This is a genomic window from Mesorhizobium cantuariense (assembly GCF_042647205.1).
GTDB lineage: Bacteria > Pseudomonadota > Alphaproteobacteria > Rhizobiales > Rhizobiaceae > Mesorhizobium > Mesorhizobium cantuariense.
Genome location: NZ_JBHRVD010000001.1, coordinates 689,489 through 746,146, shown reverse-complemented (window position 1 = coordinate 746,146; position 56,658 = coordinate 689,489). Strand labels below are relative to the sequence as shown.

At 62.1% G+C, this 56,658-nt stretch carries 49 protein-coding genes and 11 pseudogenes (2 of these 60 only partly in view); 22 read left to right on the top strand and 38 right to left on the bottom strand.

What is annotated here, in order from left to right; translation table 11 throughout:
* From ACFOJ9_RS03565 to ACFOJ9_RS03555, 3 genes are all read left to right on the top strand, one after another.
* A protein-coding gene (locus ACFOJ9_RS03565) for a hypothetical protein (RefSeq protein ID WP_095090245.1) crosses the window boundary here: on the top strand, positions 1-340 show its 3' portion. It extends 155 nt beyond the left edge of the window; the window shows 340 of its 495 coding nt (coding positions 156-495); its start codon lies off the left edge, out of view; its stop codon occupies positions 338-340.
* Positions 341-1,144: 804 nt separating this feature from the next.
* Positions 1,145-2,797, top strand: a complete 1,653-nt coding sequence (locus ACFOJ9_RS03560) for an anti-phage dCTP deaminase (protein WP_378976984.1) — start codon at positions 1,145-1,147, stop codon at positions 2,795-2,797.
* 1 nt (position 2,798) lies between these two features.
* Positions 2,799-3,359: a hypothetical protein gene (locus ACFOJ9_RS03555; protein ID WP_095090247.1), complete on the top strand. Its 561-nt coding sequence runs from the start codon at positions 2,799-2,801 to the stop codon at positions 3,357-3,359.
* Positions 3,360-3,461: 102 nt separating this feature from the next.
* Here the strand turns inward: ACFOJ9_RS03555 and ACFOJ9_RS03550 are convergent, their stop codons facing one another.
* Positions 3,462-4,601 carry an ImmA/IrrE family metallo-endopeptidase gene (locus tag ACFOJ9_RS03550; protein ID WP_095090248.1) on the bottom strand — a complete coding sequence of 380 codons (1,140 nt, stop codon included), beginning with the start codon at positions 4,599-4,601 and terminating at the stop codon, positions 3,462-3,464.
* 8 nt (positions 4,602-4,609) lie between these two features.
* The gene (locus tag ACFOJ9_RS03545; RefSeq protein ID WP_143748884.1) at positions 4,610-5,227 is read right to left on the bottom strand and encodes a hypothetical protein; all 618 of its coding nucleotides are present in this window, start codon (positions 5,225-5,227) and stop codon (positions 4,610-4,612) included.
* Positions 5,228-5,448: 221 nt separating this feature from the next.
* Here ACFOJ9_RS03545 and ACFOJ9_RS03540 point away from each other — a divergent pair, with 221 nt between their 5' ends.
* The 3 genes from ACFOJ9_RS03540 to ACFOJ9_RS03530 are packed head-to-tail and all read left to right on the top strand — an operon-like array spanning position 5,449 to position 6,357.
* Positions 5,449-5,835 carry a hypothetical protein gene (locus ACFOJ9_RS03540; protein WP_095090518.1) on the top strand — a complete coding sequence of 129 codons (387 nt, stop codon included), beginning with the start codon at positions 5,449-5,451 and terminating at the stop codon, positions 5,833-5,835.
* On the top strand, positions 5,832-6,161 hold the full coding sequence (locus tag ACFOJ9_RS03535; RefSeq protein ID WP_378924226.1) for an RES family NAD+ phosphorylase: 330 nt from the start codon (positions 5,832-5,834) through the stop codon (positions 6,159-6,161). Before ACFOJ9_RS03540 ends, ACFOJ9_RS03535 begins: the two co-directional genes overlap by 4 nt.
* Before the next feature lie 34 nt (positions 6,162-6,195).
* A complete protein-coding gene (locus ACFOJ9_RS03530; protein ID WP_378924224.1) occupies positions 6,196-6,357 on the top strand; it encodes an RES domain-containing protein in 162 nt (53 codons plus the stop codon).
* 41 nt (positions 6,358-6,398) lie between these two features.
* Here ACFOJ9_RS03530 and scpB read toward each other — a convergent pair.
* The 17 genes and pseudogenes from scpB to ACFOJ9_RS03445 form a co-directional block, all read right to left on the bottom strand.
* Positions 6,399-7,104 (bottom strand): annotated as a pseudogene (scpB, locus tag ACFOJ9_RS03525) (SMC-Scp complex subunit ScpB).
* 2 nt (positions 7,105-7,106) lie between these two features.
* A pseudogene (locus ACFOJ9_RS03520) lies at positions 7,107-8,062 on the bottom strand (DUF1403 family protein).
* Between the two features lie 348 nt (positions 8,063-8,410).
* The gene (locus ACFOJ9_RS03515; RefSeq protein ID WP_378988329.1) at positions 8,411-9,190 is read right to left on the bottom strand and encodes a hypothetical protein; all 780 of its coding nucleotides are present in this window, start codon (positions 9,188-9,190) and stop codon (positions 8,411-8,413) included.
* Positions 9,191-9,205: 15 nt separating this feature from the next.
* Positions 9,206-9,526: pseudogene (locus tag ACFOJ9_RS03510) on the bottom strand (TniQ family protein); the annotation flags it as partial.
* 62 nt (positions 9,527-9,588) lie between these two features.
* Complete coding sequence (locus ACFOJ9_RS03505) at positions 9,589-10,512, bottom strand: TniB family NTP-binding protein (protein ID WP_378924733.1); 924 nt, start codon at positions 10,510-10,512, stop codon at positions 9,589-9,591.
* Positions 10,509-12,092 (bottom strand): Mu transposase C-terminal domain-containing protein, encoded by a 1,584-nt coding sequence (locus ACFOJ9_RS03500; protein ID WP_378924731.1) that lies wholly within the window; start codon positions 12,090-12,092, stop codon positions 10,509-10,511. The genes ACFOJ9_RS03505 and ACFOJ9_RS03500 overlap by 4 nt, the downstream gene beginning before the upstream one ends.
* Before the next feature lie 283 nt (positions 12,093-12,375).
* On the bottom strand, positions 12,376-14,343 hold the full coding sequence (gene rlxS / locus ACFOJ9_RS03495; protein ID WP_095090251.1) for a relaxase/mobilization nuclease RlxS: 1,968 nt from the start codon (positions 14,341-14,343) through the stop codon (positions 12,376-12,378).
* A 197-nt stretch (positions 14,344-14,540) separates the two neighbouring features.
* Positions 14,541-15,227 carry a lytic transglycosylase domain-containing protein gene (locus ACFOJ9_RS03490; RefSeq protein ID WP_378924805.1) on the bottom strand — a complete coding sequence of 229 codons (687 nt, stop codon included), beginning with the start codon at positions 15,225-15,227 and terminating at the stop codon, positions 14,541-14,543.
* Positions 15,215-15,760, bottom strand: coding sequence for a S26 family signal peptidase (locus ACFOJ9_RS03485; protein ID WP_095090253.1), 546 nt, complete (start codon positions 15,758-15,760; stop codon positions 15,215-15,217). The genes ACFOJ9_RS03490 and ACFOJ9_RS03485 overlap by 13 nt, the downstream gene beginning before the upstream one ends.
* On the bottom strand, positions 15,757-15,996 hold the full coding sequence (locus tag ACFOJ9_RS03480) for a helix-turn-helix transcriptional regulator (protein WP_095090519.1): 240 nt from the start codon (positions 15,994-15,996) through the stop codon (positions 15,757-15,759). Before ACFOJ9_RS03480 ends, ACFOJ9_RS03485 begins: the two co-directional genes overlap by 4 nt.
* Before the next feature lie 147 nt (positions 15,997-16,143).
* Positions 16,144-16,467: a DUF736 domain-containing protein gene (locus ACFOJ9_RS03475; protein WP_095090520.1), complete on the bottom strand. Its 324-nt coding sequence runs from the start codon at positions 16,465-16,467 to the stop codon at positions 16,144-16,146.
* Positions 16,468-17,004: 537 nt separating this feature from the next.
* Positions 17,005-17,676 carry a hypothetical protein gene (locus tag ACFOJ9_RS03470; RefSeq protein ID WP_378976982.1) on the bottom strand — a complete coding sequence of 224 codons (672 nt, stop codon included), beginning with the start codon at positions 17,674-17,676 and terminating at the stop codon, positions 17,005-17,007.
* Positions 17,643-18,734 (bottom strand): ParB/RepB/Spo0J family partition protein, encoded by a 1,092-nt coding sequence (locus ACFOJ9_RS03465; protein ID WP_378976980.1) that lies wholly within the window; start codon positions 18,732-18,734, stop codon positions 17,643-17,645. Before ACFOJ9_RS03465 ends, ACFOJ9_RS03470 begins: the two co-directional genes overlap by 34 nt.
* A gap of 78 nt (positions 18,735-18,812) precedes the next feature.
* Complete coding sequence (locus tag ACFOJ9_RS03460) at positions 18,813-19,229, bottom strand: DUF2958 domain-containing protein (RefSeq protein WP_378976978.1); 417 nt, start codon at positions 19,227-19,229, stop codon at positions 18,813-18,815.
* A gap of 244 nt (positions 19,230-19,473) precedes the next feature.
* Positions 19,474-20,424: an ArdC family protein gene (locus ACFOJ9_RS03455; RefSeq protein ID WP_378924798.1), complete on the bottom strand. Its 951-nt coding sequence runs from the start codon at positions 20,422-20,424 to the stop codon at positions 19,474-19,476.
* A gap of 723 nt (positions 20,425-21,147) precedes the next feature.
* Entirely contained in the window at positions 21,148-21,363 is a 216-nt protein-coding gene (locus ACFOJ9_RS03450; protein WP_095090521.1) for a helix-turn-helix domain-containing protein, read from the bottom strand.
* 349 nt (positions 21,364-21,712) lie between these two features.
* On the bottom strand, positions 21,713-28,000 hold the full coding sequence (locus ACFOJ9_RS03445) for a shikimate kinase (RefSeq protein WP_378976976.1): 6,288 nt from the start codon (positions 27,998-28,000) through the stop codon (positions 21,713-21,715).
* Positions 28,001-28,270: 270 nt separating this feature from the next.
* Between ACFOJ9_RS03445 and ACFOJ9_RS03440 the strand changes: the two genes are divergently transcribed.
* Entirely contained in the window at positions 28,271-29,278 is a 1,008-nt protein-coding gene (locus ACFOJ9_RS03440; RefSeq protein WP_378976974.1) for a hypothetical protein, read from the top strand.
* Between the two features lie 394 nt (positions 29,279-29,672).
* On the opposite strand, the pseudogene ACFOJ9_RS03435 reads toward ACFOJ9_RS03440, so the two are convergent.
* A pseudogene (locus ACFOJ9_RS03435) lies at positions 29,673-30,132 on the bottom strand (IS110 family transposase); the annotation flags it as partial.
* Between the two features lie 230 nt (positions 30,133-30,362).
* Here ACFOJ9_RS03435 and ACFOJ9_RS03430 point away from each other — a divergent pair.
* A pseudogene (locus ACFOJ9_RS03430) lies at positions 30,363-30,593 on the top strand (integrase core domain-containing protein); the annotation flags it as partial.
* On the opposite strand, the gene ACFOJ9_RS03425 reads toward ACFOJ9_RS03430, so the two are convergent.
* Positions 30,536-31,723: an IS110 family transposase gene (locus ACFOJ9_RS03425; protein ID WP_245331278.1), complete on the bottom strand. Its 1,188-nt coding sequence runs from the start codon at positions 31,721-31,723 to the stop codon at positions 30,536-30,538. The pseudogene ACFOJ9_RS03430 and the gene ACFOJ9_RS03425 overlap by 58 nt on opposite strands.
* A 207-nt stretch (positions 31,724-31,930) precedes the next feature.
* A complete protein-coding gene (locus ACFOJ9_RS03420) occupies positions 31,931-32,176 on the bottom strand; it encodes a helix-turn-helix domain-containing protein (protein ID WP_095090258.1) in 246 nt (81 codons plus the stop codon).
* Positions 32,177-32,296: 120 nt separating this feature from the next.
* Here ACFOJ9_RS03420 and ACFOJ9_RS03415 point away from each other — a divergent pair, with 120 nt between their 5' ends.
* On the top strand, positions 32,297-32,572 hold the full coding sequence (locus ACFOJ9_RS03415) for a DNA -binding domain-containing protein (protein WP_095090259.1): 276 nt from the start codon (positions 32,297-32,299) through the stop codon (positions 32,570-32,572).
* A 30-nt stretch (positions 32,573-32,602) separates the two neighbouring features.
* On the opposite strand, the gene ACFOJ9_RS03410 is transcribed toward ACFOJ9_RS03415, so the two are convergent.
* From ACFOJ9_RS03410 to ACFOJ9_RS03390, 5 genes and pseudogenes are all read right to left on the bottom strand, one after another.
* A complete protein-coding gene (locus ACFOJ9_RS03410; protein ID WP_245331279.1) occupies positions 32,603-33,115 on the bottom strand; it encodes a DUF2285 domain-containing protein in 513 nt (170 codons plus the stop codon).
* Positions 33,116-33,155: 40 nt separating this feature from the next.
* Positions 33,156-33,410 (bottom strand): transcriptional regulator domain-containing protein, encoded by a 255-nt coding sequence (locus ACFOJ9_RS03405; protein WP_143748885.1) that lies wholly within the window; start codon positions 33,408-33,410, stop codon positions 33,156-33,158.
* Between the two features lie 31 nt (positions 33,411-33,441).
* Positions 33,442-34,074: an acyl-homoserine-lactone synthase gene (locus ACFOJ9_RS03400; RefSeq protein WP_378924216.1), complete on the bottom strand. Its 633-nt coding sequence runs from the start codon at positions 34,072-34,074 to the stop codon at positions 33,442-33,444.
* Positions 34,075-34,164: 90 nt separating this feature from the next.
* Positions 34,165-34,548: pseudogene (locus ACFOJ9_RS03395) on the bottom strand (helix-turn-helix transcriptional regulator); the annotation flags it as partial.
* Between the two features lie 405 nt (positions 34,549-34,953).
* Positions 34,954-35,331 carry a hypothetical protein gene (locus ACFOJ9_RS03390; RefSeq protein ID WP_378988326.1) on the bottom strand — a complete coding sequence of 126 codons (378 nt, stop codon included), beginning with the start codon at positions 35,329-35,331 and terminating at the stop codon, positions 34,954-34,956.
* Here ACFOJ9_RS03390 and ACFOJ9_RS03385 point away from each other — a divergent pair.
* The 4 genes from ACFOJ9_RS03385 to nadC all read left to right on the top strand — a co-directional run bounded on the left by ACFOJ9_RS03385 (position 35,233) and on the right by nadC (position 39,657).
* Positions 35,233-36,198 carry an NUDIX hydrolase gene (locus tag ACFOJ9_RS03385; protein WP_378924218.1) on the top strand — a complete coding sequence of 322 codons (966 nt, stop codon included), beginning with the start codon at positions 35,233-35,235 and terminating at the stop codon, positions 36,196-36,198. The two genes, ACFOJ9_RS03390 and ACFOJ9_RS03385, sit on opposite strands and share 99 nt — an antisense overlap.
* Before the next feature lie 63 nt (positions 36,199-36,261).
* Positions 36,262-37,236: a quinolinate synthase NadA gene (nadA, locus tag ACFOJ9_RS03380; RefSeq protein WP_095090264.1), complete on the top strand. Its 975-nt coding sequence runs from the start codon at positions 36,262-36,264 to the stop codon at positions 37,234-37,236.
* A complete protein-coding gene (locus ACFOJ9_RS03375; protein WP_378924220.1) occupies positions 37,233-38,774 on the top strand; it encodes an L-aspartate oxidase in 1,542 nt (513 codons plus the stop codon). The genes nadA and ACFOJ9_RS03375 overlap by 4 nt, the downstream gene beginning before the upstream one ends.
* 1 nt (position 38,775) lies before the next feature.
* Complete coding sequence (gene nadC, locus ACFOJ9_RS03370; protein ID WP_095090266.1) at positions 38,776-39,657, top strand: carboxylating nicotinate-nucleotide diphosphorylase; 882 nt, start codon at positions 38,776-38,778, stop codon at positions 39,655-39,657.
* A gap of 250 nt (positions 39,658-39,907) precedes the next feature.
* Here nadC and ACFOJ9_RS03365 read toward each other — a convergent pair whose 3' ends face one another.
* On the bottom strand, positions 39,908-40,276 hold the full coding sequence (locus ACFOJ9_RS03365; RefSeq protein ID WP_378924222.1) for a hypothetical protein: 369 nt from the start codon (positions 40,274-40,276) through the stop codon (positions 39,908-39,910).
* Between ACFOJ9_RS03365 and ACFOJ9_RS03360 the strand changes: the two are divergent.
* Positions 40,233-40,752: pseudogene (locus ACFOJ9_RS03360) on the top strand (ISAzo13-like element transposase-related protein); the annotation flags it as partial. The gene ACFOJ9_RS03365 and the pseudogene ACFOJ9_RS03360 overlap by 44 nt on opposite strands.
* Positions 40,753-40,849: 97 nt before the next feature.
* A pseudogene (locus tag ACFOJ9_RS03355) lies at positions 40,850-40,948 on the top strand (hypothetical protein); the annotation flags it as partial.
* Between the two features lie 60 nt (positions 40,949-41,008).
* On the opposite strand, the pseudogene ACFOJ9_RS03350 reads toward ACFOJ9_RS03355, so the two are convergent.
* Positions 41,009-41,372 (bottom strand): annotated as a pseudogene (locus tag ACFOJ9_RS03350) (transposase); the annotation flags it as partial.
* Between the two features lie 342 nt (positions 41,373-41,714).
* Between ACFOJ9_RS03350 and ACFOJ9_RS03345 the strand changes: the two are divergent.
* Positions 41,715-41,876 (top strand): hypothetical protein, encoded by a 162-nt coding sequence (locus ACFOJ9_RS03345; protein ID WP_378926217.1) that lies wholly within the window; start codon positions 41,715-41,717, stop codon positions 41,874-41,876.
* On the opposite strand, the gene ACFOJ9_RS03340 is transcribed toward ACFOJ9_RS03345, so the two are convergent.
* The 4 genes and pseudogenes from ACFOJ9_RS03340 to ACFOJ9_RS03325 all read right to left on the bottom strand — a co-directional run.
* Positions 41,873-42,751 (bottom strand): toll/interleukin-1 receptor domain-containing protein, encoded by an 879-nt coding sequence (locus ACFOJ9_RS03340; protein ID WP_378926219.1) that lies wholly within the window; start codon positions 42,749-42,751, stop codon positions 41,873-41,875. The two genes, ACFOJ9_RS03345 and ACFOJ9_RS03340, sit on opposite strands and share 4 nt — an antisense overlap.
* 218 nt (positions 42,752-42,969) lie before the next feature.
* The gene (locus ACFOJ9_RS03335) at positions 42,970-43,890 is read right to left on the bottom strand and encodes a nucleotidyl transferase AbiEii/AbiGii toxin family protein (protein ID WP_378926221.1); all 921 of its coding nucleotides are present in this window, start codon (positions 43,888-43,890) and stop codon (positions 42,970-42,972) included.
* 109 nt (positions 43,891-43,999) lie between these two features.
* Positions 44,000-44,629 (bottom strand): DUF6088 family protein, encoded by a 630-nt coding sequence (locus tag ACFOJ9_RS03330; RefSeq protein WP_378926223.1) that lies wholly within the window; start codon positions 44,627-44,629, stop codon positions 44,000-44,002.
* Positions 44,630-44,977: 348 nt separating this feature from the next.
* Positions 44,978-45,336: pseudogene (locus ACFOJ9_RS03325) on the bottom strand (IS5/IS1182 family transposase); the annotation flags it as partial.
* Positions 45,337-45,513: 177 nt separating this feature from the next.
* Between ACFOJ9_RS03325 and ACFOJ9_RS03320 the strand changes: the two are divergent.
* Together ACFOJ9_RS03320 and ACFOJ9_RS03315 are read left to right on the top strand one after the other, a co-directional pair.
* Positions 45,514-46,305 (top strand): type IV toxin-antitoxin system AbiEi family antitoxin, encoded by a 792-nt coding sequence (locus ACFOJ9_RS03320; RefSeq protein ID WP_095090283.1) that lies wholly within the window; start codon positions 45,514-45,516, stop codon positions 46,303-46,305.
* Complete coding sequence (locus ACFOJ9_RS03315; protein ID WP_095090284.1) at positions 46,292-47,209, top strand: nucleotidyl transferase AbiEii/AbiGii toxin family protein; 918 nt, start codon at positions 46,292-46,294, stop codon at positions 47,207-47,209. Before ACFOJ9_RS03320 ends, ACFOJ9_RS03315 begins: the two co-directional genes overlap by 14 nt.
* Before the next feature lie 568 nt (positions 47,210-47,777).
* Here ACFOJ9_RS03315 and groL read toward each other — a convergent pair.
* Both groL and groES read right to left on the bottom strand, forming a co-directional pair.
* The gene (gene groL, locus ACFOJ9_RS03310) at positions 47,778-49,442 is read right to left on the bottom strand and encodes a chaperonin GroEL (protein WP_378976972.1); all 1,665 of its coding nucleotides are present in this window, start codon (positions 49,440-49,442) and stop codon (positions 47,778-47,780) included.
* A gap of 68 nt (positions 49,443-49,510) precedes the next feature.
* Positions 49,511-49,807, bottom strand: coding sequence for a co-chaperone GroES (gene groES, locus ACFOJ9_RS03305; RefSeq protein ID WP_006203049.1), 297 nt, complete (start codon positions 49,805-49,807; stop codon positions 49,511-49,513).
* Positions 49,808-50,967: 1,160 nt separating this feature from the next.
* Between groES and ACFOJ9_RS03300 the strand changes: the two are divergent.
* Both ACFOJ9_RS03300 and ACFOJ9_RS03295 read left to right on the top strand, forming a co-directional pair.
* A pseudogene (locus ACFOJ9_RS03300) lies at positions 50,968-51,366 on the top strand (MucR family transcriptional regulator); the annotation flags it as partial.
* 524 nt (positions 51,367-51,890) lie between these two features.
* Positions 51,891-52,076: a hypothetical protein gene (locus ACFOJ9_RS03295; protein ID WP_095090288.1), complete on the top strand. Its 186-nt coding sequence runs from the start codon at positions 51,891-51,893 to the stop codon at positions 52,074-52,076.
* Positions 52,077-52,473: 397 nt separating this feature from the next.
* Here ACFOJ9_RS03295 and ACFOJ9_RS03290 read toward each other — a convergent pair whose 3' ends face one another.
* Together ACFOJ9_RS03290 and ACFOJ9_RS03285 are read right to left on the bottom strand one after the other, a co-directional pair.
* A complete protein-coding gene (locus tag ACFOJ9_RS03290; RefSeq protein WP_095090289.1) occupies positions 52,474-52,686 on the bottom strand; it encodes a cold-shock protein in 213 nt (70 codons plus the stop codon).
* Between the two features lie 661 nt (positions 52,687-53,347).
* Positions 53,348-54,688: an IS701 family transposase gene (locus ACFOJ9_RS03285; RefSeq protein ID WP_378925689.1), complete on the bottom strand. Its 1,341-nt coding sequence runs from the start codon at positions 54,686-54,688 to the stop codon at positions 53,348-53,350.
* Between the two features lie 169 nt (positions 54,689-54,857).
* Here ACFOJ9_RS03285 and ACFOJ9_RS03280 point away from each other — a divergent pair, with 169 nt between their 5' ends.
* Together ACFOJ9_RS03280 and ACFOJ9_RS03275 are read left to right on the top strand one after the other, a co-directional pair.
* Entirely contained in the window at positions 54,858-55,949 is a 1,092-nt protein-coding gene (locus ACFOJ9_RS03280; protein WP_378924344.1) for an IS5 family transposase, read from the top strand.
* Positions 55,946-56,290 carry a hypothetical protein gene (locus ACFOJ9_RS03275; RefSeq protein WP_095081501.1) on the top strand — a complete coding sequence of 115 codons (345 nt, stop codon included), beginning with the start codon at positions 55,946-55,948 and terminating at the stop codon, positions 56,288-56,290. Before ACFOJ9_RS03280 ends, ACFOJ9_RS03275 begins: the two co-directional genes overlap by 4 nt.
* 92 nt (positions 56,291-56,382) lie before the next feature.
* Here the strand turns inward: ACFOJ9_RS03275 and ACFOJ9_RS03270 are convergent, their stop codons facing one another.
* Positions 56,383-56,658 carry the 3' end of an IS701 family transposase gene (locus tag ACFOJ9_RS03270; RefSeq protein ID WP_378925689.1) on the bottom strand. The gene runs 1,065 nt beyond the window's last position, so the window shows 276 of its 1,341 coding nt (coding positions 1,066-1,341); its start codon lies beyond the right edge, outside the window; its stop codon occupies positions 56,383-56,385.

Genomic DNA, 56,658 nt, shown 5'->3' with positions numbered 1-56,658 from the left:
GACCAAGATTGTAAACGAAGTTGCCCGCCGGCGTGTCCGAGAGGTGCCAGGTCAGAGCGAGCTTCTCGGTGGCTACTCCGGCATCTGGCAGACCATTGTCGTCAAAAGCCGCGGACCTGACGGCAAACTGCGATATGAACGTAAGGCAATAAACGTTGCTACGCCCGAAGAGGTTGAAGGCTGGCTGCAAGAACACACACAAACGCGCCGCAGTCAGCCAGAGAAATTTGCTGGTATGCGCCGTATGCTAGAGGATGCAAGGAACGTTGGTGGGGCCAACGGCGCCACCATCGGCAGCCTCCTGGCCGAGAAGCGCCGCCGAGAGCTGGCCGCGGAGTAGCTCACAACCTTAAGCTCTATGAGCCTCGCAGTAGCGTCAAGGCATTAGCGGTTCTAGGAACATCCAGCTGAGCTGTTTGGAGCCACCGGCCTTGCCGAAGCTGTGTTGGAAAATAGAATGTTGACTGTCGATAGTCACTTACGAGAGCGTGCCGTTCAACGACCGAATCGTGGAGATGCAGGTTTTCAGAATTGGTTCTGCCGATTTACGATTTTACGAGCATTGCGTGCCGTTCAACCCCGCGCATACGACGAGGCGCTCGGGATCGACACGCCGCGCATGTGGACTGCCGCTCGCAACCGTGGGCCACTAAACAACACGCGCCGCCTGACCTCCCCAAAATCCTCATGCTCCCCAAATGCAGAAATACCCAGAGCTATCCTCCCGTGGCTCGCGGGTTCGTTCTCCGGAGGCTTCGGGCCCCTATCGGCAGCGAAGCCCCCGACCGACCTTTATCGAGAGGTGTTTGGCTGAGGCAGCCGTTCTGCCGGCAGCCTCTTTCGCCATTGCGCAGGGAGCCTGCCAACCCGAGGCTTTGCGGCGCTCGTCGCTTCACGATTGTCGGCCTCCTCGGCTAACGTTGCGATCCCCATCCGAACGGTCTCTCAGGTTTCTTAGTTCCCATCCTTACAGTCCGCTAAATCATCCAGCTCTCTCCCCTAAATGCCGGGCTTCTGTAAGTAGTTCAACATCGGAGGTTCTTCTGGATTTCGTGATTATACCAATGCTATAGACGCTTGCACTTTGCGAGTTCTTCGATATAGAAAAAGAATAAGCCGAATGGGGATCGGGGGAGGCGCTAGCATGGCGAGATCGACGGTCGTCGGGAAGATTGAACAGAAGGCTGGTCAGAAGCCGGATAGCAAGACCGTTTTGGCTGGGAATCACTCGAAAGAGCTTTTCTTCGCCGTTGTCGGTCCGGTAGGGGCAGGTGCGTCGCAGGCGATCAAGGCACTGCAACGCGTTTGCAAGTCCGGCGGCTATGAAGTTCACCTGATCAAGGCAAGCGACTTGATCCGAACCTGGGCAAATGAGAACGGCCTGGCCTTCCCTGGTGTCGGCACCAAGACCTTGGAACTGGTTACCGAGTTGCAGAACCTCGGTGACTCGATGCGCGAGCATGACATGGCCGAAGTCGCCAAGGCGGCAATGCGCGAAATCGCACAGCGACGTGCCAATCGCACCGGTCAGACGTACGTCAAGGGCGAGAAGGTCATTCCCGACAGCGTCAAGCGCGTCTATCTTATCGATTCGATAAGGCACCCGGCCGAAATTCACCTGTTACGCAGAACTTATGGCAACGCATTCGGGCTGATCGGAGTCGTTTGCGAGGAGGGCGTGCGTCGCGCACGAATTCTCGAGAAATACTTCCGCGGGCCGGAGAAAGGGCTGCCCGAAACACAGAACGCCGTCGACCGTTTCATGGATCGTGACTCGGACGACTCCAGTCGCAAGCATGGCCAGCATGTGACCGAGGCGTTCTACGAGGCGGATTTCTTTATCGACAATACCCGTGACGACCCGAACGGCACCAAGAACCTGCTGGACACCGATTTGAGCAGGTTCGTTAGCATCATCTCGCATGATCGGGTGGAGCGGCCCACCATAGAGGAGACCGCGATGCACCATGCCCACTCCGCGCGCGTGCGCAGCGCCTGTCTATCCCGACAGGTGGGCGCGGCATTGGTCGACGCCGATGGAACTGTGGTTGCGACCGGAACGAACGAAGTGCCGGCGGCCGGAGGTGGCGTCTATGGTGAGCGCTTCGCGACGTCGAGTAGAGGCATTGACGATCATCGTTGCGCTTTCCGCGCCGAGGCGTACTGCAGCAGCAATCGCGAGCAAAACGACATCATCGACAACTTGATCGAGGTCATTCCGGAACTGAAGCAGGTTTCGGACAAGATCGTCCTGGCTGCGCGCATCCGGAAGACTCGGCTGGGGGGCCTCATAGAGTTCAGTCGTGCGGTCCATGCCGAAATGGATGCGCTGCTGTCGGCCGGGCGCGAAGGTGTCTCGACCGTCGGTACCCGCCTCTTCGTCACGACATATCCGTGCCACTATTGCGCCAGACACATCGTCAGTGCCGGCGTGTACGAAGTTCAGTTCATCGAGCCATACCCCAAGAGCCTGGCCAGAAAGCTGCATAGCGATTCCATCGAAGTGACCCCGTCCGAGTGGATACCGCCGGTCCCAAAGAGCATCGGTGCCGCGCGGGCACAGCTGCGTACCGCTTCGGACGTCGATAAGGACGACGTTAAGCTCAATGAGCCTAAGGTGCTTTTCAGACCGTTCGTAGGGGCAGCACCCCGGATGTACGTCCGTGCATTCGAGAAGACGTGGCAACTCAAGAATAAGACAAGCGGTGAATTTGAGATGCGGGCACCAGAATGGGGTAGCGAATGGACCACCTTGACGGTAGGCTATCCCGAACTCGAAGCAGCCTTGGCGAAATAGCGTGGCGAAACCGCAACTCACACTCGTCGAGAATACCGGAAGCTGGCATAGCCGCGTCGATGGTCGCGTTGTCGCGCAGACGCATGAGGTCGCCACCCGTGATACTGTGCAGAGCTCACCACGCGCTGATCAGCTCGATTTGTTCGACGCGCTTGCTCTTCCCGATTTGCGCGTTTTCGTCGTTGCCATGGATACCGTGCACGGCCGGACGCTTCAAAAGGCAGTGCTGTCTAGCAAACCCAGGTCGGTGATCGATCTGCGATACGCAGCCCGTTTTGACCAATACGGATCTGACAGGGATACGTTGTTTGCCTATTTCAAGTCGGTCGGTTCTTACTATGCCTTGGACTCAATGCCTTGGCATGACCTTTCGATCCGCGACTTCATGACTGAGGGCGGCGTTCAAGTCCCCAGAGTTCATCATGAGCTGGTCGAGCTGGACAGAGGGGCAGTGATGTTCTTCGTTCCAAAGCCTCAGCACGCCAGCATGCTGATTGCGTACCTGAACCGGACGCTCTCGGCCAAAGCCAAGACCAGTTGGCGGATCGAGCAGATCGGCTGATTTTAGAGGGAGCCGCCGGTTTCCGAGTCCGTATCTCGCCGTATCTTCTTGCCTCTTTCCCTACGGAATCTCATAACGTGAGGTCAAACGCGGAAACAGCACCTACAAAAGCCTATCTGTACCGAACGGTACAACATTGTCGGGTAACGTCGGCATGCGCTCCCCGGTAAGTCGCGCAAATAGCTCGGGGGCCATGCCAAGATTGGCAAGCAGGTGGTAAAGGACAATCGGGTCACGGTTGGAAATCCAGCTGATGGCCGCGCGCAGCAGCTCTGGCTCCTCGATCGCAACCCGTTCGTCGTAGCGCTCCGCCTTAGCTTGTCCGGTCTTTACCAGTTGGATGTTGGCGGTGCGATATTGCGCAGCGTCGATTAGGCCCAGATCAAACGCGCGCCGGGCGATGGCGCGTACCGAAACCTTCCAACGAAGCTTCATTGCAAACAGTGCATTCCAATCGAGAGTCCGCCGACTTCGAGGAAATTCACGCGCGAACGCGGCGCGCGGGATCAAAAAGGCCCCGGCGAACCGGTGCGCCTCCCCTTCAGTGACACTGTCGCCGGTCTGGATGCCTTGATGCATAATCAGGTGAGCGGCTTCGTGTGCGAGGTCGAAGCGCAAGCGGGCGCCGGCAACTTTCGCGGTTGAGCGAACGATGATAGGCCGGCGCCGAGCCATAGACAGCGCATCGATGCGGTCAGTGAGATCATCGAAGTGGACCACCACTGCACCAGCATTCTCCACAACACGCATCATACTGGTGATTGGACCATCAAGGCCCAGACCCCAGTGCTGTCGAGCATTCTCGGCAATGCGCTCTATCGCGTTGGGCGAAGCGGGGCGCGCCTCCTCTGGAAAGTCGACAATCGGCATGCGCACCTGGCCCTCGAGCGCGTCAACTAGTGCTTCCAAAGCTGTCCCCCGAGCCACAGCCTGCGCAGTCAGCGCTCGTGGGGCGCTCGCCAGCCGACGGAAGTGACAGTCTTCTTCACGGACGGGGTTCGTCGCCGGCGTTGCGAAGAACGCAGACGTCACCGCGAGCGCAGCTGCTAACGCGTCACGCATCTCTTCGGTTGGTTCCTTGGCGCCCGTTTCAAGCTGATGAACAAACTGACGGCTAGCGGTCACAAGCCCGCCTAACTCATCGAGCGACAGCCCTGCGAGCAGTCGCGCCAGTCGGAGCTTGTCGCCGTAAAAGAAACGTGCCCGATCCTCCCGGACTTGGCCCGGCGCACCTCCCTTCATTGTCACGCTTACACCCCGTCGGAAGAAGAGGCGATTTCGTCGCCACGCTCGTCCTGGTCGTCCCGGTGATCGCCGACAGACGGCGATGAAAGTTCAATACCCTCAGGTCGCTCTTCGTCCAGTAGCGCGATCAAAGGCTCTGCCTCAGCAAGGGGCAAGGGCCACACGACTTCGGGCTGGTCGTTGCGTAACGCGACGAAACTAGCTCCGAGGAGCGCGCCATCCATATCGGTCGTTACACCGATTCGAAACAGCATGCCGGCGGTCGGAATGCCTGGCTCCAGATCAAGCAGCAGTTGCTCGAAGGGAGTGGCAATCGAAATCTTTGCCGTAGGCTCTGCGGGATCTCCGCGCCAGAAGCGCATTGGAACACCGCCGATGCTGAACTGGAAATGCTTGCCGGGATCAATTACTCTTAGCCATTCGAAACCCAGTGTGCCGGCAGCCTTTGCGATCTGAAAGCAGCCGTAGTTGTAGGCGCAGACTCCCAAGGTCCAGTTGTCGTCTCCTATTGTGGGGTCAAAGCGATCGACCGCACTGCCACGGCCCAAGGCGAGCAGCTGTGCAACCTTGACAAGCCGTTCTACGGTCAGCTCGGGGTGATAGTCCCAAGGCAGCATCTTCACTCTCTCTTTCTCGAATCGGGCATTTCTTAGAGTCTGTCAACCATAAGGATCATTGTCAACCAATGCGCGCCGAAAGGCGGATGTATGGGTTGAACTACTGAAATGGAGCCGCTTTGCTGCTGCTTCGCTCCGAGAATGAGGATGGCGGTGACAGATCGCAGTTCGCTTGCTATGCGCTGAAATGTGCATATATTGTGCGTATGAGAGGCCGGAGATTTGTCATGACCCACGCACAGCTTGCACATTCCAGGGTGGTCTCAGGCTTCGTTGACAGCCTGCAGGAGCCACGCACACCCTATATCTCGCCAAAGCGCCTGTCGCAGGCGCTTGGCGTGAAGGTGGCCAACCTGGCACAACTGACCGGTGTCCACCGCAACACGCTGCGCAACCCAGCCTCGGAGCGCCTGCAGGGCAGGATGCGCGAGATGGTGAAGGTGATTTCCGCAGCCACCGAACTCACCGGCGACGTCGACAAGGCGATCTACTGGTATCGCAACGAACCGATCGCCGATTACGGCCACCGCACGGCTGCGGAGCTCGTTGCGGACGGCCGGGTCGAGGCCGTCCTGGCCTTCGTTCGTGATCTCGAAAACGGCGCGCGCGGGTGAAGATCACCCGGGTCGGGCCGGACGAGATATTCCATCGCTATCTGACACCCAAATGGGCTTTTTTGCCCATCAGCGGTGCAGGCGCGGCGATTGACGGCGGTCGTTTCAACCGGCCAGGCGTCGAAGCGCTCTATCTGTCCCGTTCGACCCAGACCGCTCTTGATGAATACAAGCAGGGTGCCGGCATCACCCCGCCGGCGACCCTTGCCGCTTACAAGATCACGCTCGCCGACGTCGCCGACCTTTCGCAGGGGTTCGACCCGAATGCGTGGGATAGTGCCTGGAAGGAATGGGATTTGTGCCTGGCGCCAGATCGCTCGCATTGACAGGAAGATACCTTCATCGTGGAAGCTTGCGGACATGGTCATCACCGCCGGGCTTCGCGGCATCCTGTTTCCGTCGCTGCGTCACGCCGGCGGCACCAATCTGGTGATCTTTCCGGCCAATCTTGTCGACGGCGATCATGTCGCGGTTCACGATCCCGATGACCGGCTCCCGCACGACCAGTCGTCCTGGTCCTGAGTCATCGACCGTCTCTGTGGTCGCAACGCGACAACGCGTGCTCACCACACCTGGTCCTCAACGACATCGTCCTCGCCCTCCCCGCTTGCCAGCCCGGCCGGAATATCGCCGGCCAGCATCTTTTCCTTCAACAGCAGGCCTGCATCCTCGGGCGCCTCGAAATCCGGCAGCTGGCGCAGCGTGTCGAGCCCGAACTGCGACAGGAAGTTCTTCGTCGTCACATAGGTATAAGGCGCGCCCGGCCGCGGACTGCGCGGCCCCGAGGCGATCAGCTGCTCAGCGCGCAGTACGCCGATCAGATCGCGTGACACCTCCTTGCCGAAAAAGCTCGACAGCTCACCACGCGTGATCGGCTGGAAATAGGCAATGCACATCAGCACCAGCGCCTCCGACTGCTACAGCTCTTTTGTCCCCTGCTCCGCGGGCGTGCCAAATGCACAGTGGATGGCGTCGCCAAATACTTTCTTGGTCCGGTGCTGCCAGCCGCCGGCGACCGCCACCAGCTCGTAAGGGCGGCCGGCGAGCTCGGCGCGGATGTCGTCGATGATCAGCTCGAGATTGCAGCTTCTTCCCACCACCCGCGCGAGGACACTACGTGTCACCGGTTCGCTGGCAGCAAAGATCACCGCTTCAACGCGACCCATCCACTCGCGCCAGCAGTTCTGGCGGCAGGTGCTCCAGCTCGGTGTCGACCAGCATTCGCTGGACATTTTTTTTCGCCCTTTCGTCGCTCGCTGTCTCGGCCATCGCTAAAGTCCAAACAGCCGGAAAGAGGAACGGCCAGACAGCTCGCGCACCGCCTCGAGCTGTCGCAGCCGCTCGAACAGGCGGCGCGCCGCAAAACGCGACAGGTTTTTGGTCGTCAGCGAGCCCGAAACGGCGTCTTCGTTGAGCAGCAGAAAAATCACATCACCGGCGCCCTTGGCGCGCAGTTTGGCCCGATCGCCAGAAGTTTTTCGGCGCGGCGCGACAGCTCGGCGGCCAGCTGGCAGGCCTCCGCCGCCGCCTGGGCAAGCGCCAGGCAGACCGCAGCCTCAAACCCCTCTTGTCCCGGCCGGATTCTTTTGTCGCGCGCCTCCGTCGACCGAAATGCCGGACCCAAAACCTGCGCCATCAGGAGCGGCAGCGGCCGCGGCCAGCGCAGGCTTTGCGCCAGCACCAGGTCGGCCAGCTACCAGGCCAAAAGCTCGGCATCGGGGCGCAGGGTAACGGTATGAGCGGCGATCGCCGCGGCCGCGAACGGCGCCGGCCGCCGCGACCGCGCCAATTCCTCGATTTGCACGCAAAGCGCGGCGAGCGCGGCGCCGTCCCAGGCGACCCCGAGCATTTCGACAATCTTGGCTAGCCGATCGGGGCTGGCTGCCGGCGGCCGCAGCGCCAGTTGCCGCCAGGCGCCAAGGACAGCGCCGGCGGGGCCGGGATCGGCGCCGGCCGGGCAAAGCTGCCAGGCATCGCGCAAGGCGGCTTCGTCCTCGGCGCGGCTGGCTAGCCGCATGCTGGCGGCGGCGCATTTGAGCGCCAGCCGCTGGCGCCAGGCACCGGACCAGGAAGGCTGCGCCCGGCAAAGCGTGTCGAGCGCGCCCAAGGCGGCTCCGGCCTGGAAGGCGGCGTCAGCGTTGCTCGGCGCGCCGCCCCGGGCGAGCGCCCAGGCCGGAACGGTCGGCTCTGGGGCGGGGCTGGCAGTCGTGGGATCGAGCCGAGTCATGGTTTTGCAGGGTAAAGCACCCGTGCGCTTTCCGCCATGATTTTCGCGCCAAAGCGCACAGCCTGTCGTCAGTAAATAACGAATGATAATCTTGCATTATCATTCGTTTTCCGATCTATATGAGAAATGGCCATTGTCGTTCGTTTTTCACCGGCGGACAGCCTCGTTTAGGCGTCAGATCGACGAGAATTCGCGTTCATTGAGCGGACCCGGTTTGCGCTCAAGCCCCGGACAGCCTCTCTCGTCGAGCAGAATGCCGAAATCGACGTCAATCGGGCTTCCGGACGAAATCTCGTGCGCGGCCGGATGAATCGGAATTCGTGAGACTATGCACCGCAGCACGCAATCTCAGCATTTCTGAATCGCCTGCTCGTCGCTCGGCAGTTTGGGCGACAACGCTGCCCCGGGTGACGCCGGCCAGTTCCTGGCAAGCGCAGCATCGATCAGGCGAGCGCGAACGCGCTCCCGTTTCCGCGGAGGTAGCTTTGCCGCGGCGATCCAGCACGGATCAGCCAGAATTTGACGTGCCAGCCCCTCATATTCGGCCGATGAGCGCTTCAGCGCCTGGCCGCTCGGCCGTCGGCTGGAGAAGCGGATCTGCCGTGGCGCGGCCCGCCGCACCAGGTGCGCGGCGGCAGGCGGCAGCGTATCGTCCACACGCGGATCGGCGCCGAAAATATCGTTGAGGGCAAGCAGCGTCAGGAGACGCCAGCGCACCGGCAACTGGCCGAGCGGAGTTTTGGCGCCGACGGCATGCCGGACGTCGTAGGGACAGCGCCAGCCCGCTTCGTTGAACCACAGCGCCAGCACGGGCCGCGCGGCGGCCGGATGGTCCAGCGGTGCCCAGAGGATCGCAAGCGCCTTCTCGAATTGCTCCTGCTCGGCATTTTCACCATTGACGCTTGCCGTGATCCGCTGCTGGACGGCATGCGCCGCCCTCACAAGGGCGTCGTGCGGCCGACCGCCCTCCCCTCCCCTATCGGCCAGAAGCAGACCGCAACAGCTGCAGGCGGGCTGTGCGCGTCCGTCGCGCAGGCGGAAAGCCACGGAAAGACGCCGGTGGCACGACACGCAGCGGTCCTGAAGCAGCTGGCCGTGATCCGGACAGATGCAGCGCTCGGCAAGCATCCAGCCGGCTCGCAGATAGGCATCGCGGCCGGCTGCTTGATCGGCAGCGAAGCAGGCGACACAGACCGGGGTGGATCGAGGCGGTGCCGATGGCGCCCACTCAGGTCCTGCGCTCACGTACCATGATCGAGAGCGGCGCGGATAGCGCTTGCTCAAGGCCAGGCGCTGCAGTCGCTCGGGGTCGACACCACAGGCCTGCGCCCACACCCTCGTCTGATCGAGCGCCGGCGCCCTGTCGTCGATCGCCAAGGGCGACGACAAGCAATTGTCATCAACGGCGAAATGCCCCGCCAGCTCTTCCGCTGTAAGGCCGTAGCGGCATGCAACCCGCGCCATCCAGGATGATAGCAATTCGTCGCGATAGGGCCGCGGCGCCACGGGCAGACGATCCGGCTCCATCACCCGCCCGCCGCTTGCGGCATCCGCCGGCGTGCCGATTGCGTCATCGATACTAGCGGAAGGACAAGATCATCGCCGAAACTCATCAAGTCGAGCCGTTCCTTCCCCGACCGGATCGCCTCCTCGGCTGCCGTCTCGATCAGCTGGAAAATCCGGAACGTGACGCCGCTGGTGAGCGTGTGGATCCTTTCACGAACCGCGTCCGTTTCGAGATCGGAAGGAGCGCGCAGCGGCAGGATGCCAGCGAGGCTTTTCAAGAGCCGCGCAAAGGCGTGATCGTTCTTCCAGGGTTTTAGATGAAACGCCTCGAAGCGCTCGGCGAGCTGCGCGTCGGTGAGCAATGCCTGGCGCGCCAGATCGGTGCCGGCGCACACCAGCGGCACTCTCAGGTCGTTCGCGAGAAACCGCAGCGCATTCAGGAAAATCCGTTGCTGCCGATAGGTCCCCGCCAGCATCCCGTTGACCTCGTCGAGCACGATCATCCTCGCGCCGACGGTGCGTAGCAGCGAGCGGCAGATGTCCTTCTCCCGGGCAAGCGTGCCGCCGACGAGCGCTGGAGCCTGCAGGCTGGCCAGCAGTTCCCGATAGAGGTCGCGCTCGACCGGCTCCGAGGGTACTTGGGCCACGACCACCGGCCTGTTGGTAACGCCCGTCGCCTGACACAATGTGGGCGGATGCGCCCGCTCGAATTTGCGCACGATCTTGGTCTTGCCCATGCCGGTGTTGCCGTAGATCAGCAGGCAAGGCATGCGGTCGCGTGGGGGATAGGCGAGCAACGCGTTCAGGCGCACAAGTGCGGCTTGCGCCTGGTCGAAGCCGATCCAGCGGTCGGCCTTGATCCAGGCAATGCGCGCTTCGTCGGGCAAAGCGGCATAGCGGCGGTAGTGGTCGTCGAGGTGCTCGAAAGTCCCCTCCCCTCTCACGACCATTCCTCGACGGGAAAGACGGGGACCTTGCTCCAATCGATCGGCCGCTCATCCTCGATTTGCGCAGGCTCGTCCGCAACCGGAGAGTTTGACGCGGCAGCGCCGAGCGCTCGGTCGCGCCTTTCCGCCAGCTGACGCGCTGCCTTGGTGCGGCTGGTCGCGTCCTCGACCAGTGCGCGCTGGGCCTCAATGGTTTCGAAGATCAGCTGCTCGTCGACCAGCGAAAGACCGCGTTCCCGCAGGGCGGTCCGGGCGCGGCGATGTTCGCCAAGCGTGATCGGCGCGCGCCGCAGATCGGCAAAGCGGATCGGCCAGCGCGTACCGTCCGGAGCGCGCACGAAAACCCTCGAAAGATCGCGTGGATCGTAGGACACGTGCAGCGGCCGATCGAGGCGCCCGGCCCAGATGCTCAGAACATCATCCCAATAGCGGAGACCGAACAGGTGAATGCCGTCTCGTCGCACCAGCCGGTCGACGCTGGGCAGGAAATCGATCATGAGGCCGGCAAGATCATGGGGCTGACGCAAAGGCCGAACGCGGCGGGCGACAGCTTCATGCCATGCCGCAAGCGGCGGAATCCCCAGCGTTCCATGGCGATCGGCGTGGTAGCGCGTGATTTCGAGCGCCAGCCATCGCGCCAGTTCATCCAGAGTCATCGTCGCATGGGCAGCGGAATCATAGCTGCCACGCTGGTCGATGTCGCTGAACGTCGTGCCCGGCAGAAGATGGACGGCGCCCATCATGGTGCCGATCAGCCGCTCGATATGGCCGCCATAGTGGGGAGTGACGATCGGACGATGGATGAGCTCGATGCCATATTCCTCAGCGCCCCGCTGCAGGGCGCGCGACCGGAATTCCTTGGCGTTATCGAGATGGATGGCATCAGGGAACCCGCAGGCCGGCCACTTCGCATCGATCCCCAGCCCGGCAAGCCACACCTCTTTCGGCTGCACGACATGCTGGATTGCGAGCGCGACCGAAACCGTCGACGGCGCCTCGAGCGTCAGGTAGAAGCCCGCGATCATGCGGCTTGCGATGTCAATGGCGAGCGTCAGCCACGGCCGCTGCAGTGGCCGGCGATATCGGCGATCGACGACAATGACATCGATCAGTGTGTGGTCGATCTGGACTACGTCGAACGCGCACTCGGCGGTATATTCTCCTGGAACTGGGTGGAAGCGATCGCGCGCTGCCTTCGAGCCTTCCCTTGCCTTAGTCAGTTCGGCTGGGTCCATGGCCTCGATCCGCGCCTTCAGCGCATGCCAGGACGGTGCGCGCACGCCACACGACCGGCAGAGCCCGCGGATCTCCCTGTGCAGTCGATTGATGCTCGGCTTCTGGCGCGTCTTGTAAAAGTCCCGGAGCGCTTCGGCGATTACCGCTTCGGTCTCATCCGGTAACCGGCGGCTGCCTTGTCTCGTGCCGCCCAGGCGCGGCAGCAGCGAACTGGTGACCGGATGCTCCCGATAAGCCCTGATCAGTTCGTAAAGCCGGGTTCGCTTGAGGCCGAGTTCACGGCAAGCCCGGAAGAAATCGGACCGGCGGGGGCAGTCGAGCGAAACCAGTCTGCGGATCACAGCCTCCCTTGCAACCGCCTCATTCCAGGCGGCATCATCAACCGTCTCCTTGTCGGGCCCATGAACCACAGCCGGCCTCGCTGAAAAAGTTCGTCCGCTCGAATGTTACGAAAAATACGCTGATTCGGCTAGAATCCGCCAATGAACTCCGAAGATGATTCGCGCCAGACCAATAACTTGCCGTCCGTTGACCAAACGCGAACGACACGCCACCAACGACTGGCGTACTCCTTCCGACAGGGCACCCATTCTGGCGCACAGGCAATGAATCCGTGCCGCCATGTCACGAAACGCTCGGCCCGCTCCTCTGCCGGCCGATGGTCCAGGAAATCCCCTCCCCGCGCACGATACCGGAAACCTCCTTGCCGAAGTATCGTTCGAGCACCGGCCGCCACGGTACGAGGGTGAATTCGCGCGATTTCTCCACGACGGCATATTTGCCGCTGGCTAACTCAACTGATCGGCGCAATGTGCCCTCTATCCGATCTCCTGCCCGGGCTTCGACATAGGGCAGACCGAGCTCGCCCGACAGTTGACCGGCAACACGGTTCAACTCTCGCTGACGCAAGACCGAAATCATGTTGGCGCGGTAGACGATACGCCCTTGCTCTTCGTCCGCGAGCGCTTGAGCGATCAGCCACTGCCGCCGGCGGGCCTGCGCCTCCCCGACCTCGTGGCCGAAGCCGGTATTGCGCAAGGGCTCCGGCGCATCCGAAACCAGCTCGCGGTCGAGCCAGGTGGCGCCGTCGAAGCTAACCTGTCGCGCCAACGGGATCGATGACAGCTTTTCAACGATCACAGGCTCGGCTCTGGCCCGCTGGCGCTCGTAATCCGCGACACGGTCCAGATGGTCCGGGGCGATGATCCAAGTGCCATCCGGCTCACGCTCCACGCCGCCGGTAGCACGCCGGATCGCCTCCAGTCGACGGACATGCGTTTCGGCGAAACGCTCGGTGGCCGATCTATCATGCTTGAGATGGATATCAATACTGTAGCGCCCGCCACTGGTCGCGGCGATATCGGCAACGGTGCGGTCGACCTGCCTAGGTTCGGTGTTCCTCGGCGTGACACGCACGATGTACCCGTCGGGCGTCGGTTCCGTCGCCTCGCCTTTGCCGATATCGATGTAATGGCTTTTGCCCTCCATCCCATCGAGGATCAAGTAGTGCCGGTCGTTGATTTCGTCGGCCAGGCCGCGAGCGACAACACGGCCGACCACAGGCTCGGTCTTCGGTTCCGCATCGTGGACGACATAGTCTGCGGCACTGCGGGCGAGCCCCTTTCCGGTCAGCTCGCGATGCATGGTCTTGATGATATCGCCGCGCTCGCCGATGCGGCGCAGCGTCACTTCAAGCTCATCGTCCAGGCGCCAACGGCCCGGAGGGGTCTCCTGCGCAAGTCCCATGCGCTCCAGTTTGCGCAGGCGGCCCTGGTGCAACGTTTGGCGAAACGCGTCGCGGCCGGCCGCCGAGACGAAACCGTCATCGTCGCGCATGCGCAGCAGCTGCCGGTCGATGCTGGTGAAGCGTTCCTGGTCCATTTCCTGGCGCAAGCGCTGCTCGATCTCGCGGTCGGTGCGGGGACCAAGATCGAGGCTGACCAGCTCGGCCGCCCGCTCGCGGATTCCGCTCGAAACATATTCCCGCGCGATGACGAGGTTTTCGTCGCGGTCATCCTTCCCGCGAACGATGATGTGGGTGTGCGGATGGCCGGTGTTGAAATGATCGACGGCGACCCAATCGAGCCTAGTGCCGAGGTCCTTTTCCATCTGCGCCATGAGCCGCCGCGTGAGCGGCTTCAGGTCGTCGTACTCGATGCCGTCTTCGGGCGCCACGATAAAGCGAAACTGATGGCGGTCTCCATCCGCGCGATCGAGGAACTCTTTTCCGTCAACGCGATCCTTGTCTGCGCCGTAGAGCTCGCCCGGCTCACCCTCGCGGGTGACACCGTCGCGCTGGATGTAACGCAGATGAGCACGCGCCCCGTCCTGCCCCTTGCCGGCTAGCCTGACGATGCGCGCCTTGACCATCACCCGGCGCTGGCGGAAGGCAGCGTATCGATCGCGCGATCTGAGTAATGCAGCAGCCGCCCCGCCTCGCCCTGCCCGGCTTCCGGTAAAGCGGCCGCCGCGCATGGGCTTGCCGCCTGCTCTGTTGATCGCCGCCCTGACCTGTCCAGCGTAGCCTTTGCCTGCCTTCGAGCCGTTAGACCGGATTTTGCCTAGCTTCGGCGTGAACTCATCGTCCTGCATGCCGGCCTCCAGCTAATCAAGAGTGAGATCAAGCGCTTATGCGCCCCAGCCTCCTGCGGTCGGTAGCAGCCTCTTGGAAAAACGATGTGCAGACAAAGACTTGACTGCCGCCTGGAGGCGGTACCTTTATCTTGCCTTCCGCCGACCCTGCTTCTGCCCCCGCCCAGCCGCCCTCACCGACCCGCAGCCGCCAGCCCTCACCGGCTGTCCGGCTTGCTTGTCCCAAGGTGATCCTTCCCGAGCGGCACCAGAATTTTGCCGTTCGATTTGCGCGCCAGCTCGCCGTTCCGCAGAAAAAACAGCGATCCTCCGGAGGGAGCTTCTGGTGCCTTTGCACGCGGTGATTTGCCCTTGAACTGATCCATGTCGGCGGCCGAAACCCCGGCCGCCGTTAGCCCTTTCAGATAAGCAACCGTCTCATTTGGAAGCGGTGTTCCGCGTTTCAAATGCGCCGCATAGCGTACCGGTCCAGCGTTGTAGGCGGCGAACAGGCCGGGGAAGCCGAAGCGGTCATACATGGCGCGCAGATAGGCGGTGCCGGCCAGGATATTGTCGTGCGGATCGTGCGGATCGGTGCCCAGACCGTGCGCGGCCCGCATGTCCTGATAGGTGCCAGGCATGACCTGCATGAGGCCCATGGCGCCGGCGCGCGAAGTGATGGGACGGCCATCGAGCCTGGTCTTGCCGTCGCTCTCGGCATCGACGACGGCGTAGATCCAGGTTTCAGGAATACGGAAGCGCCTGCTTGCTTCCGATACGAACTTCTGCCACTTTTGAAGCTGCGGACTATGGGAGATGGCGACCGGCTCAGCGCCGGTCGAGGCGGAACAGGCGCATGGCGCAAGGGCGATCATGCCCAGCATCAGGAGGGTCAGTCGGTCCATAGCGGCACCAGCCTCCCGATGACATTCGAGGCCGGGACCGGCCCGAAATAGCGGCTGTCGAAGGAGCGGGGCGTCTCGCCATTGAGCAGGAAGACCTCGTCATCGACGAGCTTTCGACACGCGTTCCACCATGGTAGCGCGCGGCCTTGAATGTCGGTTGCGAGGCGGCGCGCGACGATCGCGCCGCCGATGATTATGGCTTCGTTGAAGGTACAGACATGCTCGTGCGGCAGTGCAGCGATGCGCTTGACCAGCGGCACGTTGCGGGGCAGATAGCCGCGTTTTTCGGCGAGATCGGCGACCGCTTGCGCGGTCCGTACAAGCACCAGATCGCCGCGCGCCGGTGCTGCCGAAGCGACCAAATAAAGGCCTAGCGGCGCGCTGGCCGAGGCGTTCCAGACCAGCCAGGGCGATGGTTTTTCGAAGGCGGTGAAGCCGATGAGGCCGACGCCAATCGCAGCTATGGCGATTGCCTTACGGACCCGAATTCGCCGCAAACGGCTGCCGATCAGACGGATGGGGGGACGACTCATGACCGGCCTCCATGCTGAGCGTCGGAGTCCTGCTGGCGTCCTTTTGACCACTCATCGAGTTCGTCGATGTGGTAGCGGACATAGCGGCCGTGCTTGCGGAATTTCGGGCCACCGCCGGTGAGCCGCATCTTTTCCAGGGTGCGCTGGGACAGTCCGATATAGAAAGCAGCCTGCGCTGTATTGAGGAACGGGCTGCCCTTCTTGGCGCGGGCCGCGCGCTCGTTTTCGTCGTCCATGATCATCCTCGTTCGCGTGGGAGAAGCGAGGAGGATGATCGCGTGAGGGCGCTTCAGGGACGGGCGAAGAGTCGGACCATGGGTTTTCGCCGCCCCTTGAGAGGAGCCCCCGCGCCGGCTGGGGCGCGAGGGCCTGGGGCTTGCCGATCAGTCGACCGGGTTCCAGATGATGGCGTAGGTTTCGTCGTCATCCTGCCCGGCGGCGCGGCCGAGATTGGCGTAGAGCTTGCGCGGGCCGAACTCAGGGGCGGCGATTGACAGGCTCACATAGTCCTTGCCGGAGGTCTCGCCGGTGCGGATCCAGCCCGCGCCGACCTCGACGCCCTGCGTCAGCACCCGGAAGTCGGGATGGTTTTCGGCACCCTTGGCCTGGTTGGGCACGATGTCGATGTCGGCGCGGACGCTGAGCGTCTTGAGCTGGCCCTTGTAGCCGCCGTTGTCCTGCTTGGTGACGTAGCCGATCGCGGTCATGTTAGTCTCCTTTTGCTGTTCGCCGGGGACCATTCCCCTGCGATGGCGGACCGTGATGGGCGCGTCAGGAACGCCTGAACCCTTCAGGGCCGCAGCGACAGCGAAGGACCCGAGCGGACGGCTTTTTTTGAAGCGAAGCGGCGCGAGGAAGCCGCCGCAGGCGGCGGGGAAAAAAGCTGGCGGCGAGGGTTTCGGGCGGGCCGGATCGCCCATAGGTCGACAAGCCAGCCGCAGGGAAATGGTCCCTGAAGACACATGGAGACAGGTCGCGCTGACCGCGCTGCATGCAACAAGCAGACGACGGCAAGGTGGGGCCGTGGACGCTCGGAGGCCGTGCCGACGACAGCTGGGGCCGATCAGCGCTGGCGCTCTGCCAGCCATGCGGGTGTGGTGATCATTGGCCGATGGCGAGGAGTTTGGCGGTCGGATCTTACTGCGGTTGCGAACCGCCAGGGACGGCTGAATGCCGAGATCCACCCGACCGGAACGTCGCGTGGGCGGCGGTAAAGGGAGGTGCCGCCGCCCGAGCGAGAGGGGTCATTCGGAGCCGAACAACGCGCGGACTTTCGCCCACTGATCGGCGGTGCGGAAGCCGCCGCGACCGGTATAGGTTTCGGCAGGGACTTTCATCCGGCGCGGCAGCCATTGGTCGACCTTGTGGCGGCCGTTCTCGCCGCAAAGGAAGTCGCGGATGATCTTCTTTTGCGTCTTGACCTTCTCCGAAACATTGCCGTCCGCGACGTGCTTGCCGGCTATATCGGCCAGCATGGCGTTGGCGATTTCCCTGTCGCGAATGAGGTCGAAGAAGGCCTCGTCCGGCTGCCAGCAGGCGCCGATATCGACATTCAGATGGTTGCCGAGCGCCTCGACCACAACACTTCCTGCCTGCAAAGTCTCGCCCATGACGATGGTGAGCGCGCGCATCACGTCTTCGTCGGGAAGCGCCAGGAGGCGGGCAAAGACGCTCGCCGTGGCATGATCGTCGCTTTTTCCCCCGGCGACGGTTCTGTTCTCATCGGCCATGTTCAGCAGGGCCAGGACCGCGCGGCGTTTTTCGGCGAAGGCGGCTTCGGCCTTGCCGTTCGCGAGGCTCGCGGCCACCGCCTCGTTGGCGGCGCGTTGCGGTCCGGGCCGCACGTGCCAGAGACCCGAACCGGTGATGGCATGGGCCACCATCAGGCGCAGTGCTGTGCCCGCATGATCGAGCATGGCGGCGCGCACGGCGCGTGGCGATGCAGATCGACATAGTTCTGCATTGGGCCAGAAAGCTCGGGGCGTGACGGCTTGGCGGGCGTGTCTGCTTCCTCACCGGCATCGGCTTTCCCGCGAGCGCGGCGGGCTTCTTTGTGCGACAGCCAGCCTTCGTGACACTCGACTTCGCCGCGATGCGAGACGGTGATGACGACCTTGCCGCCTTTTTTCTTCGGCGTCTTTTCGTGGTCCCATGAGTGGAAATACTGGCCGGGTTCCAGCACCACCACTTCGGCCCAGCCGGCTTCCAGATAGGCGTCGCGTCTGGCGGCAATTATCGCGTTCTGCTTTTCCCAGAACAGATCGGCATCGGCGAAATAGCTATCCTCGCCGAACAGGTCGCACACCATCAGACCGGGGTAATCCTCGATTGGAAAGAGCGCCACCTTGGTGGAAATCGACTGGCCGCCGAACAGCCACTGCTTCAGCTGGAAGCCGCGCGGCGGGTATTGCTCGGGATCGGCAAGAAGCGCCAGCCGGTCCTGTTGCTGCGCCTTCGAGGCCATGGTGAGATGGCGCGCGGTCTCGGCGTCGATTTCGTCGCGCCTATAGGCCTCGCGGAGTTTCGGCAGCAGGTCGCCAAGCGCCAGGATGCGTTTCACGGCAAGCTCGGTGATGCCGAAGGTGGCGGCGATGTCTGGAACGGTGCGGCCCTGCTTGATCAGCCGCGAAAACGTCTCCCACTGCGATACTTCATCCGGGTCGAGGCGGGCGATGTTTTCGATCAGCGAGGCTTCGAGCGCATCGGCGTCGTCGCCGTCTTCCATGATGGCGCAGGGCAACGGTTCGGCTTCGCCACGCTCGTCGGCAATGGATTTCGCCGCGAAGTAACGCCGGCGTCCGGCGACGATTTCGAACATGTCGGGCGCGCCGTTGGGCCGCATCAGAAGCGGCACGAGAACGCCGCGCGCGCGAACCGAGGGCAGAATGCCGGACACGTCCGGGGCGCGTCTGGCATGGCGCATGTTGACGGCGGAAATGTTGAGCCGGTCGATTGCGATGTGGGCAAGCTGCATGGTTTTTCTCCTTTTCTTCGGTTGGATTTGTCCCCGCCGCAAACGCCGGAGGCAGCGCGGCGGGGACGGATTTTGCGCCTAGCGGCGCTCTCTCGCCGCGTCGGGCGAAAGCTCAAAATGGCGCTTCGAGAGTACGCTTGCTGCCTGTCGAAGAAGCTGTTCGGCCTCGGTGATATGGCCGGCGAGGCGCGCGGCCTGCGCATAGACCGAGAGCGGGAAGCGGCCCTCGAAATGGAGGTCGCGCTCGATGCCGAGGCCAAGCGGACCTTTGACGGTTTGAAGCTCGGCAAGGCTGACGCTGCCGAGTTCGGGGTACCCGAACCCGAGGTCGCAAAGGCCGAACAGCGTGTCGCCGTCGGGGTCGAGTTCGGTCAACAGCCAGGTCGCCGCGCCTGCCGGATCAAACAGCTTCACGACCGGCTGATGGTCGGTTTCAACTTGCGCCGCGCCGTTGGCGAGAAGCCGGGCGCAAAGGTCGTCGGTGATCAGGATCATGGCAAAAACTCCTTTTTCAGAACAGGTCGAGTTGATTGCGGGCATTCGGCGGGAGAAAGGTTCGCTGGACCTTTCCCTGATCCGCCTCACCAGAGGCCGATATCGAGCGGCTTTTGCGCGGCACGCGGCCGCCTCCATGAGGCGGTCGAGCCAGTCGCGCGGTGATCGGGCGGACACCGGGGACGAGCGTTTGCTCGTCTTGCGGCGTCGTCTCGCTCTGGAGGGGATGGGAAGCGCACGGCGCTCATGCCGCGATCCCCTCCTGCGGCGGCTCGGCTTCATCGTGGTGGAAAGCGAGCAGCAAATCGGCGGCTTTCGAGGCGCGGCTGGCAGCGCTGAAGATGGCGCGATTGTCCTCGCGCAGCACCTTCAGCCATGAGCCGATATAGTCGGCGTGGCGCACGGTCGGCTCGATGCCGAGACTGCTGCAGACAAAGGCTGCGGCGATTTCGGCGACCAGTTCCTCGCGAGCATAGACCTTGGAGCCGAACGAGCCGGAGAGATCGCGGGCAAGGCGCGAGGGGTGGCCGGTCCAGTGGCCAAGCTCGTGAAAGCAGGTCCTGTAATAGTCGATCTGCTTGAAAAATGCCGGCTGCGGCGGGACCTGAATGCAGTCGCTACCGGGCATGTAGAAGGCGCGTTCGCCGCCGATGCGCAAATCGGCGCCGCTGGAGCGGATGAGCGCTTCGGCCTGCGGGATGATTTCGCGTTCGGGTAGCGGCTCGGCGGCGGCGCGAACATGCTCGGGCAGGCCGTCGCACTGAGCGACATTGAAGACGGTGAAGCGCTTGAGATAGGCAATTGCCCGCGGCTCCTCGCCATCGTCGCTGGCGCGTTCTTTTTCGTCTTTGGGAACAAAGCGGTCGGCATGCACGATGGTCGTGCCGCGCTCGCCCTTGCGGACATTGCCGCCAAGGATCAGCGCCTGCCGGAAGGTCAGCCAGTTCTGGCAGGGATAGCCGCGCTCGATGACGGCGCCCCACAGGATCAGGATGTTGATGCCGGAATAGCAGCGCCCGGTGGCGGCGTTCTTGGGCAGGCCGAGCCCGGCATTGGCCCTGCCCCAAGGCTTGACCCATGGCACGGTGCCGCGTTCCAGCTCGGCGACAATGCGGTCGGTGATCTCCTGATAAAGGCTGGCGCCCGGGCGCCCGCCTGCCCTTGCGTTGGCGCAACGCTTACTGTTTGAACGCATCGTTTTATCCTCCGCTCTTCAATCGCACGCCTTTCCCCGGAAGCGGGGTGGGCGGCGAAACGCGACCGGAAAGGCCCGCCGTCGGAGGCGAACCGCATCCGAAGGACCGGAACGAAGTGGAGGACCCGGAGCGACAGCGAAGGGTTGCGGATTGCCGCGGCGGGCCTAGAAGGGAGTGCCGCCCACCCCGCGCCGCCGGGAAAGGCAGCTAACCCAAGACCGCGCCGGCCAAAGGACGGCGACCATCGGCAGCCGCAAGGCTGCTTTTGCGCCAGGGGGCGAAGCCGGATGGCCGAGACCGCCTGAGCCTGCCGAAGAAAAGCGGGCTCGGTTCACGAGCACCCGGTGCGCGCCAAAGGCGCGCTGGCGCCCAGGTTTGGGAGATCATGTCGCGAAGCTCAAAGCCTATTTCTTCGACGGGCCTGATCAAATCGCAGGGATCAAAGCGATAGCCAATCGCCCCAGCACATTCACGCTGGCACGTTCGATCTCGTCCACGTAGCGCATGATCAAGCTCAGCGCGCGCCGCCAGTTCCTGTTGCGTCAGGTGCTGCTCGTGACCGCGAGGGAAAAATGGACGGCCGAGACCGCCTGGGGCCGGCAAAGCAGATCGGGCTCGGTCCGCGAGAACCCTTGCGCGCCAGGCTCGGAACGATTTGCAACAGGATCATCGGGAAGCAGATCCTGTAGTGCCGGACCCGCCCGACCCCTCGTTGAACAACTCTATTCCGATCGAGGATCCAGCAAGGCTGCCGGATCAACCTCAAGCACCTTGGCGAGCTTCTGGACCATATCGATACTGGCACCGTAAACGCCGCGTTCCTGGGCGCTGATGTAGGTGCGGTCGACGCCGGCCTCATGCGCCAGCGCCTCCTGGGACAGTTTCTTTTTGTGTCGGTGCCGGCGAAGATTGCGGGCAAAGACCTTTCGAATCTCAATGCATGAGAGGCCAGCTTCTTATCGAGCATTTCACCACGGAGTATTCTCGACAAAGCGGCGGAGTCACGGGAGAGATTACAAAATGCAAAGGCTAGATTAAATGATCGCGGAGAAGCTGGATGCCGACTACATCGAAGTTCATGGAGCAGCTGGGACAACGGGGCGAACCCGAGACGTCGTTCGGGTGTCGTCAGGCTCTCCGGTCTGGCTGAGCCTCAGCTTTCTTCATGGCGCAAATACTCCTGGGAGGGCTGCTTGGGTTCTCGCTCACTTTGTATGAAATACTGGGGCGAGCATGCTCCTGGGTTCTTATCCGCGTCGGGAGCGGGAAACTCATTAACGGGATTTATTAGACGCCCGGCTGAGCGGCGGCCGGCTCGGGACGCAGATAGGCGTGCAGCGCCCTGACGCATTCATCCATCTGCCTCTCATGCGACACATTGCGCGAAGCGATCGTGAGATGAGCATTTTGATAGATCGGCTCACGCTCAGCGATCTGTTGCGTGATAGTGCCGAGCAGGTCCGAGGCCTGCTGCAGCCGGCGACCGCGTCGTCTCCCGAGCCGTCGCATTATCAGGTCGGCATCGGCCTTGAGCCAGATCGAGACCGCCTTGTCCTGGATGAGCCCATGGGTCTGCTGATGGATGAAGGAACTGTCACCGGTCGCGAGCACTGCCGGTCCTTGCTTCAGCACACGCGCAATCACTCTCGCCTCAAGCTCCCTGAAATGCTCCTCGCCATGGGTTTCGCAAAGTTTTTTTATCGACATGCCGGCCTCTTTCCTGATCTCGGCATCGGAGTCGATGAATTTCAACCCCAACCCTTTTGCAAGCCGCTCGCCAATGGTGGATTTACCGACGCCCGACATGCCGACGAGCGCTATCGGCCGCACGCCGAGGGCCGGCGCAATCTGGCTTGCTTCCGGCGACCTGGCGATCTCGGACATTCTTGATTTTTCGCCAACTCGCATTCCAAATGCCGCAGCAGCGCTCCATCTAGGATCCTCTTCGGCTTTCCAGTTTGGTATGCTATGGGCGCCTTTGGGGATCGCAACCTCGGCACAGACCTCGATGGCGCGTTTCATCAGTTCCTCGGCCTTGGCTTGCGGAGCATCCCCGCTTGAATGCTGCTGCCGAAGCTTGCCAAGGATCTTATAAGTGTCGTGATTGGCCAGTTTGGCCCTGTAGCTGCCTGGCGTGTGAAACTCGACCTCGAAGCGATAGGCTTCGGGCGTGGCGAGCACTACCTTGATGCCCAAGAAATTTCGAGTCTGCTTACTGAACCAGTTGACCACGCTGACCTCGGTGTAGCCCCGGTCATCGAAGGCCAGCATGGCTTTCTTGAAAGCGTTTATAAAATGCTCGTCAGGGATTTCGAAGACATGGCGTACAGTATTGGTGAGGAGCTGTGGAGCGCTGCCGGGCGGGACGCTCATGCCGGTGAGTTCATCTGTTATGGAGGCATGCGATTTCAAGCGGCGCTCCAGATGGGGCATCTTCATCTGGAAGTCCGCTTTCCAGAGGCTTTCGGCGACGCCGAGCGCGGCCTCGGTGATTTTGCTCTCTTCGGCTCTAGCGCGGGCAGCCTCGATCTGGGCGCGCTCTGAAGCCTCCGCGCGGGTCAGCGCAATCATCATGTCGGCATCCTCGGCGGTGGGCCGGAGGCCAGAAGGTTTCGGCAGAATGCCTTGCTCCGCAGCGAATTTGATCGAGGCCTCCATGATGCCAGCGGCCAGCGTGGGGTTGTCTTTCAGATCATCCAAGGTCGCATCGACGTCAAACCTTCCCTGGGCGAGGGTCGCCGCAACGCCCTTGACATAGGGCACGGACTTCAAGCCCGGTGTCTGGTGGAGGAGCCGCTGAAGGTAGCTGCCCTTCTTGAAGAAAAGGTTGGCGCCAGTATCGGATTTATAGGCGTCGGTGCCGACCTTGATGCCGAGGCTCAGCAAGTTGGTTGCGCTTTGTACGAGGTCGTCCGGATTGTAACCATCTGGGCGAGAATCGATGCGAGCAGGATAGTGGTCGAGCAAAAGCTGGATGCGGTCTCGTGGCTGAGGCGTTGCCGGATAGGTCTCGGTCAGACCCGGGAAAAGCTCGCACAGCCTTGCGCTGAAGCTCGGGTTTGCGGCGTTCGCGCTTTCGATTGTTTCGGGCAGGAGTTGTCCACCCTGCTTGACTGCCCATGCCACAAGGTCGGAGACGAGCAACTCGGCCATTTCGCGGGCAACCGGATGTTTGGCGACCTCAATCTCGCGCCTCGCCCTCGCAAACGTGTTCTGGATATCCTGGCCACTCACCTCTTCCTGGTTCAACAGCTGACCGATATCTCGCCGGAGCTCCTTGTGAACGCCCTCATAGGTGCCAAAGACGGCACGCTCGGCAAACCAGCGTCGTGCTTCATGGGATTGAGCCAGAAAGCTTCGCTGCAGGCAGGTATAAGTTTCCAGAACATTCTGCGTGGCAGAGAGGATCTGGCGGGCGCGACTGAACTGGTAATCGTCGCCCTCAAGCGCCGGGGTATGGGACTTTGGCGGCTTCAGCGACGGAAGTCCCAGAGCTTGCTCCCGGTGATCGAACGCGCGCAAATGCTCATAAAGCTGCGGCCGGTCGCCGAGGATGATGACGGTGTCGCCGTCGAAGTCGCCGTCAAGTTTTTTCTGCTCACCGGTCGGGACAGCCACCAACGAGCCCGGGGCAAACACCTCGGTCGCCTGCAGGATGCCGAGGCAGTCGAGCGGCGTGTCCACCTTGACGCGGTCCTTGCTCGAGGTCCAGCTCGCATGGCATTTGACGTCCTCGGCAGACATCACCAGCCCACGGTCGGCGTAGGCGGCCGGCCACATCTTATCCGGGACAACGATCAGAATGCCTTTGGCAAAAAAGGTCGGATCGTTGGCCGCCAGTTCCCTCCCCGACTTCTGGGCGACGTTGAAGCTGTATTGGATGGCCGTGCAGTTGTCGAGAAACACAGCGGTCGGATCCCCCTCGAGGGCCGACTTGACTCCTTCTGGGGCAAACGGGCGCAGGTTGGGCTTGTCATAGGGCGAGCGCCCGATCAGCACGCCGCTCGTCCCCGTCAACGTCTCGCTCTTGAGCGTCGGCACATGGAGACACTCGTCGCTGGAGGGTATGGCAACCGCGCCAGGACCGTCGATATGTCCGCCAGTCACGGTTCGAAACAGCTCCTCGGCCGACAGCCTTTGCCCCTGTCGGCTCTCGAGCCAGGTCTTGGCCTTCTCTTGCGCCTCATCGGCCACCGACTCGCTGCGTGGATAATGTTGCAGCGCCGAGGCAGGCAGGGACGATCTGCGTCCCTCAGCAAAGGCAGGCACCCGATCAGGACCTTCCTGCCGGCGGGCGCGATGAACAGCCGGCATGCGGTTGGCCAGCGAGGCCTTGATGAAACCGCAGCCATCATGCGATCGCAAGGCGATCGGGCCTTCCGGCCCAGTTAGCTTGAAGGGATGTTCCTGGTTCGCAGGGCGATCCGGCAGCAGCGACAGTTTGAAGGCGCCCTCCAGCGCGTAGTCGTGAGGGCCCAGCCCCTTGATTGCTGGAGGCGCGGCAAAACCCCTGCGCTGCGTATAATAATATGCCTCCTTGAAAGGGGCCCAGGCGCGCAATAGCTGCTCGAACGCCGTGCCCGATGCGGTATCGGCATACGGAATGGCCAGCAGCTTTCCGCCAGGAGACATGGCTGCCGCGGCGTCCGGGGCGCGGGCGGCGAGCTGCGAGAGGGTCGGTTTCGGTGGTTTTAACTTGCTTCCGCCGAACAGGTCCATGCGGTATGGCACACCCTCGACGGTAACCGTACGCGCCAGCATGAAGGGGCTGGGCTTTCCTGGCAGCTGCACCGCGACGACTGGCAAAGCTCCCGAGGTCAGGCGATGAAAAATCGAATAGCGTGTCTCGGGCTCCGTGGCCACTGGCCGGCCCTGCATGTCCACCACCGGCAACTGCATCAGTCCCGCCTCACCTTGCGGCGGTCTGGGCTCGTGGTCCATTGCTCGCAACACCTGATGGACGTCGAACACCGACGCTGGATGTTGGGCCTGGACCGTCGCCACATTCTGCGCCATGAACGTGTCCAGCCCATCAAGCGGGGTCTCTGCAGCGATCTCCGCGATCAGGTTCCAACTCATGGTGGAAAGGTCGCCTTCGATGAGGCCGGCCGTTTTCTCCAAAATCTCCTTGGTCTTGAACTGCAGCTCTTCTTGCCTCACCCGCAAATCGGACTTCTTGCCCTCGACATACGGCCGGCGGAACAATGTCGCCAGAACCGTGCGGGTCTTGAGCACTTGATAGATCGACAAGGCGGGGCGACGGCTCGAGTACGGGCCACGGGTCCGCTCGCCATCGCCTGCTTTGAGATGCGCCTCAATCTTATGCTCGACGATCGGTTGAATGTCGTTCAGCAAATTCAGAGCCTGCCTCCGATGCCAGCGCAGGCTCTTGCGCGGGCTGCGCGCCAGCGGCAGCACGGCGAGGCAGAGATTGCCCATGGTTTCGAGGTTGTTCTCAGCGGCAAAACCAGGGGCACGATGCAATTCCGTAAGCCGATCCAACGCCGGCCGTGCGAGCAAACCGAGATCGTCAAACAATCGAGCCTTGGCCAGCGCCTTGAAAATCACGGCGATGTTCAGAACGTGGGTCTGCTCCAGACGATCACTGGCATAGTGAAGGTAGCGGGCCAGCTGGTGTAGCCGATCCTTCAGCAGAGCGGTCTCTATGATCTCTCCTGTGTCCTCTCCCCTGGTGACACTTCGCCCCAGAGCATTGGCCATCATGCCGAGCTCAAGTGTGGTGAACGTTCCGAATCGTTGGCCTCCGGAGCCCAGTTTGCGCACGATGTCCAGGACTGCCTGGTGGCACGCCGCTGCTTCCGGCCACTTGCTGAAGCCGTTCACAAGGTTCGCCAATCCCTGCGGACTAAAATCAGAGAGCCGGTTGTCACGGCGAAGCACCTCACCGGCGATCGCGACCGTGGCCTTGCTGCAGCCCGTCTCGTCCGGCCACTTGCTGAAACCGTTGACCAGGTTGGCCAGGTTCTGGGGAGTAAAATCAGAGATCAAGGCGCTTTCGGAGCGACGAAGGACCGCCTCGGCAATAGCGACTGTGGCCTCGCGACAGGCCCCTCCGTCCGGCCACTTGCTAAAACCGTTCGCCAGGTTTGCCACGTCCTGCGCATTAAAATCAGAGAGCTGGGCTTCGCGTTTGGCAAGGCGAGAGACCTCGCCGGCGATCGCGACTGTTGCCTCGCGGCAGTCCGGCGCTTCCGACCACTTGCTGAAACCGTTCACCAGGTTCGCCAGGTGCTGCGCAGTAACGTCAGAGAGCTGGGCTTCGCGTTTGGCAAAGCGAGAGACCTCGCCGGCGATCGCGATTGTGGCCTCGCGGCAGTGCGGCGCTTCCGGCCACTTGCTGAAACCGTTCGCCAGGTTTGCCACGTCCTGCGCATTAAAGTCAGAGAGCTGGGCTTCGCGTTTGGCAAGGCGAGAGACCTCGCCGGCGATCGTGACTGTGGCCTCGCGGCAGTCCGGCGCTTCCGGCCACTTGCTGAAACCGTTCACCAGATTCGCCAGCCCCTGCTGGGTAAAGTCAAAGAGCCGGACGTCGCGTTTGGCGCGGCGAGAGACCTCGCTGGCGATCGCGACTATGGCCTCGCGGCAGTGCGGCGCTTCCGGCCACTTGCTGAAACCGTTCACCAGGTTCGCCAGGTGCTGCGGAGTAACGTCAGAGAGCTGGGCTTCGCGTTTGGCAAAGCGAGAGACCTGGCTGGCGATCGCGACTGTGGCCTCGCGGCAGCCAGGCGCTTGCGGCCACTTGCTGAAACCATTCACCAGGTTCGCCAGGTCCTGCGGAGTAAAATCAGAGATCAAGGCGCCGCTTCCGGAGCGACGAAGGACCGCCTCGGCGATAGCGACTGTGGCCTTGCGACAGTCCGGTGCTTCCGGCCACTTGCTGAAACCGTTCACCAGGGTCGCCAGCCCCTGCTGAGTAAAGTCAAAGAGCCGGACGTCGCGTTTAGCGCGGCGAAGGACCTCACTGGCGATCGCCACTGTGGCTTCGCGGCAGTCCGGCACTTCCGCCCACTTACTGAAACCATTTACCAGGCACGTCAGATGCTCCTGCATAAAGTCAGAGAGCCCGACCTCGCTTTCGGCGCGGCGAAGGACCTCATCGGCGATCGCGGCTGTGGCCTTGCGACAGTCCGGTGCTTCCGGCCACTTGCTGAAACCATTGGCCAGCAACGAGAGATTTTGGCTGCCCAGCTCACCTAGTACGCCCCTTTGATCCTGACAAATTCGGGCGATTCTCATCGCTCCATCGCGACATTTCGTCGACAATGGGTCCCGACCGAATGATGATGCGAAGAGCGAAAGCGCTCTCGGTTCAATCTTCTTCATTAACGCGAGATCAAGCTGCGACAGCCGAGCTGCGACAGCCCTGCAAGCTTCTATCCCTGCCTGCCCTCCCGCATACCGGCTCACCGCATTGCACGTAGTGGCGTACCCCCATGATTGCCGGGCGTCGATATCTTCCTCCAAGCGCGGGACAAATTTGCGTTCAAAATCGACGGAGGCCTTTTGCATGAACGTTGCTTGATCCGGCATCCGCAGGCGCTTGGAATGCTTCACCACCTCTCTTGAGAACCCCCCGATGTCACGCGCGTTAGCAATTCCTCTTAGTGCTGCATGCAACTCGCCTGAATACTGTGGATCAGGTCGCTCAAAGCTGGCGTGGCTCTGCGCGGCTACGTCGTCTACGCGCCGCTTTCCAAGTCCAGGACCCAGGTCGCTTGCGGATTGCCTTGGCTGCGGAAGCGCGCCCGATTGCGAGCTCTCGGCCGCCTGATTACGCTGGCGCATGCTTGCTTGCGAGTCTCCGGCCGCCCGATCGCCGCGCCAATGCTCGCTATCAGAGCGCGAGGAGCCTTCTTCCCGATAGAGTGCGCCACGATCCTGTCGCTGAGGCGGGCGCTCAGCCCATTGCGAGCCCTCGGCCGCCCGATCGCCGCGCCAATGCTCGCCACCAGAGCGGGAGGAGCTTTCTTCCCGATAGGGTGCGCCACGATCCTGTCGCTGAGGCGGGCGCTCGCCCCTTTGCGAGCCCTCGGCCGCCCGATCGCCGCGCCAATGCTCGCTATCAGAGCGGGAAGAGCTTTCTTCCCGATTGAATGCGCCATGATCCTGTCGCTGAGGCGGGAGCTCGCCCCTTTGCGAGCCCTCGGCCGCCCGATCGCCGCGCCAATGCTCGCTATCAGAGCGCGAGGAGCCTTCTTCCCGATAGAGTGCGCGACGATCCTGTCGCTGGGGCGGGCGCTCGCGGCGCCAGGGTTCATCCCCGAAACGCGAGGGGCCTTCTTCCCGATTGAATGCGCCACGATCCTGTCGCTGAGGCGGGCGCTCGCCCCTTTGCGAGCCCTCGGCCGCCCGATCGTCGCGCCAATGCTCGCCACCAGAGCGGGAAGAGCTTTCTTCCCGATAGGGTGCGCCACGATCCTGTCGCTGGGGCGGGCGCTCGCGGCGCCAGGGTTCATCCCCGAAACGCGAGGGGCCTTCTTCCCGATTGAATGCGCCACGATCCTGTCGCTGAGGCGGGCGCTCGCCCCTTTGCGAGCCCTCGGCCGCCCGATCGTCGCGCCAATGCTCGCCACCAGAGCGGGAAGAGCTTTCTTCCCGATAGGGTGCGCCACGATCCTGTCGCTGGGGCGGGCGCTCGCGGCGCCAGGGTTCATCCCCGAAACGCGAGGGGCCTTCTTCCCGATTGAATGCGCCACGATCCTGTCGCTGAGGCGGGCGCTCGCCCCTTTGCGAGCCCTCCGCCACCTGATCGCCGCGCCAGGGTTCATCCTCGAAATGCGACCAGCCTTCCTCCCTATCCAACCCGCGCCGCCTCCCGCGTGCGCCAACTGATGGATGAGGAGACGCGTCCCGCAGGATATCACTGGTGCGGACGGGTCCGCCCTCTGGATTTTCATGGTCGGAACGCATCCGCTCCATGAGTGAATTGAACTGTTGGCCACCTTGTCCAGAGGCAGGACCGCGGGCCCCCCCTATGTCCTGCGCGCCCCCAGCTCTGACTTGCCCACTGTACAAGCCACCACGTCGACCAATACCCGTCATAGCCAACCCCGAGTGCAAATGAAAATACAATTGCGCACGGTCATTCCTGTCGCATTGCACGCTGAGGGTATCATCATACTCGTGGTATCTGACGGAAGCCTGACTAGACCTCATGTTGGACGAGTATCGCAATAACCTGGCGAGAGATTTATTGCTTTGCGCGGCAACCGCCACTGGCGCCTCACAGGTCGGCATGCGGGCAGGACGGGATGAGGTGGCTATGAAGGATCGACTGGATGACATTCTTCAACCGCGATCTTTGCCTGACGATCTGATTGCGCCGCGTCACTTGCCGGCGCAGCGCCTGTGTCGGCTCGTCCGGAATCCAGACTTCTGGCAGGAAGCCTGCTGTCGCCAGAACGCCGGCATCGATCGTATCCGTCTTGATCTTGGCATAGGCAATGATGCGCACCTGCTTCGGGTTTGCGATCACCACTTCTGTACGTGCGGCGCGACAACCGCGGCGGCCGAGGACGCGTTGGCAGTGGCCTCTATCACCACGATGTCGCTCGGCGCCAGCTTTGCGGCAAACGCCTCTAGCAGTCGCGCCGCATGTCGACACGGCCCAGCCGCCTGAGCCTGCCGTCCTCCCACGCCACCGCCTCGGCGAAGGCGCGGTGGATATCCAGTCCGATGATGCACATGCCTGTTGCCTCCTTTCTGGCTCGGTCAAGAACGGGAGCTGGCGGGCAACACGACATCTACTGATCCGCGCTCGCAGCGCATCCGGGAAAGTCGCGAGGGGCGGCCATGTAACGAGCTCGGGCTCTCAGCCAACGGTCTAAAGACGGCCTGCCCGCACCTTCGTGCTCCCGGTGCCCCAGGTCCCGGATGGGCTCACCATAAGGCCGTTCCAAACAAAGAAACAGCAGGACGAATAGGCACCGCAGATCACATACCGGATAACGGCCAGGTCGAAAGAATGAACCGGACTATCAAGGATGCCACCTACTACGAGAGCCACGATCAGCTTCGCCAGCACCTTGCAGACTTCGTCTCCGCCTACAACTTCGCTCGTAGGCTGAAGACCCTCAACGGCCTCACGCCTTACCAGTTCATCTGCGAAGCTTGGGCCACAGAACAACAACGCTTCAAGCTAAATCCGCTCCAGCAAAATGCCGGGACTAAACACAAGGCTATGAGCAACTTGCGGGCGAGCGCTACGATCATCTTCGTTTTGCGTGCGGCGGTCGGACCTTCCGTTCGCGCCCGGTACCATTGGGCCAGAGCGCTATCCTTCTGGAACCGCAGAAAGCGCCAAGCAAGCTGGATCAGGCCGCGACGGACGCGGGCGTTACCTGCCTTCGCCAGTCCCTTCTGGCGCCGCTTAGAGCCACTTTCGTCGGGCGCGCCGGTCAGGCCGGCATAGCGCGCCACAGCCCGCCGGTCGCGAAGATTGCGGGAGAGCACCTCCTGAACCAGCATGTCTGCTGTCTCGATGCCGATGCCGATAATGCTGGCGATGAGACGCACCATCGCGTGCGGCCCCGCCGCCGGCTCCTGTTCGAGACGCGCAAGGCGGGCCTTCTCGATCGCTTTGATTTGCTCGCAGACCATGGCGAGCCGGGCCATGTCGCGCCGGAGTTCATCGATCGTATTGGGTAGCAGTGGCAGACCGTCCGGTGTCCGCAGCCCGTCAAGGCGCTGTACTGCCTTTCGCAATTTGGGATTGAAGCTGCGGATCCCGAGCCACGCCAGGATCGCCTTCATGCGGTTGATGATCCGCGTGCGCTCGCTGACCAGACTTTCCCGCTCACGGCTTGGACGCCTGGCATCCTCTTCCTCGAGCGTCGGAACTGCGACCATCCCGCAATGCCCACGCTCGCCGCGTAGCCAGCCCAGGAAGACGCGCATCAGCATCGCCGTGTCCAACCGATCGGTCTTCGCCCGACGATGTTCGCGCGACACCGCGACGCTAGTCGAATGGACGACGTGCACCTCGATGCCGCGCCTCTCCAGCCACCGCGCCAGCCAGAACCCATCGCGCCCGGCCTCGAAGGCCAGCGCAATCCGTTCGATTGCATTGCCCACCTTGACCGCCTCGTCACGCCACCGCTCCACCAGCCGCAGCAAAGCAATAGGATCAGGCTCCAACTTTTTCAGAGGCAAGCGTTCAATGCCGGGAACCTGTCCCGCCGCCAACCAACTCGATTCACTCATTTCAACAACGACGATTACGCTGCTATTTTGATCAAACGGGACGAGCGAACGGCTCAGATCGTCAACCTGGGTCAAACTCAGCGCGCGCGCAGCCAGTTCCTCTTGCGTCAGGTCCTGCTCATGGCCGCGAGGGGAAGGTGGGCGGCCGAGACCGCCCGGAGCCGGCAAAGCAGATCGGGCTCGGTCCATCGCGAAGCAGATCCTGCGGTCTCGGCCCGCCGGACGCCTTGTTGAAGGATTCGACTTGAGGACGTTTCTCGCTGAAGCTCCCCTTATCGTGACCTATCGGTGGCGAGAACGAGGAACCTGTGCCAGCAGCTGGCAGGGATCGACCTCCAGAATCTCCGCTAGTTCTAAAAACTCAATGACGTCCAAACGACGTTCACCGCCCTCATACTTTGCGACGAAGGACTGTGGGCGGCCCAGCGCCTGCGCAACCTGGAGCTGGGTCAGGCCCTTGTTCTTTCGCGCCGCAATCAGCTGTTTCAGCATCTGGCGCTGGCGAGATGATCGAAGGGATTTCGGCATTTTGCGAACCGGCCATGAAGGAACCGGCTCGCCGACTAATCCCAGTTTCGGAGTATCCCATTTTAGGATATTGACCGGGCGTCAGGGCGGACGCGCGATCGTACAAACCGAGAGAGAGAATTGGGAAACAGATCGCGCCTCGAGCCTAATGAACCCGTTATCGACGAAGTCCCCTGGTCGGACAGTCTCACGGCCTACGACAGGGAGCATTTCACGATCTACATGCGGCTGCTGGACGCATCGGCCGACAACGCAAGCAAGGAAGAGATGGCGCAAGTCATTCTCGGCCTCGATCCGGTATGCGAACCGGAGCGAGCCCTAAAGTCGCTTGACAGTCATCTGCGACGTGCAAACTGGATGGTGAGGACGGGCTACAAGGCAATGTTCGGCAGCTGACCATTTGCTCGGGTGCGCCACACCGCATTTTCAAGTGAGCAGGTCCTTGTATCCATCGTTCATGAGGGCATGGCCGCGGCGTATGGCGCGACGGATCAGGTCGCGCAGATGATCGCGCGGATCTGCCCAATCGGCCCTGACGCGCGCTTGGCCAAGCAGGGCTTCGGCGATGACCCGGTGCGTTGCCCCCGACAGCGACCCATCGAGCGCACGAAGGACGAAGCGGAGACGTCGGCCACGCGCCTCCGCACGAAACAGGGTATTCGGCAGCCGTCCGCGCATCGCCAGGCTGTTGAGGCATTCAAGTGCCCATAGCCGATGCTTCGCCTGCCCGGCCGGCCAGATCGCGTCGACCTGCAGGCGCACGCGCTGAGCGACTGTCGCACCTGAAACCGCGAGCTGAAGATGTCGCTCAGCAGGGCGCAACAGAACGTGCTGGCGGCCGTTGCCTGCCAAAAGCACCGTGGCACGACATGGCGGCGCCGTCAGATCGAAAGCGGGCGGCGCGGCCGAGGAAGATGCCGGTTCGGCGGTGATCGGCAAGACGTAGGGACATTGGCGTGGACACCAGAATACACGCGCATCAGGCCGCAAGGAGTCCGCGAAACAAAACGCCCCACCGCGTCAGGTCGGCGCGCGACGCGATGATGTCGAGCGACCTTGGACTGCCCAGCCATTCGGCCCCCTCCAGTGCCTTGGCCAGATCGTTGCGGAATGCCGGATTGCGCCGCAAGAACTCCCAGGCCCACTCTCGCCGCGTCAGACGAAACGTATGCTGGTACGCCCTATCATCGCACCAGTCCGGCCAGTCGGCTCCGGTGTCCTCCACCGACCTCATGGACAAGCCCCACGGACAAACCGACCAGGCATCACATCGCGCCGCAGGCTATTGGCGCCCACAGAACCGGCCCATGGAAACCGCCATTGCGCCGAACGGAACCAAGCGTCTCGGCCGAGACGTCGAGATATCCGGCCACCGCGCGGGTTAGGCCGATCGCGTGCGGTTCGCCGATCCGCTCAAGCGGCCAGCCGGCGCGGCGCAGGATGCGCTCCATGCGCAGATCGGTGACCGTGACAATTCGCTCGAGACTGCATGACAGGCCGAATTCGATGATGCCGGCGAAGAGTTCGTAGGTGGCGACAGCCACGCCGCCGGCGCCCTTGGGGGTCGATGGCTGAAGATCGAGGGCAAAGCGGCTGCTTTCCCAGATATCCGGCTCGCTGGGCGCTGCCTTGCCTTCCAACAGCTCGGCAAAAGTGTTGCCCAGCATGGTGGGTCCGGTCGACGGAAGCAGCCGCGCGCATCCCTCGACAGCACCGCCGAAACCGCGCAAAAGGAGATAGTTCGGTTTCAAGGAATCGAAGCAATCGATCTCGTAGCGGCCGTTCGTCGGCACCTGCCAGTCCAGCCGCTCCTTGAAGACGCGGTAACGCAAGCGGTGCATTTCATGAAGTTCGTCGACAAAGTCGCCATAGCAATCGGGTGTAACAAGCTGAATCACGCTGGGCCTCCTTAAAGGGATCACCCTGGCATTGGAGGCGAACCTTCGGCACGAAGCATCCTGTGCAACTGTACAGGGTAAAGCTGCTTGTCAGAAAAGATCGTTGTTGGAAGCCGAAAGCTGCATCACGGCTTGCATGACTGTGCGCACGCCGAGCTTCTTCCTGGCATTGTCCAGATGATACGCGGCTGAACGGCGCTTGACGCCCAGGATACGGCCGGTCTCCCACGCTGACTTGCGGCGCGCCGCCCATTGCATGCACTCATATTCCCGCAGCGTCAGCGCAATACCACTTATCACTCGATCGGTAACAAGCTTGCGACGAATGTGAATATGGAAACAGGTCGCCATGAGTTGAAGCGCCTGTTCATAGCGCTCGGCGGCGAGCAGGAACGAGCGATTGGGTTCGTCAGCGGCAAAGGTCACGGCCGCGACACCGCCCCGGCGTTCGACAATCGCAATGGTCACACCGCAGCGGTCGGCTGTTCGGGAGCTGGTGGTTGAGGCGAAGCGAACCGTCCGGGTCGGCGCGCGGAAAGCGACCAGAGCGCGTTGACCAACGTCAAGCCGGCATCGCCGTGATCGCAGTTTTCCGCGCACCGAGCAAGCGGATGGGCCATCGGCTCGCCAGCGCTCGAGCTGGACGGCCGCGCAGCCGGTCCCCGCCATCAGCCGGGCAGCATTATGGAAAGCATGCTTGGCACCTCGTGCTGGGGGTCGAAAGGCAAGTCGACTGCCGTCAGTGCTCGTTTTTAGCCTGCTCCCGGCGCCAGGCATGCATGATCATCATGTTACGGCGTAACGCCGAGGGTGGCTGGCGGGCCAAGCAGCACGATGCCGACGCTGTCACCGACAAGAACGATGTCTCGCGGCGCGCAATCAACCAGCTTCGCGCTCGCCCTGCCCGCAGGCCAACCAGTGGCGTTCCGCGCCTGCGGGAACGAATATCCGGAGGTGTGATGGCATTGCGTCCCGACCGCGCTCGAAGGTGCCTTCCCTCACGTTACCGCCGGCCGGTGTCGTGTTTGAAGCCCATTGGTGCAGCTGGGAAGAGCTAAAATCACGCAATTGGTGGTGTTGACGCTCCGGCAGGCACGATAAAGATTGATTAAATCGATTGAGTTCCTTCGCGGCGGGGTTGCGACCATTTTGGGGAACATGGACGCAAAAGACACCAGAAAAGCCCGCGCCGGACGCAAGGCCAACGACGTCAAGGCGGATCTGATCGCTGTCGTGGTCGCGGTCACCGATGGGCACCCTTCCGTTCTCACCATCGGGCAGGCCAATGCACTTCCGTCGGACCCGTTCGAGTTCGATCACCGCTCGCTGCAATCGGGCCTTCGGGCATGGGTCGAACAGCAAACCGGTCAGCCGCTTGGTTACATCGAGCAGCTCTACACATTCGCCGACCGCGACAGGATCGGCGCCGAAAACCCGCAACGTGTGATTTCGATCAGCTATCTCGCACTCACCCGGCAAGAATATGCCAGAGACTCGGCCAAGCCCTGCTGGGGGAGCTGGTACGATTACTTCCCGTGGGAGGACCATCGCTCCGGCACGCCGCCGGTGGTGCTGGATGTTCTGCGCCCCCGTCTGATCGAATGGGCGCAAGGCGCGCCAGAGGTCGAGGCGCGTCGCGAGCGCCAGCGGCGGGCAGCAGTCGCTTTCGGCTTCGACGATCTGGGCTGGAACGAGGAGCTCGTTCTTCAACGCTATGAGCTGCTCTATGAGGCTGCGTTGATTGAAGAGGCGGCTCGCGGCGGGCAGCATGCGGGTGCCCTCGCCCCGATGCCGGGCAGATCGATGGTCGCCGATCATCGCCGCATCCTGGCAACAGGTATTGCGCGGTTGCGCTCCAAAATCAAATACAGGCCCGTCGTGTTCGAGCTGATGGCGCCGGTTTTCACGCTTCTACAGCTGCAGCGAACCGTGGAGGCGCTCGCCGGCAGGCTCGTTAACAAGCCGAATTTCCGCCGCCTGATCGAGCAGCAGGAGCTAGTCGAGGAAACAGGCGAGACCACCACGGAAACCGGCGGGCGGCCCGCCAAGCTTTATCGCTTCCGTCATGCCATTCTCGACGAGACGGTCATAGCTGGGACAAAATTGCCGCTGGCGCGGTCTTGACATCCTTATAGTCGGTGTAGAAATATCCCCTTATAACCAGATTGACTATAATTGGAGGCGCCGATGACGCGGGCGTTACCTACGGCCACCTCCCTATACGATCGCGTCAGCCGCGTGATTCCGTCAATCGAATGGTCGGCCTTCAGCGACGACATCGACGCAATCCTGGGGCTGAAGCGCCAACGCAACGCCGTCATCCTGGCCCACAACTATCAGACGCCGGAGATCTTTCATTGCGTGGCCGACATCGTCGGCGACAGCCTGGCTCTCGCCCGCAAGGCAATGACGGTCGAGGCGCAAGTCATCGTGCTCGCAGGCGTGCATTTCATGGCTGAGACGGCCAAGCTGCTCAATCCCGACAAGACAGTACTCATCCCGGATCTCGGCGCCGGCTGCTCGCTGGCCGACTCGATCACGGCATGGGACGTGCGGTTGATGCGTGAGCGTTATCCGGGAGTTCCGGTTGTCACCTATGTAAATACGTCCGCCGCCGTGAAGGCTGAGTCCGACATTTGCTGCACCTCGGGGAATGCGCTGGCGGTGGTGAAGTCGCTCGGCGCGCCTCGCGTGATCATGTTGCCCGACGAATATCTGGCGAGAAACATCGCCGCGCAGACAAAAGTCGAGATCATTGCCTGGAAGGGACGGTGCGAGGTGCATGAGCGCTTCGCAGCGTCCGACATTCAAGAGCTGCGCGAGGCCTATCCCGGCGTAACGGTGCTTGCTCACCCTGAATGTCCACCGGAGGTCGTGGCGGAGGCAGACTTCGCTGGCTCGACGGCGGCGATGTCGGACTACGTCGGACAGCACAAGCCAGCGCGTGTGATGCTCATGACGGAGTGCTCGATGAGTGACAACATTGCCGTCGAACATCCGGAAATCGAGTTTGTACGCCCCTGCAACCTGTGCCCGCACATGAAGCGCATCACGCTCGCCAACATCCGCAGCGCGCTCGAAGAAAACCGTCACGTCGTCACGATCGATCCCCATGTTGCTGAGCGGGCCCGTTGGGCTGTGGAGCGCATGCTCTTCGTATGACGCAAGAGATGCGTGACATTGGCGGGGCGCCAGTAATCATCGGCGCGGGCGTTGCCGGCCTGGTGACGGCGCTTCATCTGGCGCCGCAACCAGTCGTCCTTCTCTCCACGACCCCGCTTGGAACGGACGCCTCCAGCACGCTGGCCCAGGGCGGGCTCGCGGCGAGCGTCGGCGAAGACGACAGCCCCGAACTGCACCTCACCGATACGCTTGCCGCCGGCGATGGGCTTTGCGACGAAACGATGGCCAGGCGGGTGGTCGAGGCCCTACCTAACGCAATCGACCATCTCATTCGTCTGGGTGCTCCTTTCAACCGTGCGTTGGATGGGAAACTGCGGCTCGGCCTCGAGGCGGCGCATTCGCGCCGCCGGATCGTGCACGCCGCCGGCGACGCCACCGGCCGCGAGTTGTTCCGCACGCTCCTCGCCGCGATCCGGCGGACACGTTCGATCACGATCCTGGAAGGCGTGACAGCCCTTCGCCTCGTGGTTGCGGAGGGCGGCATTGTGGGCGTGTTGGCGGCCCGACATAGCGGTACCTTCGCACTGCCGACGCGACGCGTGGTGCTTGCGACCGGCGGCATCGGCGGCCTATTCAACGATACAACGAACCCACTTGGCTCATTCGGGCATGGTCTGGCGCTGGCTGCCTGCGCAGGCGCCGAGCTTGCCGATCTTGAATTCGTGCAGTTCCATCCGACCGCCCTCGACAGCCCCCGCCGACCAATGCCGCTTGTAAGCGAAGCCGTACGCGGCGAAGGTGCAGTGCTCGTCGACGAACACGGTCAGCGCTTCCTTGCCAATACGCCCGGCGCCGAGCTCGCCTCGCGTGACGTGGTCGCGCGGGCCATCTCCTGTCAGCTCACCGTGGGACGTCGTGTCTATCTCGACGCCCGGCAATGCCTCGGCCAGAAATTCGCCAGACGCTTTCCGGCGATCGACGCGGCTTGCCGGCAGGCCGGCATCGATCCCGCCATCGAGCCGATCCCGGTACGCCCGGCCGCGCACTATCACATGGGTGGCGTGGCCGTTGACGCTGAAGGGCGCAGTTCCGTCTCCGGCCTGTGGGCATGCGGCGAAGTTGCATGCACCGGGCTGCACGGCGCCAACCGGCTGGCCAGCAACTCGCTTGCCGAGGCGGTCGCAACAGCCGCGTGGGTAGCGGCAAGCGTCGGTGGCACTTGCGCCGGCTGGCAGTGGCCCAGGCTTCCTTCAGCCGGTCCCTTGCGACCTGACCCTTCACCCCTACGCCAAGTCGTCTCGAATGCGCTTGGTATCATCCGCAATGGCAAGGGGCTACGCCAGGCCGTGGCGGCTCTGCTGCCGATCGCCGTTGGCGAGACGGCGGCGGCCGACCCGGGACTAGTGGCGATGTTGATCTCGATTGCGGCGCTTCGACGTGAGGAGAGCCGCGGCTCGCACCACCGATCCGATTTCCCCGGGCGCGGTGCTGCCGCCCTCCCCTCGCGACTGACGCTCTGCACAGCCTTTGAGAATGCCGTCGCGCTCAGCTGGCAAGCATCCGAACGGAGCTGTTGATATGACTTCACTTGCACCGCTTCCCCAGATCATCATGGAACCCATCGTGCGCAGTGCCCTCCTGGAAGATCTGGGCAGAGCTGGCGACATTACGAGCGACGCAATCATCCCAGCCGATTGCAAGGCGACGTTTGCGTTGAATGCCAGGCAGGCTGGCGTTGTTGCCGGGCTCGATCTGGTCATGTTTGCCTTCCTACTGGTCGATCCTGGGATCAGCATACAGTTGCGGTGTCCCGAGGGTGGCAAAGTGTCGGCCGGAGAAACCATCGCGATGGTAAACGGGCCGGCGCGCAGCCTGCTAACGGCCGAGCGGACGGCGCTCAATTTCCTCTCCAGGCTGAGCGGCATTGCGACGGCTACCGCCGCGCTGGTGGATGCGGTACGCGGTCATAACGCAAAGATCGTGTGCACACGAAAGACGACACCCGGCCTACGTGCTCTGGAAAAATATGCGGTGCGCGCTGGCGGCGGCGCCAATCACCGCTTCGCACTCGACGACGCCGTGCTCATCAAGGACAACCACATCGCCGTTGCCGGCGACATCCGCACCGCAATCGAGCGCGCGCGCGGCGCGATTGGCCACATGGTGAAGATCGAGGTCGAGGTCGACACGCTTGACCAACTCGAGATGGCGCTTCAGGCGAGCGTCGACGCCGTACTGCTCGATAACATGTCCCTCGAGGATCTTGGCCAGGCCGTGGCGATGGTCGGCGGCCGGGCTATCACCGAGGCGTCGGGTCGGGTGACACCGAAAACGGCTTCGGCAATTGCGGCGACCGGCGTCGACCTTATCTCGGTCGGCTGGCTTACCCACAGCGCTCCCATCCTCGACATTGGCCTGGACATGCCAGCCAACCGGAATTGTAGCAGGCATCTGAACTGAGGGAGAGGACATGAACCGGAACCGCAGGAACTCCTTTGGCCGCAGACTAACTTGCGCCAGCACGTCCCCAGTTCCACCGACCGTCGACGCAAGCCTGCTAGCTGCACGACCACACAGTTAAACCGGCGAGGCGGGAGTGACGGGCCAGGAGCAAACAAAAGACTGCGTGGACGTACTTGGCTCTATCATATGCCGGCTCGACGAACTGCGCCAGATGGCGGCCTCCCACGGGCTGGAAACACTCAGTTTTCTACTGGACGTCGCCTTCACCGAATCCTGTGACGCGATTAGAAGGGAGCGTTCCTCCGCTCAAGGCGAAACAATGGATGCAGCGGTCCGCGCTGACGACGTGAGTTGAGCCATTGCCGGCAGCAGCTGGGGTCTTCTGTTTTGAACGAAACCGGTAATCGCCTTTCCACACGAGTACTTCTGGCTGGGCCAAGGGGATAGGTTTGTCGATCGGCAAGGCGGCGGCCCGCGGCCGCTGAGCGAGCGTGATGTGACGTTGCTCGCCGACCTCGCGCGCCTCGTCGAGCCCCGCGACGCAGGGCGATCCGGAGCGTCCGCTGCTGTGGGTGTCGAAGAGCCGCGACAAGCTGGCGTCGGCGCTCGTTGACATGGGCCACGCGATCAGCCCCAACAGCGTGCGCAAACTGCTCACCGAGCTCGGTTTCTCGCGCCAGTCCAACCGCAAGGCGGAAGAAGGCTCCAAGCATCCCCACTGCAACGCCCAGTTCGAGCACATCAACGCCAAGGTCATCGCGGCGCAAGCGGCGGGCCAGCCCGTCATCTCGGTCGAAACCAAGAAGAATGAGCTCGTCGGCAACTTCAAGAATGGCGGAACCGATTATCGCCCGAAAGGCGACCCGCACCGCGTGAACGTGCACGACTTCGAGGACAAGAAGCTCGGCAAGGACGACGTGAGCGCCAACGCCGGCTTCGTCAGCGTCGGGCTCACGAGCGATATGGCCGAGTTCGCCGTGCAGTCGATCCGTTGCTGGCTCGAACGGTGCGCGCGTGCGGCTCTGGAACGTCGGGCTGCAAAGGCTTGCCGACGAGACGGGGCTGGTGATCCGCGTCCACCTCTATCCGCCGGGCACATCGAAGTGGAACAAGGTCGAGCATCGGCTGTTTGCTGTTCTGCCACATCACGCAGAACTGGCGCGGCCGGCCACTCACGGATCGCATAGCAGTGGTCGAACTGATCGGCGCCACCTCGACAAAGGCCGGTCTCAAAGTCGAGAGCGCACTCAACACGCGCAGCTACCAGAAGGGTGTCAAGGTCAGCAATGCCGAGATGAAGCGCCTCGACATCACAAGCGATCAGTTCCATCCTGAATGGAACTACTCAGGCCAGCTTCAGCACCTTCGCCTGACGCACCACAGGCAGAGTGTGGTCGCGGTCGATCATCGCTTTGCGCTCAGCAGGCCGGCCTTGCTGAGCGCGCCGGACAAAGAATCATTCTCCAGCGCCAGCTCACCGATCTTGGCGTGCAACGCCTTCAAATCGACCGGCGCCTCGCTCGAACCCGCCTTGTCCTGCCCGAACACGCCCGCGGCGCCTTCGAGCAATTGGGTCTTCCAGGTCGTAATCTGGTTCGGGTGAACGTCGAACTGCTGCGCCAGCTCCGAAAGCGTCTTCTCCCCCTTTACCGCGGCCAACGCCACCTTCGCCTTGAATGCCGGTGATGCGTCCGGCGGCTTCTCTTCGTCATCTCAACTCCGGATTCCCGGCGAGAATCCTCGCCAATCTCAGGCAGAAAATCCACTTATGCCACTGTCCGATTTTGCGGAGCCAGCTCTGTCCCCACGGCCCCGGCCATCGAACTCGTCGCGATGATGATGCGCTGGGGTCGGCATCTCAAGCAGTGGAAGGCCACGACGCTGGCCGACTTCGCGCGCGTGTCCCTGTCCACATTCGAACGTGTCGAACGCGGTGACAAGGTCAGCGACGAGGCGCTCGATCGGATTGCGCAGGCGATCGGATCGCGGGCGGCGCGATCTCTACAACGACATTCTGAAGTGCGTGGCCGAGCTCGAGCGTCGCGGGCTCCGTATTGTCGGTCGTCATGCAGGCGCCGCAGCCGGGACTGTCGGGCTGGAAGGTGGCCATTATCTCGGCGACGCCGCGGCTCACCGATCCCGGCGCGCCCAAGCGCCGCCATGTCCTAGTCGACCGCTGCTGCGTCGCGCTGCCGGCAACCGCGCTGGACGGCTAGGCAATGAGGGCCGCGCGTTCGGCGATGAACTGGGCGATCTGGGCGGGCGAAAAGCGGCGCGCATCGACATAGCCGTCGGTGCGGAACACGCCGTCGACGGCGCCGTCGTCGACGCGCACGAACATGACGCGCTGATCCTCGCGCGCCATGATGATCTCGCGGATGGCCCTGAACTCGACGCCGCACCAATCCTTGCGCTGATAGTCCTCACCGAGGAAGACGACGATCAGTTTGGACCGGTTGCGGTAGATGTCCTGGAGCAGGGTGTCGAGCGAGGGCCGCGCGAGCTGGGACACGTAATTGTTGTCGTAGAAATAGGCGTTGGGGCCGATGCGCGCCTCAAGCTCGCGGGCGACCTCTTCGACCAGCCGACGCGCCTCACCGGGGAAGGAGAGGCCGACATCGAAATTGTGCCGGGTAATGTCCACGGCCCGCCCTGCCTGCCGGGTCCATGACGGCAGCATGATGCCGCGTGCGGCGTGCAGTTCCTTGGGCAGGTTCACGTCCTTGACTGCCCAATGGGTGCGGTTCATTTCCCAGTTGCCGATGTCCAGCTCAAAACTAAGGGAATCGAAATCGGCCGCCGCGAGGAACGGATCGACCGGGATGATCTCGTATTCGATCCGCACCTGGCCGCGGCGCACGGTGACCTCGCGAATGAGGCCAAATTTCGGGTCGAGCTTACAGCCAGCCTCGTAGGCGAAGATAGAGGGCAGGCGCTTCAGCTCCTTCAGCGCCACTTGGTCGAGCGAGCCATACTGATCGGCGATCTGCTCGTCCGTATATTCATGGTGGCGGACGCAGCGGCTGGCATCAAGCACACAGGGATCGCCTTTCCACTGGTCTGACCATCCCGAGACAAAAAGATTGTACATAGCTTGCTTTCCAGGTGATGTCTTCGAGTCAGGGCAGAAGCCTCGTGAGGAAGGCCGCGAGCGCAGATTCCACGCTAGCAGGATCTTCGTCTTCGGTTTTCCATATTGCGGCTAACAGGCGACGCTCCAGGCCTGATGAGCTCGTTGGCAGCGATGATCGTGTCGGCTGAATGGTTTCTCGCGCACAGTCAGTTTGGAGTTCTCGGCAAATCGTGCGCCTACCTGTTGATGGTCCCCTGGAATTTCTCAATTCTGGAAAGAATGTCGTCGAATGACGGCGAGGTGTCATCGAACATCATCGGCGCCATTGCCCGATAATCCGCTCTGAGACGGTTGATCCGGGCTTCGCTTGGCATCAGCCGCAAAGTGCCTGGGCGCGCCGTATCGTAATTGGCCCAGCCCGAGCGAAAGAATGTCGCCTTCTGCTTTGCCACGGTTGCCAGCAGCTCGAGATCAGCGGCGGCAGCCTTGCCCTCGTCGGAGTCGAGCATCATGGCGAGGTCATAGTAGTGGCGCGAGAAATATTGCGGGGTCGCCCACTCTGCCGGACGATGGGCTTCCGCGTGCAAGGCAGTGGCTTTTTCCCAGAAGGTGCGCCATCCAGACAGGACCGTGACGGTCGTATCCGGATGTTCGAAGAAATCGGGAAAATCGTCGGCCGCGTAGGGGCGAATGACCTTCTTCTCGGCGGGCCATGGATCGCCGCGGGCGCCGAGCTCAAGCTTAACCCGTGGCGTGATGTACGCCATGCCTTGATACTCGGCCGTCGGAAGCACTACTGGGTAGTGGAAGTTCAGTGTCTGCGCGTCGGCTTCATCGATCGCTAACGACCACTCGTCGTGCTGCGGTTCGCCGAGTTCTTGGACGATCGCGGAACGAAGGGCAAGAAGCAGCTTGTCGGCTATATGCTTCTCAACATCTCCCACCAGGTCGTCGATGAGTTGACCTGATTTCTTCCGGCTGATGCCCTCCTTTTCTGGATCGCGATCACCTGTGTAGCCGAGATCGGCCCGGTCGAAGGACAAATCGATGTCCTCGGAGAAACGGCGGATGATGCCAAAGGCCTTGGACAGGGACGTTCCGCCTTTGAAGACTAGGCTGGCTGCGGCGTCCTCCGGAAGACCGAACAATCGTTTCAAGGTCCAGCAGACCCAGAAGTCCTTCTCGATGATCGTGTTGGCGACGCCGCGCCCGGCACCAGTTTCGCCAAAAAGCGCTGCCCGATCACTCGGCGGTAGAAGGGCGACCTTATCCATTCGCTGCGTTCGACGCTGTGTTGCCGATCGAGATCAGTGTCGGACGCATCCAGGCGGGAGCCTGAACTGCGTTGGACGCGAGTAGCCTCTTGTCGCTGGCCGACAGCCGGCGCGCGGCGAGCTGAGCCACATCGGCGGCCCGCACCGGCCCGACGTGGCGAAGTGCTTGGACGACTGTTCCGGCAGGACTGCCCGGTGCGATCAGATGCTTGGGCGAAGCGTGACGCAAATCGACCACGCGCTTACCCAGCACGATCCGGCGCGAGGGCCCGTCCGTCAAATAAAGGCTCTTTGCGGGAACCTGCGTCGAGAGGCCGAGCGCATTGGCGGCGTGCGCGCCGGCGATCTGCGCCTTTGAACCAGTCTCCCGCGCGAGCGCACGCGCGACATCGTCGGGAGCCGGTGAAAGCTGGCCCAGCTTCGGATGGACCTTCGGATAGTCATAGAGGCCACGCGCCAGGCGGCGCAGCTTTCCACTCTTGACCAAGCGGGAGAGGGCCTGATCGAGAGCAGCGCGCCCCGCGACGTCGAGGAAGTCGCTGGGCGTGAAAACACCGCCACGCCCGCCGGCGCGGGCGCGGCGCATGACCCGATCGGGAACTGATGTCATGGCCGTTTTCATGCGTCAGAAAATAGGCTATCTTTTTCTGACATTCAAGATGCAAAACGTGCGAAAGGGGCAGAAAGGGTGTCCCGACAACCCCCACGTGGCTTGCGAATGCCGTCGCGGACCTCATCCTCCGTGAGAACTTGTCCATCGCCCTGAGCTTGCACTGAATTCCAACATGATGCGACGGATCGCCATAGCGTACGCCAAACAGATCAACACCATTCCGCCGCTGGCCGCGCCTGCCGTTCCTCGGAACGTTGGGATCGCCGAGCAAGCTTCGCCATAGCGCGACAGAGGTAAAATTGATTGTAATTATGGTCGTCATTCACTCCCCTGATAGGTTCAGACGGGTTTCAGGGCCTAGATCCAGGGCCCGGACTCATAACCAAGGCCGACGATCGCAGCGGTGCAGACCGCCGCTGGGTAATTTGACGGCAAGAGGCTCGCATCGTATCGCAATGAGCCGGCAGAACATGCGTTCGACGGCGTTTCGGTCGTGGTAGAGGACAGGCGAGAGGCAGTTCTGCCATCGCCGGCCGCCTTTGGCGCGATGGCCGCGGGGCTTCGATCAGGCGGCGGGTCGCGTCCGAATCATAACGCTTGTCGGCCTGCAGGATCCGGGTGTGTGGCAGACGTTTCAGTGGCTGGGCTCCCCTCCAATCAGCGACCTGGCCGCCGATGAGCTTTAAGGCGGTGGAACGACAGGCCGGTCGCGTCAATAGGTCGTCTCCGTCTTTGCTGGATCGCATCATGTTCAAAGGTCGGCATTTCCTCCTCCAGATGCGTTTTGCCCTGGTGGTTTGAATATTGCGCCTTTATGCCTACCGTTGATGGGTCGAAAATACGAACCTCCGAACTTGCCTGGCGGTTTGGACTCGTGTTATTTTCCCCTACCAATGATAGGTCGAAAAAACGAAAAAATAAACCAGCTTCATCGCCTGCTCCCCGAGGGGCTAGTGGTCGATACTGCTTGGCTGGATGAATACGGCTACCGTCGGCAGTGGCGTGAAAAATACGTGGCGCAGGGTTGGCTCGAAGGTGTCGTCCGCGGCGTCTATCAGCGACCGATCGGCAACGTCGAGCAGACCATGGCCTGGCAGCGCGTGATGATCTCGCTCCAGCGACTTCTCGACAAAGCCGTGCATGTCGGCGGCCGCAGCGCCCTCGAACTGCAGGGCCTGACCCACTACCACCGCTTTTCGGGCAAGCCTAAAATCCACCTCTATGCCTATGGCAGCCTGCCTGGCTGGGTCCAGCGGATACAGACCGACGCTCAGTTCGTCGAACACAAGGCAGACAAGCTCTTCGATGCCGACGCACCTGGAAGGACGCGCATTGTATGGGGACATTGGGGATGGGAGCTCGATGTCTCCGCGCCGGAGCGAGCACTTTGCGAGCTTCTTGACCTTCTCCCATTCCGGGAGACCTTCCATCAAGCGGACGTTCTAATGGAGTCGGTTCGCACTCTGAGCCCGAAGCGGGTTCAGGCAGTGCTGGAAGCATGCGGCTCCGTGAAGGTGAAGAGACTGTTTCTCTGGTTCGCCGAGCGGCACGCCCATCCGTGGTTCGGCCGGCTCGATCTCAAACGTATCGACCTTGGTCGTGGCAAGCGCCAGATCGTGGTCGGGGGTCGGCTGGACAGCAAGTATCAGATCACTGTGCCGGAGACACTCGATGCCGGCGTCTGAGGCTTACCGCGCGCAAGTCAGCCTCCTCGTTCGGGTCCTGCCACTCGTTGCTGAGGAGGCTGTCTTTGCATTGAAGGGTGGCACGGCCATTAATCTCTTCGTCAGAAACCTTCCGCGCCTGTCGGTCGATATCGATCTGGCCTATCTGCCGGTCGAGGATCGCGCGACTTCCCTCGCCAATATCGACGCTGCGATACGACGCATTGCTGCTCGAATAGGGAAGAATGTGCCGCGTAGCCGCACCCAGGTAGTGCCGCTGCACAGTGATGGCGCTGCCACAAAGGTGCTGATTGCCTCCGACAGTGTACAGATCAAGATCGAGGTGACGCCTGTCATTCGTGGCTGCGTTTACGCGCCCGAAACGCGGGCGGTTTGCGACCGAGTTGAAGAGCTCTTCGGCTATGCCGAGGTGCCTGTTGTGTCCTTCCCGGACCTCTATGCCGGCAAGATAGTCGCGGCCTTGGATCGGCAGCATCCGCGAGATCTGTTTGACGTCAGGGATCTGCTCGCGAATGAGGGCGTGTCCGATGAGCTGCGGCGCGCCTTCATTGTGTACATGCTGAGCCACAACAGGCCGCTGGCGGAGGTTTTGGCGCCGACGCGCAAAGACCTGCGCCGGGAGTTTGACGCTGGATTTGCTGGCATGACGGAAGAGCCCGTGACCCTGGAAGCGTTGTACGATGCTCGTGAAGCTCTAATCGCCGAGGTCGTTGGCAAGATGCCTGCCGAGCACCGGCGTCTTCTCCTATCCTTCAAGGCCGGCGAACCTGACTGGAGCTTGTTTGGTGTGCCCGGAGCCGCGGAACTGCCGGCAGTGCGCTGGAAGGTCGACAACTTGGCCAAACTTTCCAAGGGCCGGCGCGAAAAGCTGCTATCAGATCTCGAGCGGGCGCTCGCGAAATGACAGAAGTGGGATGCGTAGGGACGTCGAAGTGAACGGAGCGGGGCGAGGGCGACGACATGGAATTGTGCTCCGCAGTGGTTGGTTCGCAGACTGCGGAGCTGGCCATGTGGAGTGCCAGGGGTCGGCGCTTCAGAACAGGGCGGAGCTGAGAGGTTAGGCCATGGCCCGTCTCTTCGTCGGTGTTACGGACAAGGTCTGGTTCGATCAGTTGAGGCGCCTTGGAGCGCGGTCGCGTGGGCAGAAATCCTGCATGAAGGAAATCCGCTCTCGGTTTCGTCATTCACGGCGTGTTCGGCGCATTTCGTCACGCTTCGGTGCCAGCTGGCGCTGGCTGACAGGGGCGCTCGACGCAAGCATCGCGCGGCATGGGCCTTGCAGAACGAAAAAGGGCGGCATCGCTGCCGCCCTTTTTCGTATCTGAAGGCTGAATGGGTTCGATTAGAAATCCAGGCTGCCCCTCAAACCCGCTTGCGGGTTGAGCATTGTCAGTTGATGGCGTGCTTTATGGAGTTCTCATTGCGAATGATCTTATCCGAAAAGTCTGCAACTTTTCGGGAACATTCGTCAATTAGAAGTCCATGCCACCCATGCCACCCATGCCGCCCATGCCGCCGCCGCCCATGCCGCCAGGCATGCCGCCGCCAGCCGACTCCTTCTTCGGAGCCTCCGCGATCATGGCTTCGGTGGTGACGAGCAGGCCGGCGACCGAGGCCGCGTCCTGGAGAGCGGTGCGCACGACCTTCATCGGATCGACGATACCCATGGCGATCATGTCGCCGTATTCGCTGGTCTGGGCGTTGTAGCCGAAGGTCGCGTCCTTGTTCTCGAGGATCTTGCCGGCAACGATCGAGGCTTCAGCTCCGGCGTTGGCCGCGATCTGGCGGGCCGGAGCCTGCAGCGCACGGCGCACGATGGCGATGCCAGCGGTCTGGTCGGAGTTGGCGCCGACCGCCTTGATGCTCAGCGAAGCGCGCAGCAGGGCGACGCCGCCGCCAGCAACGATGCCTTCTTCCACGGCCGCGCGGGTCGCGTTGAGGGCGTCATCGACGCGGTCCTTCTTTTCCTTGACTTCGACTTCCGTCGCACCGCCGACGCGGATCACCGCAACGCCGCCCGCGAGCTTCGCGAGACGTTCCTGCAGCTTCTCCTTGTCGTAGTCCGAGGTGGTCTCCTCGATCTGCTGCTTGATCTGGGCGACGCGGCCCTGGATCTCGGCCTTCTTGCCGGCACCGTCGACGATGGTGGTGTTCTCCTTGGAGATCGACACCTTCTTGGCGCGGCCGAGCATGTTGAGGCCGACGTTCTCGAGCTTGATGCCGAGGTCTTCCGAGATGACCTGGCCACCGGTGAGGATGGCGATGTCTTCCAGCATGGCCTTGCGGCGATCACCGAAGCCCGGCGCCTTGACGGCGGCGATCTTCAGGCCGCCACGCAGCTTGTTGACGACCAGCGTGGCCAGGGCCTCGCCTTCGACGTCTTCCGAAATGATGACCAGCGGCTTCGAGGTCTGCACGACGGCTTCGAGAACCGGCAGCATGGCCTGAAGGTTGGACAGCTTCTTCTCGTGCAGCAGGATGTAGGCGTCTTCCAGATCCGCAACCATCTTTTCGGCGTTGGTGACGAAGTAGGGCGAGAGATAGCCGCGGTCGAACTGCATGCCTTCGACGACTTCGAGTTCGGTCTCGGCGGTCTTGGCTTCCTCGACGGTGATGACGCCCTCGTTGCCGACCTTCTGCATCGCTTCGGCGATCATCTTGCCGACCGACTCGTCGCCATTGCCGGCGATGGTGCCGACCTGGGCGACTTCCTCGGAGGTCTTGATCTTCTTGGCGTTCTTGGTGAGGTGGGCGACGACTTCGGTGACGGCGAGATCGATGCCGCGCTTCAGGTCCATCGGGTTCATGCCGGCGGCAACCGCCTTGTGGCCTTCCTGGACGATCGACTGCGCCAGAACGGTCGCGGTCGTGGTGCCGTCGCCGGCGATGTCGTTGGTCTTCGAAGCAACTTCGCGGACCATCTGCGCGCCCATGTTTTCGAACTTGTCCTCGAGCTCGATTTCCTTGGCGACGGTGACGCCGTCCTTGGTGATGCGCGGGGCGCCGAACGACTTGTCGATGACGACGTTGCGGCCCTTGGGGCCGAGCGTGACCTTCACCGCGTCGGCGAGGATGTTGACGCCGCGCAGCATGCGCTCGCGGGCATCACGGGAGAATTTTACGTCCTTGGCAGCCATGTTTAGCTCCTGGCAGGGGCTCGCAGAGAGCCCGAAGATGAAGATTCAGGTGAAAGAGAGGCCGATATTCAGCCGATGATGCCCATGATGTCGGATTCCTTCATGATCAGAAGGTCTTCGCCATTGAGCTTGACTTCAGTGCCCGACCACTTGCCGAACAGGATGCGGTCGCCAGCCTTGACGTCCAGGGGCACGAGCTTGCCGGCTTCGTCGCGGGCGCCGGAACCGACGGCGATGATCTCGCCTTCCTGCGGCTTTTCCTTCGCCGTATCCGGGATGATGATCCCGCCGGCGGTCTTGGATTCGGATTCGACCCGGCGAACGACCACGCGGTCATGAAGCGGGCGGAACTTCGACTTTGCCATTTTTTCTTCCTCGATGAGAACGGTGAGAACTGTCCCTCTATCCGGCGAAGCCGGACAAACCAGTACGCCCGGCGGTTCCGGACATTAGTTAGCACTCATCAATGGCGAGTGCTAACACCGCGGGGGATAGGCTCCTGGCATAGGAGAGTCAAGACGCTCGTGAGGCGATTGCAGACAGCCGGTATGATGATTTGGCCGGCTGTCCTATTGCCGCCGAGGCGACCGCAGCGCCCAGCAGTGGCCATCGTTCGGCGAGCCCGTAGCTGCCGGTCAGCTCAAGACCGAGATCACTGAGATCACTGAAAGGTCTTGGCGTCACAGATCGGTCGAAAAACGGCGCTTCTGCGAAGCAGTAAACCGCCCCGGCGGCTTGGCAGCCCCATGACTGAAATGGGGTGCGGGCGGAACGCACTACTCAGCCGCCCGGATCGATGATGCGAAAACAGGCCTAATATTCCGTAAACAGGAAGGCTGGCGACGCACCGATTGCAATTGCGCTGACGTGGGGTAAGCTTGGCCCGTCCTGGATCGTCAATCCCATTGCAGATTCGGGCACTCCCGATTTTGCCGCCTTCGGGCGGCCCTTTTGTTTCATGTAAGCTATTGCCGCCGCGATCCGAACCGCGACAGCGGGTGCGGCCCGATGGGTTCGCCGCCAACCGCGTCGATCAATCATATTCAGGGACCGGCTCGGCCGTAGCAGTCCCCGCAATCGGCGAGCGGCTGGGTAGCGCCGACATGGCGGGACGCCATCAGACAGGCCCCGTCTTGATGGGCGCCAATTGTAATGCTGGTCCGCACGATGGAACACCAGCTTCGCTGTCGCGTGTAGCTAACCGCTGGCGCTGATATTACTCTAGTGAAGTGGAGATGTTGCTTCCGTTGGATCCGGAGACGTTTCGGGCCGTATTGGCCGAACGGCGAGCCGCGCGAATCACCTGATTGGTAGATTACCCTGGGGAAATGCAGCGACGCTTGCCGGTGTTCCGAAAGTCCCGTCGGCAAATCCACTATGTGGAATCCTGCAGTCACCGCTGACGCGTTGAGTTACGGATGAACATGCTATTTTCCCGTTGATTGTGTTTGGAAGTTAGAAAGATGAATGTTTCGAAAGGAGAACCTGCTTTGGCTGAGGACATGACTAACATGCTCGGGCTGAAACAACTGACATTGTTTCCGCTTACGTCAGCAAGAACGCGCCGCCGATTTCCTCTCTGCCGGATCTTATTCACAGCGTGAATCAATCGCTGTCGAAACTCGGACAGCCCGCCGAACCCGAGAAGCCGGCGCAGGCTCCCGCAGTCAACCCGAAGCGGTCGGTGTTCCCGGACCACATCATTTGCCTGGAGGACGGGAAGAAGTTCAAATCGCTGAAGCGCCATCTAAACGTCCATTATGGGCTGACACCGGACGAATACCGATCCAAATGGGGCCTGCCCGCCGACTATCCGATGGTCGCCCCGAACTCTTCGGCCTCGCGATCGCAATTGGCGAAAGCGAGCGGTCTCGGCCGCAAGGTTGCTGCGAAGGCGCCTGACAAGCGAAAGGCACGAGCTTAGAAGAAGGCAACTGTCGCCTTTCAATATCGGGCGATGGCCCGGCACGATGCTCAGGCTCCATCGCCAACTTGTGCTTGCGGCGTTGTCGCTACTGCTTGCGCAGCCGGCGCTCGCGAAAACTTGGTGCCATCCGATTGACAACACCGCCCGGATCCTTGCGTCGCCAAGCCCGAATGACATTCACAGGGATTGGCGGGACGAAAATCACATAGGCATGTCGTTGGCATTGGCGCCGCGCCGCAAAGTGACGGCAGAGCGCGTTGTTTATATCGAGGGAGATCTTTTTTACCACGAAGCGGCCTTGTGAATAAAAAAGTCAATGTCCTCCAAAAGGAATGGCAATGTGATTGGCGGCTCTCGCCGGGCGCTCCGCATTCGCGGATATACACACCGGGCAATAGGGTCGCGGCACCTGAGCCACCGGACCTTGCTGGGTATGTCTCCTGAGCACTTCCCAATGCCCGGGACAGTTGCCTTTGCCGATAAGCGAAGTATCGTTGCGCCGCGAATCGGCTGGAGGATCAATGCGCAAGCAGACAAAACCGTTCATCATCGAGGTCAAACCCTCACGGAAGCCGAAATCCGGCCCACGGAAGACGTCGATCTGGGGGCAGTTGGACTTGAGGACCGAGGACGATCCGCCGGCTGGAGCGGCGCCACAAAAGGTGCCAGCCGCCATCGAGGATAGTGCTGCGGCCGGGGGCCGCTGACCCAAACGAACTGCTGCGCGCCTATGTGGAATCAATGACAAGGAGCCGTCGGCAGCAGACTGCTGGCGACGGCCGACGGTGTGAGTGTCAGCCTGTAGGCGCTGTGCGAGTCTCGGTGGCGCGGGGCCAGATAGCTGCGGGCCGCCTCTCCGAACTTTTCGCCGGTATTCTCACCACGGGCATCAGCTTGTCGGCGTGTGGGATAAACCACCAGGCTTTGGATGAGGCAGGTGGCGAACGGCGGCTTCAGACGCACCTTCCGGCCGGTATTTTGAGAAAGGCGGGAAACACCCCGCCTTTCCTTGCAAATTGTCTGGCTTGGCCTGTAATTCGTGAAGGCTGAGAAAAAGCTGCCCTGGCCTCTGGCTCCGTCACGTTTGCCCGGCGCGCAAGACAGTCAGCCTGCCTTGCTCAGACTGCCAGCTGAAGACTTGCCGGTGCGGCGGTCCTGCTCGATTTCATATTTGATCTTCTGACCATCGACGAGGGTCGAAAGACCGGCACGCTCGACAGCCGAAATGTGGACGAACACGTCCTGACCGCCGCCATCGGGCTGGATGAAGCCGAAGCCCTTGGTGCTGTTGAACCACTTCACGGTTCCAGTCGCCATCTTCTTATTCCTTCATAACAACTGCAGAATGGCCTGGCCAAAAAGCCAGGCCGGTTTACATTGCGCCAGGAGATAACGCAGCAAAATCGCCAAATCGCAAGGCCTTTGACCACTTGGCCGAAGAAGAAACAGGGCTCGGACTCTCTTGGGCACAGACAAGATCCACCTTGTCCCTGGTCTACGCTCTGGGACGGCCGTTCGGCGCCGCCTCGACAAGGAGCTGGTGTGCCGACCAGGTCGTCGATGTGGGTCACGGTCGACGAGGCCGCGGCCTTGCCACCCGATCCGGCCACGAGCGGACCTCGGGCGCTTGATGACCGTCGCGACTGTTTCGGTGTCCCGCCGGCAGATGAGCACATCGCGCCGTCGAGTTCCGGCGCTGGACGTTGCCGGTCCAGGCGAGCGACTGTTTGGCAAGTCCCGGTTGCGGGGGGAGTGGTCGACCATGATGGACCACCATTCCAAATCGGGCTCCGGCCAGAAACCCGCGTTGCACGACAGGCCCCTGACCGGCAAATGACGGGTAGCCTGAAATCGAGGAGTGCTCCCGCATTGATTGGATCATCTAGTCTTACTGCGTCATAAATTTGGATATTTCGGCTTCGACTGAGCGCAGCAGGGACATCGCATCAATCTGCGGGCAAGTGCGACGGTCAGTTTTCTATGCAGCGTCGCGATCGAATTTGAGGTGTGCCGTTCGGGGCGAATGGGCGGGCTCGCTGGATCGTGAACCGCGGGGAATAGGAGGTTTTTCGCTGCTTTTGGAACGGGCGATTGCTGAGGGGGGAATCGTCTCCCGTTCGGAGAGGAGAAACCCGTAAGCCGCGATGCAAAGACTGGCGTGATGATGGAATCCGCGCCAACCTCGACCCTCGTAGTGGCCAAGGCCCAGTTCCTGCTTGAGCTCGCGATAATCCCGTTCAATCCGCCACCTTAGCTTGGTCGTGGCAACAAGATCACGCAGCGCGGTCGTTTCCGGCAGGGTCGAAAGCCAGTATTTGAGCGGCTCTTTGTCACCTTCGGGCCATTCGACAAGCAACCATTCTTCGGCGTGCGGATGTCCGAGATTATAGTCTCTGGACGCGACACGAAGACGAACAGCGGTAAAGCGCGACGCAAGATCGGTATTGCTGCCCTCCCGCCATATGACGGTCTGCCACGCGTCTATCGGCAGACTTTCCGCAAGCGCCTTGGCTGAAAGAGGTTGATGATCCGCGCTTCGTTGCATCAGCGACGGCGGCCGACCCTTTCCGCTCCAGGTCTTGGGCGGTAGCGGTCCTTCGCCTGGGCGCCAAACACTGAGCGTCGGCTGGACACCCACGACATAGCTGAGGCCCAGCTCGGTCAATCCTCGGCGGAACCCGCCGTCTGCGCCGTAACCGGCGTCGGCAAGGATCACGCCCGCCGGCATCTGCGTCTCTAGCGCCGCACGTACTTGTTCAAGCGCGATCTGTGGCTTGGTTTGAAATAGGATCTCGTCCGGGATCTTCGCCTTCTTCCGGCGCTCTGGATCATTTGCCCAGATCTCAGGTAGATAAAGCTGCCAGGCAACCGGTAAGCTGGCCCCCTCATTCGCAATCGAAAGACTGACGGCAACCTGGCAATTGTCCTGCTTGCCGAGCTGGCCGCAATATTGGCGTGCGACACCGACGGAATGCTTCCCCTTCTTTGGAAAGCCAGTGTCGTCGACAATCCAGGCGGTGATCGCACCGCCACGCTCGATCATGCGCGGCAAGGCCCAATCACGAACGCGCGCCAGCAGTGCGTCATCCGACCAAGGCGCTTGTCCCACGAAATGCAAAAGCGATTGATGCTTGGCCGAAACACGTGATGGCGCCGTAACGGCGGCCAGGGGCTCCACGCTTTTGCGCGCCACCGGCATCATCAAACCCGTACAATAATCCCGCAGCGGCTCTGCCCGATCGGCATGGCCTATGACCTCGACCAGTGCTTCCAAATACCCATCAAACGCGGCTGCTTCGCAACCGTCCTCGCTGACCATGGCGCCCATCCATCGCTGTGAATCGCCAACCTATCACAACCAGGTCGCCTACGAATCCCCCTCCGCGCGCTTTCGTGACTCAGTAAGACTAGCAGGCTGTTGAAAAAGCCTCTCGCGGCCGGATTGGGATCGTGATTCACTGTCACCGAAGGAACTCGGAGACTGAATCGTGCGCGGTGGCGACAATCGAACTGGCGAACTGTTCAGCTATGTGGACCTCGAGGCGCGGGTTCGGCGGGATCATCCGCTTCGGACGATCCGTGCGATCGTGAACGAGGCACTGTCGGCGCTGGAGCGAGAATTCGCGGCGCTGTATTCGCCGATCGGGCGACCATCGATCCCGCCGGAGAAGTTGCTTCGGGCTATGCTGCTACAGGCGTTCTATTCGATCCGTTCGGAGCGTCTGCTGATGGAGCGGCTGGAATACGATCTTCTATTCCGCTGGTTCGTCGGCATCGGTGTTGACGACGCGGCGTGGGACCATTCGGTGTTCTCGAAGAACCGCGACCGGCTGCTCGAAGGCGATATCGCGGCGAAGTTTCTGAACGCGGTCTTGGCACGGCCCAAGGTGAAGAAGCTTCTCTCCACGGATCACTTCTCAGTCGATGGCACGCTGATCGAGGCTTGGGCCTCGATCAAGAGCTTCAAGCCGAAAGACGGCCCGGATGAGCCGCCGTCGGGTGGCGGCGGGCGCAATGAGGAGGCGGACTTCCACGGCCAGAAGCGGTCGAACGAGACGCATGCCTCGACGACCGATCCCGATGCGAGGCTCTACCGCAAGGGCAAAGGCAAGGAAGCCAAGCTCAGCTTCATGGGGCATGGGTTGATGGAGAACCGCCATGGTTTGCTGGTCGATGCCTGCCTGACGCCGGCTGACGGGCATGCCGAACGGGTGGCGGCGCTGCACATGATCGAGCCGCATGCCGACCGGCCGCGAGCAATCACGCTCGGTGGCGACAAGGGCTATGATGCGCAGGACTTCATCAACGAACTGCGCTCGATGAAGGTGACCCCGCACGTGGCGCAAAACACGAACGGGCGCCGTTCCTCTATCGATCGCCGCACGACCCGGCACGGCGGCTACGCCGTCAGCCAGCGCATCCGCAAACGGATCGAAGAGGCGTTCGGCTGGATAAAGGTCGTCGCAGGTCAGCAGAAGACGAAGTACCGTGGCCGAGATCGCGTCGGATGGGCCTTCATCTTCGCTGCAGCCGCCTACAATCTGGTGCGGTTGCCAAAGCTGCTGGCGGCGCCGACATGACCGCGCCTGCTGGCTGCCAATTGATCGGCCGCTGGCGCATCGTCGAGGCCGATCTGTGGGATCGCGGCTATCTCAACCTCGGCGGACCCGCCACGATCACCATCAGGGCTGACAATAGTGGTGAGATCGCCTTTGGCGCTCTGCAAGCCGGCCTCGATCTGAGCTACAGCCCCTCGACGGTCTGCTTCACGTGGGCCGGCTTCGACGAAATGGACGAAGCCACAGGTGATGGCTCCGCCGAACTGCTCGACGACGGCTCCATCGAGATCGCATTCGCCTATCACAATGGCGATGAGGCCATCCTCAAAGCCAAGCGCGACACTTCTTCAACAGCCTGCTAGTCTTACTGCGTCATAAATTTGGATATTTCGGCTTCGACTGAGCGCAGCAGGGACATCGCATCAATCTGCGGGCAAGTGCGACGGTCAGTTTTCTATGCAGCGTCGCGATCGAATTTGAGGTGTGCCGTTCGGGGCGAATGGGCGGGCTCGCTGGATCGTGAACCGCGGGGAATAGGAGGTTTTTCGCTGCTTTTGGAACGGGCGATTGCTGAGGGGGGAATCGTCTCCCGTTCGGAGAGGAGAAACCCGTAAGCCGCGATGCAAAGACTGGCGTGATGATGGAATCCGCGCCAACCTCGACCCTCGTAGTGGCCAAGGCCCAGTTCCTGCTTGAGCTCGCGATAATCCCGTTCAATCCGCCACCTTAG

Bases quoted from the DNA above. Each gene is read 5' to 3' on its own strand.
- ACFOJ9_RS03560 (WP_378976984.1), top strand. From the start codon at position 1,145: ATGGCGAGATCGACGGTCGTCGGGAAGATTGAACAGAAGGCTGGTCAG.
- ACFOJ9_RS03550 (WP_095090248.1), bottom strand. From the start codon at position 4,601: ATGAAGGGAGGTGCGCCGGGCCAAGTCCGGGAGGATCGGGCACGTTTC.
- ACFOJ9_RS03540 (WP_095090518.1), top strand. From the start codon at position 5,449: ATGACCCACGCACAGCTTGCACATTCCAGGGTGGTCTCAGGCTTCGTT.
- ACFOJ9_RS03530 (WP_378924224.1), top strand. From the start codon at position 6,196: ATGGTCATCACCGCCGGGCTTCGCGGCATCCTGTTTCCGTCGCTGCGT.
- ACFOJ9_RS03515 (WP_378988329.1), bottom strand. From the start codon at position 9,190: ATGCTTGCCGAGCGCTGCATCTGTCCGGATCACGGCCAGCTGCTTCAG.
- rlxS (WP_095090251.1), bottom strand. From the start codon at position 14,343: ATGCAGGACGATGAGTTCACGCCGAAGCTAGGCAAAATCCGGTCTAAC.
- ACFOJ9_RS03490 (WP_378924805.1), bottom strand. From the start codon at position 15,227: ATGGACCGACTGACCCTCCTGATGCTGGGCATGATCGCCCTTGCGCCA.
- ACFOJ9_RS03485 (WP_095090253.1), bottom strand. From the start codon at position 15,760: ATGAGTCGTCCCCCCATCCGTCTGATCGGCAGCCGTTTGCGGCGAATT.
- ACFOJ9_RS03480 (WP_095090519.1), bottom strand. From the start codon at position 15,996: ATGGACGACGAAAACGAGCGCGCGGCCCGCGCCAAGAAGGGCAGCCCG.
- ACFOJ9_RS03475 (WP_095090520.1), bottom strand. From the start codon at position 16,467: ATGACCGCGATCGGCTACGTCACCAAGCAGGACAACGGCGGCTACAAG.
- ACFOJ9_RS03470 (WP_378976982.1), bottom strand. From the start codon at position 17,676: ATGCTCGATCATGCGGGCACAGCACTGCGCCTGATGGTGGCCCATGCC.
- ACFOJ9_RS03465 (WP_378976980.1), bottom strand. From the start codon at position 18,734: ATGCAGCTTGCCCACATCGCAATCGACCGGCTCAACATTTCCGCCGTC.
- ACFOJ9_RS03460 (WP_378976978.1), bottom strand. From the start codon at position 19,229: ATGATCCTGATCACCGACGACCTTTGCGCCCGGCTTCTCGCCAACGGC.
- ACFOJ9_RS03455 (WP_378924798.1), bottom strand. From the start codon at position 20,424: ATGCGTTCAAACAGTAAGCGTTGCGCCAACGCAAGGGCAGGCGGGCGC.
- ACFOJ9_RS03440 (WP_378976974.1), top strand. From the start codon at position 28,271: ATGCTCGCTATCAGAGCGCGAGGAGCCTTCTTCCCGATAGAGTGCGCC.
- ACFOJ9_RS03420 (WP_095090258.1), bottom strand. From the start codon at position 32,176: ATGCCGAAATCCCTTCGATCATCTCGCCAGCGCCAGATGCTGAAACAG.
- ACFOJ9_RS03405 (WP_143748885.1), bottom strand. From the start codon at position 33,410: ATGAGGTCGGTGGAGGACACCGGAGCCGACTGGCCGGACTGGTGCGAT.
- ACFOJ9_RS03385 (WP_378924218.1), top strand. From the start codon at position 35,233: ATGGACGCAAAAGACACCAGAAAAGCCCGCGCCGGACGCAAGGCCAAC.
- nadA (WP_095090264.1), top strand. From the start codon at position 36,262: ATGACGCGGGCGTTACCTACGGCCACCTCCCTATACGATCGCGTCAGC.
- ACFOJ9_RS03375 (WP_378924220.1), top strand. From the start codon at position 37,233: ATGACGCAAGAGATGCGTGACATTGGCGGGGCGCCAGTAATCATCGGC.
- nadC (WP_095090266.1), top strand. From the start codon at position 38,776: ATGACTTCACTTGCACCGCTTCCCCAGATCATCATGGAACCCATCGTG.
- ACFOJ9_RS03365 (WP_378924222.1), bottom strand. From the start codon at position 40,276: ATGTCAACGAGCGCCGACGCCAGCTTGTCGCGGCTCTTCGACACCCAC.
- ACFOJ9_RS03340 (WP_378926219.1), bottom strand. From the start codon at position 42,751: ATGTACAATCTTTTTGTCTCGGGATGGTCAGACCAGTGGAAAGGCGAT.
- ACFOJ9_RS03330 (WP_378926223.1), bottom strand. From the start codon at position 44,629: ATGAAAACGGCCATGACATCAGTTCCCGATCGGGTCATGCGCCGCGCC.
- ACFOJ9_RS03320 (WP_095090283.1), top strand. From the start codon at position 45,514: ATGATAGGTCGAAAAAACGAAAAAATAAACCAGCTTCATCGCCTGCTC.
- ACFOJ9_RS03315 (WP_095090284.1), top strand. From the start codon at position 46,292: ATGCCGGCGTCTGAGGCTTACCGCGCGCAAGTCAGCCTCCTCGTTCGG.
- groL (WP_378976972.1), bottom strand. From the start codon at position 49,442: ATGGCTGCCAAGGACGTAAAATTCTCCCGTGATGCCCGCGAGCGCATG.
- groES (WP_006203049.1), bottom strand. From the start codon at position 49,807: ATGGCAAAGTCGAAGTTCCGCCCGCTTCATGACCGCGTGGTCGTTCGC.
- ACFOJ9_RS03295 (WP_095090288.1), top strand. From the start codon at position 51,891: ATGCGCAAGCAGACAAAACCGTTCATCATCGAGGTCAAACCCTCACGG.
- ACFOJ9_RS03290 (WP_095090289.1), bottom strand. From the start codon at position 52,686: ATGGCGACTGGAACCGTGAAGTGGTTCAACAGCACCAAGGGCTTCGGC.
- ACFOJ9_RS03285 (WP_378925689.1), bottom strand. From the start codon at position 54,688: ATGGTCAGCGAGGACGGTTGCGAAGCAGCCGCGTTTGATGGGTATTTG.
- ACFOJ9_RS03275 (WP_095081501.1), top strand. From the start codon at position 55,946: ATGACCGCGCCTGCTGGCTGCCAATTGATCGGCCGCTGGCGCATCGTC.